The organism is Haloechinothrix alba, from assembly GCF_900188115.1.
Taxonomy (GTDB): Bacteria; Actinomycetota; Actinomycetes; order Mycobacteriales; family Pseudonocardiaceae; genus Haloechinothrix; species Haloechinothrix alba.
Genome location: NZ_FZNW01000001.1, coordinates 57672 through 114599 on the forward strand (window position 1 = coordinate 57672; position 56928 = coordinate 114599).

At 69.1% G+C, this 56928-nt stretch carries 56 protein-coding genes (1 of these 56 cut by a window edge); 33 read left to right on the forward strand and 23 right to left on the reverse strand.

Annotated elements, in window-relative coordinates:
• Positions 1-50 precede the first annotated feature (50 nt).
• The 4 genes from CHB84_RS00210 to CHB84_RS00225 form a co-directional block, all read right to left on the reverse strand.
• Positions 51-716 carry a hypothetical protein gene (locus CHB84_RS00210; protein WP_089299403.1) on the reverse strand — a complete coding sequence of 222 codons (666 nt, stop codon included), beginning with the start codon at positions 714-716 and terminating at the stop codon, positions 51-53.
• 154 nt (positions 717-870) lie between these two features.
• On the reverse strand, positions 871-2694 hold the full coding sequence (locus CHB84_RS00215; protein ID WP_089299404.1) for a dynamin family protein: 1824 nt from the start codon (positions 2692-2694) through the stop codon (positions 871-873).
• The gene (gene grpE / locus CHB84_RS00220) at positions 2691-3122 is read right to left on the reverse strand and encodes a nucleotide exchange factor GrpE (RefSeq protein ID WP_141134533.1); all 432 of its coding nucleotides are present in this window, start codon (positions 3120-3122) and stop codon (positions 2691-2693) included. The genes CHB84_RS00215 and grpE overlap by 4 nt, the downstream gene beginning before the upstream one ends.
• Positions 3122-4723 (reverse strand): dynamin family protein, encoded by a 1602-nt coding sequence (locus CHB84_RS00225; protein WP_089299405.1) that lies wholly within the window; start codon positions 4721-4723, stop codon positions 3122-3124. Before CHB84_RS00225 ends, grpE begins: the two co-directional genes overlap by 1 nt.
• Positions 4724-4958: 235 nt before the next feature.
• Here CHB84_RS00225 and CHB84_RS00230 point away from each other — a divergent pair, with 235 nt between their 5' ends.
• The 6 genes from CHB84_RS00230 (at position 4959) to CHB84_RS00255 (ending at position 11337) form a co-directional block, all read left to right on the forward strand.
• Entirely contained in the window at positions 4959-6191 is a 1233-nt protein-coding gene (locus tag CHB84_RS00230; RefSeq protein ID WP_342743898.1) for a sensor histidine kinase, read from the forward strand.
• Between the two features lie 102 nt (positions 6192-6293).
• Positions 6294-6962 carry a response regulator gene (locus tag CHB84_RS00235; RefSeq protein ID WP_089299407.1) on the forward strand — a complete coding sequence of 223 codons (669 nt, stop codon included), beginning with the start codon at positions 6294-6296 and terminating at the stop codon, positions 6960-6962.
• Between the two features lie 298 nt (positions 6963-7260).
• Positions 7261-8208: an ABC transporter ATP-binding protein gene (locus tag CHB84_RS00240; protein WP_089299408.1), complete on the forward strand. Its 948-nt coding sequence runs from the start codon at positions 7261-7263 to the stop codon at positions 8206-8208.
• A 31-nt stretch (positions 8209-8239) separates the two neighbouring features.
• Entirely contained in the window at positions 8240-8998 is a 759-nt protein-coding gene (locus CHB84_RS00245) for an ABC transporter permease (protein ID WP_089299409.1), read from the forward strand.
• A gap of 364 nt (positions 8999-9362) precedes the next feature.
• Entirely contained in the window at positions 9363-10007 is a 645-nt protein-coding gene (gene trmB / locus CHB84_RS00250) for a tRNA (guanosine(46)-N7)-methyltransferase TrmB (protein WP_245818486.1), read from the forward strand.
• A gap of 19 nt (positions 10008-10026) precedes the next feature.
• On the forward strand, positions 10027-11337 hold the full coding sequence (locus CHB84_RS00255) for an amidohydrolase family protein (RefSeq protein WP_089299411.1): 1311 nt from the start codon (positions 10027-10029) through the stop codon (positions 11335-11337).
• Between the two features lie 3 nt (positions 11338-11340).
• Here the strand turns inward: CHB84_RS00255 and CHB84_RS00260 are convergent, their stop codons facing one another.
• The 3 genes from CHB84_RS00260 to CHB84_RS00270 form a co-directional block, all read right to left on the reverse strand.
• Positions 11341-12024 carry an SDR family oxidoreductase gene (locus tag CHB84_RS00260; protein WP_089299412.1) on the reverse strand — a complete coding sequence of 228 codons (684 nt, stop codon included), beginning with the start codon at positions 12022-12024 and terminating at the stop codon, positions 11341-11343.
• Positions 12025-12129: 105 nt separating this feature from the next.
• Complete coding sequence (locus tag CHB84_RS00265) at positions 12130-13248, reverse strand: inositol-3-phosphate synthase (RefSeq protein ID WP_089299413.1); 1119 nt, start codon at positions 13246-13248, stop codon at positions 12130-12132.
• A gap of 53 nt (positions 13249-13301) precedes the next feature.
• The gene (locus CHB84_RS00270) at positions 13302-13883 is read right to left on the reverse strand and encodes a PadR family transcriptional regulator (protein ID WP_089299414.1); all 582 of its coding nucleotides are present in this window, start codon (positions 13881-13883) and stop codon (positions 13302-13304) included.
• Between the two features lie 340 nt (positions 13884-14223).
• On the opposite strand from CHB84_RS00270, the gene CHB84_RS00275 reads away from it, so the two are divergent.
• From CHB84_RS00275 to CHB84_RS00345, 15 genes are all read left to right on the forward strand, one after another.
• The gene (locus CHB84_RS00275) at positions 14224-14631 is read left to right on the forward strand and encodes a DUF5318 family protein (RefSeq protein ID WP_089299415.1); all 408 of its coding nucleotides are present in this window, start codon (positions 14224-14226) and stop codon (positions 14629-14631) included.
• Between the two features lie 13 nt (positions 14632-14644).
• Positions 14645-17431, forward strand: coding sequence for a transglycosylase domain-containing protein (locus CHB84_RS00280; RefSeq protein ID WP_245818466.1), 2787 nt, complete (start codon positions 14645-14647; stop codon positions 17429-17431).
• Positions 17432-17506: 75 nt separating this feature from the next.
• On the forward strand, positions 17507-19132 hold the full coding sequence (locus CHB84_RS00285; protein WP_425432248.1) for a glycosyltransferase family 87 protein: 1626 nt from the start codon (positions 17507-17509) through the stop codon (positions 19130-19132).
• 93 nt (positions 19133-19225) lie between these two features.
• The gene (locus tag CHB84_RS00290) at positions 19226-20173 is read left to right on the forward strand and encodes a hypothetical protein (protein WP_089299416.1); all 948 of its coding nucleotides are present in this window, start codon (positions 19226-19228) and stop codon (positions 20171-20173) included.
• A 91-nt stretch (positions 20174-20264) separates the two neighbouring features.
• Positions 20265-21257, forward strand: coding sequence for a hypothetical protein (locus CHB84_RS00295; RefSeq protein ID WP_089299417.1), 993 nt, complete (start codon positions 20265-20267; stop codon positions 21255-21257).
• Between the two features lie 130 nt (positions 21258-21387).
• Positions 21388-21699: a 30S ribosomal protein S6 gene (rpsF, locus tag CHB84_RS00300; protein WP_089299418.1), complete on the forward strand. Its 312-nt coding sequence runs from the start codon at positions 21388-21390 to the stop codon at positions 21697-21699.
• An 11-nt stretch (positions 21700-21710) separates the two neighbouring features.
• Positions 21711-22217 (forward strand): single-stranded DNA-binding protein, encoded by a 507-nt coding sequence (locus tag CHB84_RS00305; protein ID WP_089299419.1) that lies wholly within the window; start codon positions 21711-21713, stop codon positions 22215-22217.
• 163 nt (positions 22218-22380) lie between these two features.
• Positions 22381-22629 carry a 30S ribosomal protein S18 gene (rpsR, locus tag CHB84_RS00310; RefSeq protein WP_089299420.1) on the forward strand — a complete coding sequence of 83 codons (249 nt, stop codon included), beginning with the start codon at positions 22381-22383 and terminating at the stop codon, positions 22627-22629.
• An 11-nt stretch (positions 22630-22640) separates the two neighbouring features.
• Entirely contained in the window at positions 22641-23099 is a 459-nt protein-coding gene (gene rplI / locus CHB84_RS00315; RefSeq protein WP_089299421.1) for a 50S ribosomal protein L9, read from the forward strand.
• 546 nt (positions 23100-23645) lie between these two features.
• A complete protein-coding gene (gene dnaB / locus CHB84_RS00320) occupies positions 23646-26303 on the forward strand; it encodes a replicative DNA helicase (protein ID WP_089299422.1) in 2658 nt (885 codons plus the stop codon).
• A gap of 37 nt (positions 26304-26340) precedes the next feature.
• Positions 26341-26940, forward strand: coding sequence for a class I SAM-dependent methyltransferase (locus CHB84_RS00325; protein WP_089299423.1), 600 nt, complete (start codon positions 26341-26343; stop codon positions 26938-26940).
• 142 nt (positions 26941-27082) lie between these two features.
• Entirely contained in the window at positions 27083-28135 is a 1053-nt protein-coding gene (locus tag CHB84_RS00330; protein WP_089299424.1) for a sigma-70 family RNA polymerase sigma factor, read from the forward strand.
• A gap of 115 nt (positions 28136-28250) precedes the next feature.
• Positions 28251-29336 (forward strand): LCP family protein, encoded by a 1086-nt coding sequence (locus CHB84_RS00335; RefSeq protein WP_089299425.1) that lies wholly within the window; start codon positions 28251-28253, stop codon positions 29334-29336.
• A gap of 139 nt (positions 29337-29475) precedes the next feature.
• Complete coding sequence (locus CHB84_RS00340) at positions 29476-29961, forward strand: Dps family protein (RefSeq protein ID WP_089299426.1); 486 nt, start codon at positions 29476-29478, stop codon at positions 29959-29961.
• Between the two features lie 68 nt (positions 29962-30029).
• The gene (locus CHB84_RS00345) at positions 30030-30806 is read left to right on the forward strand and encodes a dioxygenase family protein (RefSeq protein WP_089299427.1); all 777 of its coding nucleotides are present in this window, start codon (positions 30030-30032) and stop codon (positions 30804-30806) included.
• A 54-nt stretch (positions 30807-30860) separates the two neighbouring features.
• On the opposite strand, the gene CHB84_RS00350 is transcribed toward CHB84_RS00345, so the two are convergent.
• The 6 genes from CHB84_RS00350 to CHB84_RS00375 form a co-directional block, all read right to left on the reverse strand.
• Positions 30861-31079: a helix-hairpin-helix domain-containing protein gene (locus tag CHB84_RS00350; protein ID WP_089299428.1), complete on the reverse strand. Its 219-nt coding sequence runs from the start codon at positions 31077-31079 to the stop codon at positions 30861-30863.
• Between the two features lie 97 nt (positions 31080-31176).
• Positions 31177-31761, reverse strand: a complete 585-nt coding sequence (locus CHB84_RS00355; protein WP_176439721.1) for a hypothetical protein — start codon at positions 31759-31761, stop codon at positions 31177-31179.
• A gap of 424 nt (positions 31762-32185) precedes the next feature.
• Positions 32186-33169 carry a hypothetical protein gene (locus tag CHB84_RS00360; RefSeq protein WP_141134535.1) on the reverse strand — a complete coding sequence of 328 codons (984 nt, stop codon included), beginning with the start codon at positions 33167-33169 and terminating at the stop codon, positions 32186-32188.
• A complete protein-coding gene (locus CHB84_RS00365) occupies positions 33166-34419 on the reverse strand; it encodes a hypothetical protein (RefSeq protein WP_089299431.1) in 1254 nt (417 codons plus the stop codon). Before CHB84_RS00365 ends, CHB84_RS00360 begins: the two co-directional genes overlap by 4 nt.
• 21 nt (positions 34420-34440) lie before the next feature.
• On the reverse strand, positions 34441-34959 hold the full coding sequence (locus CHB84_RS00370) for a hypothetical protein (protein ID WP_089299432.1): 519 nt from the start codon (positions 34957-34959) through the stop codon (positions 34441-34443).
• A 27-nt stretch (positions 34960-34986) separates the two neighbouring features.
• Positions 34987-35634, reverse strand: a complete 648-nt coding sequence (locus CHB84_RS00375; protein ID WP_089299433.1) for an SAV_915 family protein — start codon at positions 35632-35634, stop codon at positions 34987-34989.
• A gap of 179 nt (positions 35635-35813) precedes the next feature.
• Between CHB84_RS00375 and CHB84_RS00380 the strand changes: the two genes are divergently transcribed.
• Together CHB84_RS00380 and CHB84_RS00385 are read left to right on the forward strand one after the other, a co-directional pair.
• Complete coding sequence (locus CHB84_RS00380) at positions 35814-36074, forward strand: hypothetical protein (protein ID WP_089299434.1); 261 nt, start codon at positions 35814-35816, stop codon at positions 36072-36074.
• Positions 36071-36352, forward strand: a complete 282-nt coding sequence (locus CHB84_RS00385) for a type II toxin-antitoxin system RelE family toxin (protein ID WP_089299435.1) — start codon at positions 36071-36073, stop codon at positions 36350-36352. Before CHB84_RS00380 ends, CHB84_RS00385 begins: the two co-directional genes overlap by 4 nt.
• Before the next feature lie 99 nt (positions 36353-36451).
• Here the strand turns inward: CHB84_RS00385 and CHB84_RS00390 are convergent, their stop codons facing one another.
• The 3 genes from CHB84_RS00390 to CHB84_RS00400 form a co-directional block, all read right to left on the reverse strand.
• Positions 36452-37597, reverse strand: coding sequence for an RNA polymerase sigma factor (locus CHB84_RS00390; RefSeq protein ID WP_089299436.1), 1146 nt, complete (start codon positions 37595-37597; stop codon positions 36452-36454).
• A complete protein-coding gene (locus CHB84_RS00395) occupies positions 37594-38001 on the reverse strand; it encodes a YciI family protein (protein WP_089299437.1) in 408 nt (135 codons plus the stop codon). Before CHB84_RS00395 ends, CHB84_RS00390 begins: the two co-directional genes overlap by 4 nt.
• A gap of 210 nt (positions 38002-38211) precedes the next feature.
• Positions 38212-38565, reverse strand: coding sequence for a VOC family protein (locus CHB84_RS00400; protein ID WP_425432249.1), 354 nt, complete (start codon positions 38563-38565; stop codon positions 38212-38214).
• 259 nt (positions 38566-38824) lie between these two features.
• Here CHB84_RS00400 and CHB84_RS00405 point away from each other — a divergent pair, with 259 nt between their 5' ends.
• Both CHB84_RS00405 and CHB84_RS00410 read left to right on the forward strand, forming a co-directional pair.
• On the forward strand, positions 38825-39061 hold the full coding sequence (locus CHB84_RS00405) for a ribbon-helix-helix domain-containing protein (RefSeq protein ID WP_089299439.1): 237 nt from the start codon (positions 38825-38827) through the stop codon (positions 39059-39061).
• Positions 39061-39360 (forward strand): type II toxin-antitoxin system PemK/MazF family toxin, encoded by a 300-nt coding sequence (locus CHB84_RS00410; protein WP_089299440.1) that lies wholly within the window; start codon positions 39061-39063, stop codon positions 39358-39360. The genes CHB84_RS00405 and CHB84_RS00410 overlap by 1 nt, the downstream gene beginning before the upstream one ends.
• A gap of 75 nt (positions 39361-39435) precedes the next feature.
• Here the strand turns inward: CHB84_RS00410 and CHB84_RS00415 are convergent, their stop codons facing one another.
• Both CHB84_RS00415 and CHB84_RS00420 read right to left on the reverse strand, forming a co-directional pair.
• Positions 39436-39636, reverse strand: a complete 201-nt coding sequence (locus CHB84_RS00415) for a DUF397 domain-containing protein (protein WP_089299441.1) — start codon at positions 39634-39636, stop codon at positions 39436-39438.
• Positions 39637-39659: 23 nt separating this feature from the next.
• Entirely contained in the window at positions 39660-40526 is an 867-nt protein-coding gene (locus CHB84_RS00420) for a helix-turn-helix domain-containing protein (RefSeq protein ID WP_089299442.1), read from the reverse strand.
• 76 nt (positions 40527-40602) lie between these two features.
• Between CHB84_RS00420 and CHB84_RS00425 the strand changes: the two genes are divergently transcribed.
• Positions 40603-40905: a hypothetical protein gene (locus CHB84_RS00425; protein WP_089299443.1), complete on the forward strand. Its 303-nt coding sequence runs from the start codon at positions 40603-40605 to the stop codon at positions 40903-40905.
• A gap of 107 nt (positions 40906-41012) precedes the next feature.
• On the opposite strand, the gene CHB84_RS00430 is transcribed toward CHB84_RS00425, so the two are convergent.
• Positions 41013-44387 carry a beta strand repeat-containing protein gene (locus CHB84_RS00430; RefSeq protein ID WP_089299444.1) on the reverse strand — a complete coding sequence of 1125 codons (3375 nt, stop codon included), beginning with the start codon at positions 44385-44387 and terminating at the stop codon, positions 41013-41015.
• Positions 44388-44596: 209 nt separating this feature from the next.
• Positions 44597-45622, reverse strand: coding sequence for a hypothetical protein (locus tag CHB84_RS00435; protein ID WP_089299445.1), 1026 nt, complete (start codon positions 45620-45622; stop codon positions 44597-44599).
• 530 nt (positions 45623-46152) lie between these two features.
• Between CHB84_RS00435 and CHB84_RS00440 the strand changes: the two genes are divergently transcribed.
• From CHB84_RS00440 to CHB84_RS00455, 4 genes are all read left to right on the forward strand, one after another.
• Positions 46153-47355, forward strand: coding sequence for an AI-2E family transporter (locus CHB84_RS00440; protein ID WP_089299642.1), 1203 nt, complete (start codon positions 46153-46155; stop codon positions 47353-47355).
• Entirely contained in the window at positions 47352-48560 is a 1209-nt protein-coding gene (macS, locus tag CHB84_RS00445; RefSeq protein WP_245818467.1) for a MacS family sensor histidine kinase, read from the forward strand. Before CHB84_RS00440 ends, macS begins: the two co-directional genes overlap by 4 nt.
• Positions 48561-48565: 5 nt before the next feature.
• Positions 48566-49219 carry a response regulator gene (locus CHB84_RS00450; protein WP_089299446.1) on the forward strand — a complete coding sequence of 218 codons (654 nt, stop codon included), beginning with the start codon at positions 48566-48568 and terminating at the stop codon, positions 49217-49219.
• A gap of 93 nt (positions 49220-49312) precedes the next feature.
• A complete protein-coding gene (locus CHB84_RS00455) occupies positions 49313-49948 on the forward strand; it encodes a DUF1707 SHOCT-like domain-containing protein (protein ID WP_176439723.1) in 636 nt (211 codons plus the stop codon).
• A 98-nt stretch (positions 49949-50046) separates the two neighbouring features.
• On the opposite strand, the gene CHB84_RS00460 is transcribed toward CHB84_RS00455, so the two are convergent.
• Positions 50047-50982: a ribokinase gene (locus CHB84_RS00460; protein WP_089299448.1), complete on the reverse strand. Its 936-nt coding sequence runs from the start codon at positions 50980-50982 to the stop codon at positions 50047-50049.
• Between the two features lie 374 nt (positions 50983-51356).
• Here CHB84_RS00460 and CHB84_RS00465 point away from each other — a divergent pair, with 374 nt between their 5' ends.
• Positions 51357-52061 (forward strand): TetR/AcrR family transcriptional regulator, encoded by a 705-nt coding sequence (locus CHB84_RS00465; protein ID WP_089299449.1) that lies wholly within the window; start codon positions 51357-51359, stop codon positions 52059-52061.
• An 85-nt stretch (positions 52062-52146) separates the two neighbouring features.
• On the opposite strand, the gene leuS is transcribed toward CHB84_RS00465, so the two are convergent.
• Positions 52147-55029 carry a leucine--tRNA ligase gene (gene leuS, locus CHB84_RS00470; protein WP_089299450.1) on the reverse strand — a complete coding sequence of 961 codons (2883 nt, stop codon included), beginning with the start codon at positions 55027-55029 and terminating at the stop codon, positions 52147-52149.
• 324 nt (positions 55030-55353) lie between these two features.
• Between leuS and CHB84_RS00475 the strand changes: the two genes are divergently transcribed.
• Positions 55354-55752 carry an SdpI family protein gene (locus CHB84_RS00475; RefSeq protein ID WP_089299644.1) on the forward strand — a complete coding sequence of 133 codons (399 nt, stop codon included), beginning with the start codon at positions 55354-55356 and terminating at the stop codon, positions 55750-55752.
• Positions 55753-55778: 26 nt separating this feature from the next.
• Here the strand turns inward: CHB84_RS00475 and CHB84_RS00480 are convergent, their stop codons facing one another.
• Positions 55779-56360: a YqgE/AlgH family protein gene (locus tag CHB84_RS00480; protein WP_089299451.1), complete on the reverse strand. Its 582-nt coding sequence runs from the start codon at positions 56358-56360 to the stop codon at positions 55779-55781.
• Between the two features lie 195 nt (positions 56361-56555).
• Here CHB84_RS00480 and CHB84_RS00485 point away from each other — a divergent pair, with 195 nt between their 5' ends.
• Positions 56556-56928: the 5' portion of a hypothetical protein gene (locus tag CHB84_RS00485; protein WP_141134536.1), read on the forward strand. 56 nt of this gene lie beyond the right edge of the window; only the first 373 of its 429 coding nucleotides appear in the window; it begins with the start codon at positions 56556-56558; its stop codon lies off the right edge, out of view.

The following is a 56928-nucleotide window of genomic DNA, read 5'->3' on the forward strand; positions in this document are numbered from 1 at the left end:
AGGGCGGTGAGTTGTGTGCAATCACACCCTTGCGGGCGCGGTGAGAATCGCTACCGGGTGACCCACTGCCCGCTGGCGGGGTCGACGGCCGCCACACCGCTCGCGGCGGAACCGCTCTCCCCGGAACCGCTCGTCGTGCCGGGAGCCCGCGACTCGCCGGTCTCGATCCACTGACCGTCGCCGGTGTGTTCGAGCACCGTCGACGACCCGTCCGGCGCGACGACCACCGCCACATCGGCCTGCCCGTCGCCGGTCGAGTCGGTGAAGTAGTACGCCGTGCCGTCCGCTTCCTCCACGACAGCGGTGTCCGGCTCGCCGTCGTGGTCGGTGTCCACCGTCGCAGGCCCGACCTCGATCCGGCCGTCCGGAAACTCCGCGGTCATCGGGCCGTCCGTCCCGGTCTGCGTCTCGTCCGCGGCAGGCGCCTGCGTGCCGGGATCGACCGCCACCCACTCCCCGGAGGCCTCGTCGTAGGCCGCGACCGAGACGGGGCGGCCCTGGCTGTCCAGCTCCACATACTCGTCTGCCGAACCGGAGCCGTCGGTGTCGACGAACGCCCGGGCACCGTCCTCCTCACGGACGAGCACCGTGTCGTACTCGCCGTCCCCGCTGGAGTCGAGGTTCATCTCGGTGGTGTATTCCTCGCCGTCCACGGTGACCGTCATGTCCTCCGAGGTCGCGACCTCGTCGGTGCCGCCGGACTCGTCGATGTACATCGCCTGGCCCCCCTTCGCAGATACCCGTCGGAAAGTAGCCCGCGCCGGTGGGCGCGGTCCGATCCTTGGACTCACCGTAAGCCGCCACGGTTCCCCGGCCAAGGCCGCGTCCGTGCGTTCCGTACCGGCCCCGTACCGCTCCTGCCCACCCCGCTCAGGCGAGCGAGCCGAGCAGCTTCCTCGCCCGCTCCTGCCCGTCGGTCACCGCCTTGAGCTGCCTGGACACCTCACCGAGCCGCCTGGAACGTTCCTGCGCGCTGAGTTTCAACGCCTTGTCCACCTCGGCCAACTCCGCGTCGATGGCCTCGATGCGCTTGCCGAGAGCGTCGTCCAGCGCCAGCGACAGCTGTTGCTCGGCGTCGATGATCTGCTCGGAGACCAGCTGGTCGAGCATCGCCCGCGCTTCCGCGATCGACTCGGTCAACCACTGCTTCATGTGCTGCTTGTCCGCGGCGTGCCTGCGCGTACGAGCCATCCACCACCCGGCGCCGAGGCCGACCGCGATGGTCGCAGGCAGCACGACGGGGTTGAACAGCGCCATCCCGGCGAGCGGCGCCGCGGCGATCTTGCTGGCGCCGAAACCGCCCGACACCCCCATGAACACCAGCAGCTTGTCCTCCGCCGTCGGCGGGCGCTTGTCCGGGGGACGGACGACCACCTGTGGATGGGTGCCCTTGGCGAACCGGGAGCGCACGACCCGCAGCTCGTCCGGCGCGAACAGGTCCGCGAGGACCGTCTCGGTGACCTCGTTCAGCCGCTGCCCCAGCAGCTCGGAGAGCTGGCCGGACAGCACGTGGAGGGCGGCGTCCACCTCCTGCGGCAGGGCTGCCAGCGCGTCCCGGTCGGAGGCGTCGACCTGCTGGCGGAACCAGGACTGCACGTCGCGCGTCCGGCGGCTGACCTCGTGGCTGCACTCCAGCCTGGCACGCTGGATCCCGCTGCGCAGCGTCACCTGCCAGCCCTTCGTCGACGACCGCCGCTGGGCGCCCAGCTCATCGCGACGCTCCCGCAACGCCTGCGCCTCGTCCTGCCCGGAGGACAGCGAGCGATGCGTCCCCTCGAGCACGCTTGCCTGCTCGTCCAGTGCCGTCAACGCCGCCCGCAACGCGTTGGCCTCGGCAAGCACATTCGCGCGGCCGACCACCAGGCGCTGCAGGGCTTCCTGCAGGCCTGCGATGCCGGACTGCTCGCGCAGCACCCGTGCGGCCTTCTCGTTCGGTGCCGACGCGGCCCTTGCGAACATCAGCGCCGACACCGCGTGGAACTCGGCCTCGGCGAACCGGGGCGCGTGCCTGCGCAGCAGCTCCCTGTCGTTCTCGAGTACCTGCCGCCAGCCGCGGAAGGAGTCGGTCTTCGACAGCACGAACAGGACCGTCTCGACGTTGTCGGCCGTACGCGTCAGGAAGTCGATCTCGGTCGAGGTGAACGGGGCGGAAGCGTCCACGACGTACAGCAGGGCTGTCGCCGCGGAAGCGGCACGCATCGCGCGCTCGCCGTGCATCGAGTCCAGCCCGCCCACGCCGGGCGTGTCCACGAGCGTCAACCGCTCCAGCAGCAGGCACGGCCCTGCGACCTCGACGTACTCGGGAGGGAGTTGCCCTGCGGGCAGCTCGTGCGCCGCGGACGTCCAGCTGACCAGATCGTCGAGCTCGATGGGCAGCTCCGGATGGCTGCCGGGGTAGCACGCCCGTGCCTGCCAGTACTCGGCGTGGTCGAAACGCAGGTACGTCGCCGTGGCCTGCTCGGCGTCGACCGGCGACAGGTCCGGCTGCGCCAGCAGGGCGTTCACCAGGGAGCTCTTCCCGCGCTTGGTCTCGCCGACCACGACGACCGAGGGCTTTCCGGCGGCGTTACTCGCGGTGTCGGACACCCAGCGGGCCGCGTCCGCGTCGAGCTCGGTGAGCACCTCGAGCAGGCCGTCCCTGGCCTGCTCGAGCCGGCTCGCCAGGTCCGGCTTGGTGAAGAACGGGGCCGTCACCGCGCCGCGCTCCCATCGACGGTGTACACCGTCACGACCGGGACGCGCAGCACGGTCTCCCCGTCCACGAATCCTGCGACCTCCGTCTCGGCGATCACCCCGTCGAGCATGGGGTCCACCGTCGGCACGGTGCCACCCGCCTCGTGCACGCCGGGGTCGAACCGCGCACCGTCCGGCCGCACCGCGGTGACCCCCACCCCGGCCAGCCCCTCCTCGAGCCGCCCGGCCACGCCGCCACTGCGGGCCCGGTCGATCGCGTAGAGGCACAGCTCGATCAACGCACGCCGGTCATTCTCCAGTTGCCGCATGTCCGTCTCCGACGGAGCGGCCGCCGGTTCGGTTCCGCCAGCTCGCTCGACCCGCTCGGCGCGCCCTGTGGAGGCGGGCACCCGCGCCCTCCTCCGGAACGACGGCGACATGGCGGCCATCACCCGCCCTGTGTACCGCTGCCACGCAGCTGCTGCCAGATCAGAAAGTACGTCCGGTGCACGACGTGCGCGACCCGGCCCTGCGCGGGTGTGGCACCGAACGAGGCGAAGGACCGCCACCAGCCTGCTCGTTCGAGGGCGTGCTCGGTCAGTTCCGCGGCGCCCGCGCCCGGCATGCCCAGCCGCTCGCCGGTGTCGGCGTTGCTACCGACCCGCAGGATCTCGTCGGTGAGGTCCCGCGGCATCTCAACGGCACCCGAGACGACCAGCGTCAACGCCTCCAGCATGCGCAGCTGGTGGGCCTCCGGCCTGGCGAGCAGCACCTCGATGGCGTCGTGCACCCTGGACCGCTCGACAGGGTCGTTCGAGGAGTCGGCCAGCGCGGTCACCGAGGCCAGCGCCGCCGCGGCCTTGATGCCGTCCGCGCGCGCGGCGAACACCGTGTCCAGCCGCGAGCGCACCGCCTCCAGCCCGGAGGCGTCCAGGACGACCCTGCGCAACGCGCCCGCGGTGATGTCCGGCTGCCTTCGGATGGCGTCCACGCACCGCCGGATGCCGTACAGGTCCAGCCGCTCGAGCAGCCGGGCGCGCGTGCCCGCGGGAACGTCGCACTCCCATGCGGTGAAGATGTCGGCCGACATCATCATCGTCTCGAGGTCCTCATCGGCCAGGCCGGCAAGCAGGCGCAGCGACTCGGCGTCGGCCGAGGTGAACCCGCCCGACTCGGCCGACTCGGCGAGCAGACCGACCACCGGCAGCACGTCGGCCACCCGCGGGCGCAGCGCGGTCGCCTGCCGCTCGGCGAGCAACGACGCGGCCTTCCAGACGTCGCCGCCCGCCCCGTCCACCGAGTCGGGCACGACGGTGTCGGCCTTGTTCAGCACGGCGATCGCATTGACCGGACCGGCTTCGGCGTTCGCGGTCGCCGCGGTGAACGCGGCCAGCGCCTGCTGGTCGTCGGCACGCACGTGCTGCGTGACGACGTAGAGCACCGCCTCCGCGCCCGCCACGGCGTTACGCGAGGTCTCGTCCAGCTCGCCCGTGCCAGGACCGACCCCGTCGTCCCCGCCGGCACCGTCGCTGCCCGTTTCGCCACCCGCGAGCAGCTCCTCGGTGCGGCGCGCCGATGCGGCGTCCAGCGAGCCAAGCCCCGGTGTGTCGATGACCGTCATGCCCTGCAAGATCGCGTTGGTCAGGTAGACCTCCACATGCGAGACCGTGTCGAGCTCCACGCCGAGCGACTCCGGGATCATCCCGTCCGAGGAGAACGGCAGGACCTGGGTGGAGCCGTCGGTACGGACCACCTCGACGCGATCCACGGTGCCGTACCGGAAACGGGTCACCAGGCGCGTGCACTCACCGACGGCCGTCGGTGCGACCCTGCGCCCGATCAACGCGTTCACCAGCGTCGACTTCCCGGACTTGATCCGGCCGGCCACCGCGACCTGCAGGGGCGAGGCCAGCCTGCGCAACACCTCGTCGAACCCTGCCGCGGTGCGCGCCCCGACCTGCGGCCGCAACCGCCTGCAGAGGTCGGCAACCGACGCCGACAGCGGCCCGGCCAGACGTGGCTGCTCGGTCACGGCCGTCAACGCCCCCATCCCAACGGTTCGTACCCGTGCCGGCGCCCGCGGGCTCGCCGGCACACGCTCGCTCATTCGGAGAGCATCCTGCCACGCACGCGCACGACGCGCCGGATCCTCCCCTCGGCTGGTCATGTGCCGGACCCTGCACCCAACGCACGTCACCAGACTCCGCGCATCAACCCGGGGGCCGAGCCGTCGTGGTCCCACGGGGTGACGCGGTGGGGTGAGCACCCGGCCTAGTGTTCGGGTCATGCGTCGGTTCAGTCTGTGGATGCGCGCGCATCCGATGGCCGGGGACAGCGCCGTGGCACTGCTGATCGCCGTGCTCGACATCGGCATCTACCTCAACGGCCCGGAGCGCGCCCGGTGGTACGTGACGCTGCCCGTGGTGCTCGCCACGGTGCTGCCGATCGTGTTCCGCCGTCGCCACCCGGTCACCGTTGCCTACGTCGTGCTCGTCACCGGGGCGGTGCACGCCGCGCTGGAGCTGCCTCTCGCGGCGATCGTCACCTCCGGCATCGCGGTCTACACGCTGGTGGTCTACGTCGGCAGGCGGCACGCGGCGTTCTACGTCGCCGTCCTCTCGGCAGCCAGCGTCGTACAGATCCTCGTGGAGGTCGAGCGCGACCGGTGGATGCTCAGTATCGGGTTCTCCATCGGGGTGTACGTATTCAGCTGGCTGCTCGGGGAGTTCCTCGGTGCGCGCCGGGCCTATCAGGCCGAGCTGGAGGCGCGCCTGGAGCTGCTCGAATCCGAGCGCGACCACCTCGCCAGGCTCGCGGTGGCCGACGAGCGCGGCCGGATCGCTCGCGAGCTGCACGACATCGTCGCGCACTCGGTCAGCGTGATCGTGGTGCACGCGGACGGAGCGCGTTACACGATCGACTCCGATCCGGCCGCCGCCTGCCGCGCGATGGACACGATCTCCGAGACCGGCCGATCGGCGCTCACCGAGCTACGCAGGCTCGTCGACGTGCTGCGCAACCCCGACTCCGAAACCGAGCCGTTGCAGCCGCAGCCCGGGGTGGACGCGCTGACGGACCTGGTCGACCGGGTACGCGCCTCCGGCCTGGACGTGCGCGTGGAACGTGCCGACGACCTGGATGACCTGGATGCCGGCCTCGCCCTCGGCGTGCACCGGGTGGTGCAGGAGGCCCTGACGAACGTGCTCAAGCACGCCCGCACGAGCGCCCGCACGTACGTGTCGGTCGAGCGGGACGCCGCCGCCGTGCATGTCACCGTCACCGACGACGGCGCGGGCAAGGCCAACCCTGTGGAGGCCGCCCCGCCCGCACCGGCGGGTGGGAACGGGATCATCGGCATGCGCGAGCGCGTGCACGTGTTCGGTGGCACCCTCTCCGTAGGGCCGCGGCCCGGCGGCGGGTGGTACGTACACGCCACGTTCCCCACGGCACCGGCCGAAGCCGGCACCGGCGGCCAGCAACGGGACAGCTCGACCCCGACCGGGAGGGTCCGTTCATGAGGAAGGACGCGCGCTCCGGCCACCGTGCCCATCGGCGCCCGATCCCGCGGGTGGGCCTCACCCTCGGTGGGGATATCACTCCGGACGGAGACAGGGGGACTCGTGATTCGCGTACTGCTCGTCGATGACCAGGAACTGATGCGTGCCGGGTTCCACATGGTGCTCGGGGCCGCCGAGGACATCGAGGTGGCAGGCGAGGCGGGCGACGGGGACGCCGCGGTGCGGCTGACGGCCGAGCTCGACCCGGATGTCGTGCTGATGGACATCCGGATGCCCGGGCTGAACGGGGTGGAGGCCACCCGGCGGATCGTGGCGTCACACCCGGCGCGGGTGCTCGTGATGACCACCTTCGACCTCGACGAGTACGTCTACTCCGCACTCAAGGCCGGGGCGAGCGGGTTCCTCCTCAAGGACACCGCCCCCGGCGAACTGATCTCCGCGCTGCGCTCGGTGGCCACCGGCGATGCGGTGGTGTCACCGAGCATCACCCGCAGGTTGCTGGACCGGTTCGCCGACTCGGCCGACCCGCCTCAGGACGACTCGGCGCTGAACGTGCTCACCGAGCGCGAGCGCGAGGTGCTCGCGCTCGTGGCGCGCGGCCTGTCCAACACCGAGATCGCCGCACACCTGTACCTGTCCGAGGCCACCGTCAAGACGCATGTCGGAAGGCTGCTTGCCAAGCTGGATCTCCGCGACAGGGTGCAGGCCGTCGTGTTGGCCTACGACACCGGCCTGGCACGGCCCGGCGGGGCTCCCAGCCGGCCCTCCTGAACCCACCCCCGCCCTGCCTGCCACGCCTGCCTGCCACGCCTGCCTGCCACGCCTGCCCGGCACCGTCCCGTAGCCGCCCCCGGGACGTGAATCAGGGTCGGAATCAGGGCGATCACGGATCGTCTACGCCGCGCGAAGCGACGAGACTACGACCTGGGTCGGCCACGAAATCAACCTCGGGACCGACGCGCGTGACCCCGGCGACGGGGCATGCTCGAAGAGACAACGGGGGACCGGCCGCCACCAGTCCGCGGCCGGGCCGGGATTCCACCGGGACTACGGAGAGGGAGAGACCACCATGATCGAGGCGAAAGGCCTCACCAAGCGTTACGGCGAGACCACGGCCGTCAACGACTTGTCGTTCGCCGCGGAACCGGGGGTGGTCACCGGGTTCCTCGGCCCCAACGGTGCAGGCAAGTCGACCACCATGCGGATGATCCTCGGGCTCGACCGGCCCACAAGCGGTTCGGTCACGGTGAGCGGGAAGCGCTACCACGAGCTGCGCCACCCGCTGCGCACCGTCGGTGCCCTGATCGACGCGCGCTGGGTCCATCCCAACCGCTCCGCGCGGTCACACCTGCGGTGGATGGCCAAGTCCAACGACATCCCGCAGCGGCGTGTCGACGAGGTGCTGGAGACCGTCGGGCTGACCTCGGTGGCGAACAAGAAGGCCGGGGGATTCTCGCTCGGCATGTCGCAGCGGCTGGGTATCGCGGGGGCGCTGCTCGGCGACCCGGAGGTCCTGATGTTCGACGAGCCGGTCAACGGCCTGGACCCGGAGGGCATCCTCTGGATCCGCCGGTTCATGCACCGGCTCGCCGACGAGGGCCGCACCGTGTTCGTCTCCAGCCACCTGCTCTCCGAGATGGCGCTGACCGCACAGGATCTCGTCGTCATCGGCAAGGGCGAGCTGATCGCGCAGTGCAGCACGGCCGATTTCGTCTCCCGTGCCACCGAGGACGCGGTGAAGGTTCGCAGCCCGCAACTCGCCGAGTTCCGGCCGCTGCTGGCCGACGCGGGCGCGTCCGTACGCGGCACCGACGGCGGGGTCCTCGTCTCCGGCATGGACAGCGACACCATCGGTGATCTCGCCGCGCGACACCAGGTCGTGCTGCACGAGCTCAGCCCCCAGCAGGGCTCGCTGGAGCAGGCGTTCATGCAGATCACGGGCGACTCCGTGGAGTACGCCAGCGACTTCGACCACGACGCCCGTGCCGCGACCGAGCTGGCAGGCACCGGTTCCTGAGCACCCGACGGATAGAGACGAAGGCACAACGATGACTCTGCTCGCAGTCGAACGCATCAAGCTGTTCACCACGCGGTCACCGTGGTGGGGCACCCTGATCGCCCTGGCGATCGCGATCGGGTTCGCCGCACTGACCACCGCCACCGCCGACGAAGGGTTCGTCAGCGTCGGATCCACCCAGTTCGGCCAGTTCTTCGCGCTGACGGTCGTGATGGTGCTGGCCGCGCTGGCCATCACCACCGAGTACCGCTTCGGCACCATCCGGACGACGTTCCAGGCGATTCCGAACCGGGTGTCGGCGTTGCTTGCCAAGACGACCGTGGTGTCCTCGCTGGCACTGGCGATCGGGGTGCTCGCCGCGTTCGGCGCCCTCGGCGTCTCCGCGCTGATCGCCCCGGAAGCCGACCTCGCGCTGACGAGCGCCGCCGACTGGCGCCAGGTCGCGGGCAACGGCCTCGTCTACGCACTCGCCGCGGTACTCGCGCTCGCCGTGGGTATCCTGCTTCGGCACAGTGCGGCCGCGATCGCGGTCCTGCTCATCTACACCGCGGTGATCGAGTCGCTGACCCCGATCATTCCCGAGATCGGGTCGACCATCCACGAGTGGATGCCGTTCAACGTCGTGGAGAAGTTCCTCAGCGGCGACGGGAGTACGCGGGCGGTCGCCGAGGCCGGTCCACCGCTGTCCACGTCGACACTGAGCCCGTGGCTCGCGCTCGCCTACTTCGCGGCGATCGCCTTCGGCATGCTCGCGCTCGCGCTCGCGGTCGCGCACCGGCGCGACGCCTGAGCCACACGAGCCGGGTCGTGCGTCGCTCGGGGAACGCACGACCCGTCGGGGGAAAGGGCCGGGCCGTTCAGGGGAAAGCCGGGGCACGAAGCGCCCCGGTACGGGGTAGCTCCCCTGACGGCCCGGCCCTCTTCACGGGTCGGGCCCGGCCATCCCCGGTGACTCACCGTCACCTCGCATGCCACCCGTCCCGCCCGGGGTGATCGCCACCACCTGGGTAAGGTCGACGTCGCCAGCCGAGCATCCAGCCCCAGCGGAGACCCGACCCATCGTGAGCAGCCAGCACCCCACCTCGCCCGGCGAGTCGTCCGGTACGCAACGACCCCGCCGCGGCGTGGTCAGCTACGTGCACAGGGGCGGCCGCATGACCGTCGGGCAGCAGAATGCCTGGGAACGTGGCTGGGGCCGGTACGGCCGCGACATCGCCGAGCTACCGCCGGGCAGGCTGGACCTCGACGCGTGGTTCGGCAGGCAGGCTCCCGTCGTGCTGGAGATCGGTTCCGGGATGGGCGAGACGACGGCCGAGCTCGCCTACAACGCGCCCGACCTCAACCACCTCGCCGTGGAGGTCTACGCGGCGGGACTCGGCCAGTTGCTGCTGCGCGCCGAGAAGCTGGAGCTGGACAACCTGCGGCTGCTGCGCGGCGACGCCGTCGTGCTGCTGCGCGAGCACCTCGCGCCGGAGTCGTTGCACCAGGTCCGGATCTTCTATCCCGACCCGTGGCCGAAGAAGCGGCACCACAAACGCAGGCTGATCCAACCGGAGTTCGTGTCCTTGCTGGCCTCCAGGATCGACAGGGGCGGCACCCTGCACCTGGCCACCGACTGGCAGGACTACGCCGAGCAGATGCGCGAGGTGTGCGAGGCCGAACCGTTGCTGCACAACCCGCATGCGCGGCAGCCGGGTGGCTGGGCGCCGCGGCCGGTGTGGCGACCGGTCACGAAGTTCGAGTCCCGCGCGGAGAGCGAGGGACGCGTCTCCCGCGACCTCATCCTCGAGCGCGTGTGAACGTGGCACGATCGGGCCCATGTCACGTCGTATCCACGCGCCGATCGTCCTGCCGTGCGGCGACCCGTTCACCGTGCTGCGTGATGCCACGGTGGATGTGGACGCCACCGGCACCATCACCTACTGCGGGCCGCGTGCCGGCGCGCCGGAGCGGCGCGACGCCGTCGTCTCCGAGCTCACCGGGATCCTGCTGCCCGGGCTGATCAACGCGCACGCGCACAGCCCGATGACCCTGCTGCGCGGCATGGGGGGCGACCTGCCCCTGATGCGCTGGCTGCACGAGGTCGTCTTCCCGGCCGAGGCGGCGCTCACCCCGGACGACGTGCACGCGGGCATGCTGCTCGGTTCCGTGGAGATGCTCCGCCACGGCGTCACCACAAGCACCGAGATGTACTACCAGGGCGAGAAGGTCGCCGATGCGGTGCTGCGCACCGGAGGCCGGCTGGTGCTGACCGGGCCTGTGATCGACCTGCCCGGCCTGAGCTGGCGCACCGCCGTCAAGCACATCGACGACTGGATCGACACCGACGGCCGGATCTTCGGTCCCGGGCAGCGTATCGAGCTGGGTTACGGGCCGCACTCGGCGTACATGCTGCCGGCCGAGGCACTGGAGGTGATCGCGGAGTCCGCCCGCGCCCGCGAGGCGCTCGTGCACATCCACGCCGCCGAGACAGCCGGTGAGGACACCGAGCTGCGCGAGCGGTACGGCTCGGTACCGCGGTTGCTCGAGGAGGTCGGCGTGCTGTCCGGACGGGCGCTGCTGGCGCACGCGGTGCATGTCGACGCCTCCGATATCGCGCTCCTTGCGCGCAGCGGCGCGAGCGTGGCGCACTGTCCCGGCTCGAACGCCAAGCTCGCCTCCGGCATCGCCCCGCTGAACGAGCTGCTCGCCGCGGGTGTCCCCGTCGGCCTCGGCACCGACGGCCCGGCCAGCAACGACGACCTGGACCTGCTGCACGAGGTGCAGCTGACCGCGATGCTGGCGCGGCTGAGCACCGGCGACTCCACCGCCGTGTCCGCGGAACAGGCCCTGCTGCTCGCCACCCGCGACGGGGCAGCCGCACTCGGCCGCGCCGACATCGGCACGCTCGAGCCGGGACGGTGGGGCGATCTGGTGCACATCGACCTGGACGATCCCGCGTTCGTCGCGGGCGCCGACGCCCCGGACGAGCAGCTGGTCGCCAACCTGGTGTGGGGTGCGGGCTCCCGTCGCGTCACCGACGTCTGGGTAGCCGGGGAGCACGTCGTCACCGAGGGCGAGTCGACGCGTGTCGACCGTGGCCAGGCGCAGGCGGACGTGCGCGCGACCGCGGGCCGCCTGCGCGGGTGAGGCTCAGCCCGGGCGGACGGTGATCTCCGTGACGTGCGCGTCCGCCGTCGCGGTGACCGCGTGTCGCACGGCACCGGCCACCGACTCCGGACGGAGGAACTGCTCGGGGTCGTAGGGGCGGCCCTCGCCGGCGACGATGGCTTCCTGCATCGGCGTGGCGGTACGGCCGGGGTACACCGACGTGACCCGCAGCCCGGCAGGCTCTTCCTCGCCGCGCAGCGAGTCGGCGAACGCGCGCAAGGCGAACTTGCTCGCCGCGTACGGGCCCCAGCCCGGTCGGGCGTTGTGCCCGGCGCCCGAGTTGATCAACACGACGTGCCCGCGCGCCTCGCGTAGCGCAGGCAGGAGCTGCCTGGTCAGCTCGGCGACCGCGGCCACGTTGATCTCGAAGTTGGCACGCCAGTCTGCCATGCTCGCCTGCTCCACCGTGCCCAGCGTGGCGATGCCCGCGGAGTGCACAAGCACATCCAGTTCGGTGACGCCGTCCACGGCCTCGGCGATCCGGTCCGGGTCGGTCAGGTCGACCTGCCAGGGTGTCGCCGCGGGCAACGCGGACGCCAGGGCGTCCAGGGAACGCTTGTCCCGCCCGCCGAGCAGCAGGTGGTGGGTGGGCGCCAGCGCGTGCGCCACGGCGGTTCCGATACCACTGGATGCCCCGGTCACCAGGGCCACGGGTGAGCGCGTCATGACCGCCACCGTAGCGTGGCAGGGTGCGGCGGCGGGGAGCCCGAGGTGACCTTCGTTCCGTAGAAGGAGCCAAAGGTCACATTGGGCTCCCACCCCCGGGGGCTGTCAGTCCTCGCCGTTGATGAAGCGCTCCACGGCGTCGTGCGCGACGGAGTCGTGGTACTGCTCCGGCGGCGACTTCATGAAGTAGGACGAGGCGCCGAGCACGGGACCGGCAACACCACGGTCCTTGGCGATCTTGGCCGCGCGTACCGCGTCGATGATGATGCCCGCCGAGTTCGGCGAGTCCCACACCTCGAGCTTGTACTCCATGTTCAGCGGCACGTCGCCGAACGCACGACCCTCCAGGCGGACATACGCCCACTTGCGGTCGTCCAGCCAGGCCACGTAGTCGGACGGGCCGATGTGCACGTTGTCCTTACCGAGGTCGCGATCGACCTGCGACGTCACCGACTGGGTCTTGGAGACGCGCTTGGACTCGAGCCGCTCCATCTCCTTCATGTTCATGAAGTCCATGTTGCCGCCGACGTTGAGCTGCATCGTGCGATCCAGCTGCACGCCGCGATCCTCGAACAACTTCGCCAGCACACGGTGCGTGATCGTCGCGCCGACCTGCGACTTGATGTCGTCGCCGACGATCGGCACGCCGGCGTCGGTGAACTTCTGCGCCCACTCCGGGTCCGAGGCGATGAACACGGGCAGCGCGTTGACGAAGGCGACACCTGCATCGATGGCGCACTGCGCGTAGAACTTGTCCGCATCCTCTGAACCGACCGGAAGGTACGAGACCAGCACGTCGACCTCGGCCTCACGCAAGGCCGCGACGACGTCGACGGGCGTGTCATCGGACTCGGAGATCGTCTCCCTGTAGAAACGCCCGAGGCCGTCATAGGTGTGCCCCCGCTGCACGGTGACGCCGAGCGGCGGCACATCCGCGATCTTGATGGTGTTGTTCTCGCTCGCCACGACCGCCTCGGACAGATCGCGGCCGACCTTCTTCGCATCCACGTCGAACGCCGCGACGAACTGCACGTCACCGATGTGGTAGTCACCGAACTGCACGTGCATCAGTCCAGGCACACGCGAGTCGACATCGGCGTCACGGTAGTACTCGACGCCCTGCACAAGAGACGCCGCGCAATTGCCGACGCCAACGATGGCCACCCTGACAGCGTTATCGGCTCGAGCGCTCGAGCTACTCGCGCTGCGGCGGTTCTCGCCCATGCCGGTTCTCCTTCACTTGAGACTTGTCACTGCTGTGGCTACAAGACAGCGACTCATTCCATCTGCTTGCGCTGCTCCGCTTGCTCGTGCGCGATCAGCTCGTTGAGCCAGCGCACTTCGCGTTCGCTGCTCTCCAGGCCGAGCCTGTGCAGCTCGCGGGTATAGCGATCGATCCGTTCCTCGGCGCGGGACAGCGCGGCACGCAACCCTTCCCGCCGTTCCTCCACGCGGCGCCTGCGTCCTTCCAGGATCCGCATCCGCACATCGGCAGGCGTGCGGGAGAAGAACGCCAGGTGCACTCCGAAACCCTCGTCGTCCCAGGTCTGTGGCCCTGCGTCGCCGACGAGCTCGGCGAACCGCTCCTTGCCGTCGGCCGTGAGCTTGTACACGCGCCGCGCCTTACGGCCCCAGGTGCGGTTCTGACCGCGTTGCGTACCGGATGTGGACTCACCCTCGCCGAGCTCAGCAGGCTCCTCCGCGATCAGGCCGGCACGCTGCAACCTGCGCAAGGTGGGGTAGACCGACCCGTACGAGAAAGTGCGGAACATCCCCAGCGTGTCGTGCAGGCGTTTCCGCAGCACATAGCCGTGCATCGGCGCCTCGTGCAGCAGCCCGAGGATCGCGAACTCCAGCATCCTGCACCTCCTCGCCGTGCTTGTCGGCCGTACCTTCCCGCAGGCCCCACTGCAGGGACCCACTGAAGGGCCCCTGCCTGGCTCGCGTACCGCGGGAACCGTCCGAACCCACGATATGTCATGCCACTATATCGCACCGATACATCGACGTGTACTGATTGCGGCAGCCCCGCGTCGGGTAGCTCACACCGGTGCCGGATCGACGACCGAACGGCGGGTGTACCCATCGCGCCCCTGTCCCGGTCCTGACCTGGTCCGCAGCTGCCGTGCCGGCAGCATCCGGCGGGTGGCCACCGCGCGATCGTTGGGGACATCCGCCGCGGACACGTACGCTGTGCCTGTGCGGAACCAGCGACACATCGTGGACTACGCGTTACGCAAACGCGCGCTGCTCAGGCAGTACCGCGCGGGCACAGTGAGCCGCGCGGAGGTCTGTGACGCCGGTCCGTACCTGCTGCGCGCCGCCGAGTATCACGGTGAACGCATCGAGCACCCGTGCCCTGTCTGCACGAGGCAGAACATGAGCCTGGTGGCGTGGGTGTTCGGTTCCGAGCTGGGGCAAGCGTCCGGATCCGCGCGCCGGCCGGATGAGCTTGATCGAATGACCCAGCTATTCTCGGAGTTCACCGTCTTTGTGGTGGAGGTGTGCCGCATGTGCCGTTGGAACCATGTGGCGATCTCCTACGTTCTCGGTACCGGCGGAACCGGCCCCGGCCGTTCACGCGCGCAGCAGGCAGCAGCCCCTTGAGTGAGGCGTATTCGTGAGCGACGAACGCAGACCAGGACGACACTCCTACGGCGGAGGAAACCAGCCGCAGTGGCCGTCCGGCGAGGAGCCGCGCTGGCCTACCGGCGAGGAGACCCAGTGGGAACGCCCACCCGCGGGTCCGGCCCGCCACGGGCCACCCCAGTGGCCCGGCGCTCAACACAGCGACCCGCGCGGCGGGCAGCAACCCCCCGCCGGGGCGGATGGCCCCGCAGGTCCGACGGGCCCGGCAGGGGGCATGCCCGGCTACGGCGACCCGGGACAGCCCCCGCAGCAGGGTGGCGGTGGTGCACCCGGCCGTCCGCACGGCTCGTTCGACGACGACTACGTCACGGAAATGCTCCCCCCGATCGACAGGGACGACTACGAACCGTTCCCCGGCGCAGAGCCCCAGCTTCTCACCCACCGCGACGACGGTGCGGCCGCGCCTGCCGACCCCGCGGCCGAGCAACGCATCAACGCCTACCTGTCCGGCACGGCGATCACCGGCGCGGCCGGATCCGGTGTGTCGGCCGCGCACGCCGAGTCCGGAGCCGATCCCGGCGGGGACAGCGGCGGTGGCGGCGACCGCACGAAGCCCGGCCGCAAGCGCGGCGTGTGGCTGCGGCGTGCCATCTACACCTTCGTCGCACTGTTCGTGGTGCTGCCGATGGCCGCGTTCGGCATCACCTACCTGTTCGTGGACGTGCCGACCCCGCACGAGGTGGCCGAGGCGCAGGGTGGCGTCGTGCCCTACTTCTACGCCAACGGTGACGAGATGGGGCGGGACGCCCCGGACGGCAACCGGGTGGTCCTCAGCGCCAGCGAGATCCCGGCAGAGATGAAACACGCGGCGTACGCGGCCGAGGACGAGACGTTCGAGACCAACAGGGGCTTCGACCTCACGGCTATCGCGCGTGCCGCCTACCTCCAGCTCACCGGCGGGTCCGGCGGCGGATCCACCATCACCCAGCAGTACATCAAGGTCGCGACCGACTCCGACGAGCACACGCTGCAGCGCAAGGCCACGGAAGTCGTCCGCGCCTTCAAGATGAACAACCAGCAGACCAAGAGCGAGATCATCACCGCGTACCTGAACACGATCTACCTCGGTCGCGGGGCCTACGGTGTGCAGGCGGCGGCACAGGCCTACTACGGCAAGGACGTCGAGGAGCTGGACAAGCACGAGGCGGCGTTCCTCGCCGGGATCATCCAGGCGCCGAGCAGGTCGGACAACCGCGACTACGCCGAGCGGCGCTGGAACTACGTGATGGACCAGATGGTCGCCAACGACTGGATGTCCGGCGCCGAGCGGGCCGAGTCCACGTTCCCCGAGCCGCTTCCCCCCGAGGCCACCCAGATGACCACGATGGGCGGGCCGAAGCACTACATCAAGGAACGGATCAACGAGGAGCTCGAGGAGATCGGGTACTCCGAGTCCGAGGTCCGGGCGAACAGTTACCAGATTCACACCACGATCGAGCAGCGCGCCCAGGACATCGCCCAGGATTCCGTGCGCGAGGTCATGGACGGCCAGCCGGAGATGCTGCGGAAGGCGCTCGTCGCCGTGGACCCCAACTCGGGGGCGGTCCGCGCATACTACGGCGGTGAGGTCACCGAACAGAACCAGCGCGACTGGGCGCACACCGCGCGCAACCCCGGCTCGACCATGAAGCCGTTCGACTTCGTCGCGCTGCTCCAGCAGGGCAAGGGACCGGGGGAGACGTATGACGGATCCTCGCCCCGCACGTTCGGTGAGGGCGACGAGCCCGTCACCATCAACAACGTCAACGGCGACTCGTGTGCCAACTGCACGGTGGCCGAGGCGATGAAGCGCTCCCTGAACACGGTCTTCTACGACATCGTGGTCAACGACACCGGGCCGGCAGCGGTGGCCAAGGCGGCGCGCTCGGCAGGCATGAGCGAGCGTTCGGAGCTCAGCACAGCCGACGCGGGTATCGCGATCGGTGGTGGTGCCACCACCGTCACCCCGCGCGACATGGCAGCCGCCTTCGCCACCTTCGCCGCGGACGGGATCCAGCGGGACTCGCACCTGATCTCGAAGCTGACCACCGACGACGGGGAGACCATCTACCAGCACCGCCCGGAGGGTGAGCCTGCCTTCGCGAGCGACGAGGAGGAGAGCGAACAGATCGCCGGTAACGTGACCCAGACTCTCGAGCCGGTCCTGCCCTACTCCAACCTGTCCTGCGCGGGCGGCAGGCCATGCGCGGGCAAGACAGGAACCCACCAGTCCCACGAGGAGGGCGAGAACTCGCAGGCCTGGATGGCCGGGTACACACCGTCCATCTCCATCGCGGTGTGGGTCGGTGACTCCGGCTCGGACCCCATCCGCGACGCGAACGGCGCCAAGATCTACGGCTCGGGCCTGCCGGGGCAGATCTGGAAGGATTTCACCGACACGTACCTGGAGGGCACCCCGCACGAGGACTTCACAGAGGTGGAGACCATCGGTGAGCCCGCGCAGCCACCGCGGCCGACCGAGTGGGAGCAGGGTGGCGGCGACCCGGACGACGCACCCCCGCCCCGCGACGAGAACGGACGCGAGGACGAGGGCCGCGACAACGGCGGCAACGGTGGCGGTGACGACGGCACCGGCGGCGACGGCGAGGGGGACGACGGCGGCCAGGACGGCGGCAACGGTGGCGGTGACGACGGCACCGGCGACGGCACCGGCGGCGAGGACGACGGAACCGACGGCGGTCCGGGTAACGGCAACGGCGGCCAGGACGGCGATGACAACGGAGGTGACGAGGACGGCACCAACGACTTCATGCCGTAGCCGCTGACCGGGGGCCCGTTGTGACTCCACGGCGCGGGCGCACCGTGGACCGATCGGCCTAATACCATCCGATCCGTGCCCAGCGATCCGCGCAGTGAGTCCCCCGGCGAGCGCCCAAGGGAGTCCGCTCGGGAGTCCCGGCGCAGTGCCCCGCTGCACGCCAGCGCCGAGCACCGTGAGCGGGTCGTCCCGACCTGGACGGAGCCTCTCGCCGCACAGGCGAGTCACCCGTTCGGCGGCCCCCTGGGCACCCACGCGGCGGTCGGGAGGCACTGGTTCTGGACCCCGCTGCGGGTGACGTTGCTGCTGGCTATCGCGGCGCTGACGCTGGGCTGGTTCGGCAAGGCCGGGTGCGTCCAGCAGTACGAGACGGGGGAAGGAACCCTCGCGCTCGACTGGCGTTCCGATCGGCAGTACGTGGCGATGTGCTACTCCGACGTCGTCCCGCTGTTCGGTGCGCAGCGCCTCGACGACCCCGGCACCTTCCCCTACCGGGACGGCTGGGTCGAGGGCGAGGGCACCGAGCACGAGCAACAGCGATACATGGAGTACCCGGTGCTCACCGGGCTCTTCCAGTGGGCGAACGCGCAGATCGCACACGCCTGGACCGACGGTGCCGATACGGCACTGCTACCCACCGCGTTACCCGTGGTGGTGTACTTCAACATCACGGCGCTGTGGCTGGCGGCCGCCTGGCTGGTTGTGGTCTGGGCGGTGTCGACGACCGCGCGAGGCAAACCGTGGGACGCGGTACTGGTCGCCGTCTCCCCGCTGGCGATCGTGCACGCGTTCACCAACTGGGACACCCTCGCGGTCGCGTTCGCCACCGCCGCGATACTCGCCTGGTCCCGACGCAGACCCACCCTCGCAGGCGTGTTGCTCGGGCTCGGTGGGGCGGCCAAGCTCTACCCGCTGTTCCTGCTCGTGCCGCTGCTCGTGCTGTGCCTGCGCGCCGGCAAGCTCCGCACCTGGCTGCGCACGACGGTGTGCACCGTCCTCACCTGGGCCACGGTGAACCTCCCCATCGCGCTGCTCTACCCGCAGGGCTGGCGGGAGTTCCTCCGGCTCAACTCCGAGCGCGGGATGGACCCCGACTCCCTCTACAACGTCGTCTCGCACTTCAGCGGATGGCCGGGCTTCGACGGCGATCTCGCCCCGGGTGAGACCCCGGTGATACTCAACGCCGTCAGCGCCGGGCTGTTCCTGGCCTGCTGTGCCGGCATCGCGTGGGTCGCGCTGTCGGCGCCGATACGGCCCCGCCTGACGCAGCTGTGCTTCCTTGTCGTCGTCGCGTTCCTGATCACCAACAAGGTGTGGAGCCCGCAGTTCTCCCTGTGGCTCGTGCCGCTGGCCGTGCTCGCGCTCCCGCACTGGCGGCTACTGCTCGGCTGGATGGTGCTGGACGCGCTGGTATGGGTCCCCCGCATGTACTACTTCCTCGGGACGGACAGCATGGGCCTTCCCGAGGGGTGGTTCCTGGCCGCGGTCGTGTTGCGCGACCTCGCGGTGCTCGGGTTGAGCGCCCTGGTCATTTACCAGATCTACCGGCCGAGCACGGATCCCGTGCGGCAGCACGGCGCGGACGACCCGGCGGGCGGGGTACTCGACCGTGCCCGCGACTCCGTCACGCTCGGCACGAGGGCGAAGAAGGCCCGTATCCCAGCCGCCTCCCCGGCCGCCGAGCACGAAAGCTCACGCTGAACACTGTTTCGCGTCACGAACGTCGCCTAGCATCGTTATCACAGTAGGAGTACAACAGCGCGTTACCGGCGAGTGACGAGTCAGGGGAGCAAGATGGGCAAGCTCAAACGGGATGTGGCCAGCGTAGGAGCGGCATCTGTGCTGCTCGCGGGCGTGTCCGCGATAGCGGTTCCCGGAACCGCAGTGGGGGCTTCCCCACTCGTCGCGGGCAGCTGTGGCGCCACCCTCGAAGGGAAGCCCGGCCAGCCCATCTCGCTGGACCTCGAGTCGGCTCTCGGGATCTCCGGAGCACCGACGATCTCCCTCGGCACGGCTCAGGAAGGCACCAGGACGTTCTCCGTGCCGGAGTCGGAGCTGAGCAGCTATCTCAGCGACCTGCCGCTGCTCGGAGACGTTCTCCCCTCGGTCTGCGAGGTCACGGTCACGGCGGTGAACACCGTGAGCGAGCCCGTCCAGGAGGCGACCGAGCCGGTCAAGGAGCAGGTCGAAAAGACAACCGAGCAACTAGGCAACGCCGTGGACGACGCCGTCGGCGGGGGCGGCGGGAGCGACCCGGCGCCCGCGCCGGGCACCGGCGGCGGTTCCGACGGCTCCGGTGGAGGCGAGAACTCCGGCGGTAGCTCCGGGGGAGCGAAGAGCGACCCCGAGCCGAAGCCGAGTATGCGCTCGCCGAACAGCGCCGCCTATGACAGCCGCACCGTACCGGGGTGGAGCAGCGTGCCCACCAGCATGGCAAGCGGCATGCTGCCGATGGACAACTTCGCGTCGGTCCCGTACGCGAACAGCTCGATGGTGACCTCGCCCGGCGTGCGCTACGGCTCGGACGTACCCGGCTACAGCCCCGAGTTCGGCCTCCTCGGCCAGGACGGATCCGAGGCCGAGCAGCGCGAGCTGACCAACGCGGGGAGCGCGGACGCCCTCCCGAGCCAGGGCAGCAGTACTGTAGGCGCACCGATGCTGATCGCTGTCCTCGCGCTGTCGATGGCCAGCGCCGGACTCGTACGTTCGTGGGTGCTGCGCAAGGCCCTCGCATCTACGTGATACACATCACACACGAACGAATGGTATCGCGAGCGAGAACACGTTATAACCGAGGTCAGCTCCTTTAGCCCTACTCACGGAGGACATCACCGTGCGGTTTACCGCCTGTCTCGAGGGCCAGCATGCCCGCAGAACCGCCACCGCGCTCGGGCTGACCGGGTTCCTCACCGGCGCGACCCTGCTGGGGGGCACGAGCACCGCGGCGGCAGCGGTAAGTGCCGAGGACTGCTCCGCGGAGATCAGCGGCTCGGTGGGTGAGTCGATCGAGCTGAGCTCGGACGCGGTACGGGACAACGTCGTCGAGTCGGTCCGTGACGGGCTGGACGCACCGCTGCTCGGCATCAAGAGCGAACGCACCCGCATGGAGGAAGCGTTCGACGCCGGCAAGTTCGACCCCATCCCGCTTGGCAGCGTGCCCGACAAGGGGAGCTCGGTGCGCAGCGGCGAGGCGATCGCCCAGGCCGTGCTCGACAAGATCGACAGTGTTCCCGAGGTCGAGGACATCGCGGAGCGCGAGAAGAACAGGGAGCGGATCACCGACAGCGTGTCGAACGCCTGCGCGATAGCCGTGGAGGCGACCGACCACAGCTCCGGCAGCGATGGCAACGACGGCAACGACGGCGCGCGGTCCGGCGGGGACGCCCGGGGCGGTTCCGGCGGGCAGCAGGACGACGGCAGCCGGAACGGCTCGGCGCAGAACGGGCAGCGTTCCGGCTCCGCCGCGGGCCACGAGCAGGACCTGCGCGAGCGCTACGAACAGTTCCAGTCCCGCAACGGCAGTGACGCCCGTGCCCCGCGCAGGGACTACGGCGACATCCCGGAGGCGCAGGCGGGCTCCGCGGAGTACGGCACTGCGCCGAGCGAGCTGTACGGCACCGACGGCTCAACGGACTCGGCCCCGGAGTTCGGCATGCTCGGTGCCGACGAGTCGGCAGGGGACGCCGGCCAGCACCCCGGCGAGGCGGAGGCGCTCGCGGCGAGCGAGCAGCAGCCCACGATGCAGCTTCCGGTCCTGCTCGCGGTGATCGCGCTGGCCGGGACCGGTGCCGCGCTGTTCCGCACCTGGGTGCTGCGCCACGTCTGAGACGCCTCCGCGCCACGTCTGAGACGCCCCTGCGACAGTGCTGTCGCAGGCGGCAACTACACTGGCCAGTTGGCTAAACCCTCCTGCCACGGAAGGCCCGTGGCCGTAAGCCCAAAGGAGGTGAGTGGTTGTGTCACGCCATTACGAAGTAATGGTCATTCTCGAGCCGAGCATCGACGAGCGGAAGGTCGAGTCCACGCTCGAGGAGTTCCTCAAGGTGATCCGCACCGCAGGCGGCAGCGTCGACAACGTCGACATCTGGGGCCGCCGCAGGCTCGCCTATGAGATCAAGAAGCACAGCGAAGGTATCTACGCGGTTGTCGACATCACCGCAGAGGCGGATGCCGTGAAGGAGCTCGAGCGGCAGCTGTCGCTGCAGGAGTTCATCCTGCGCACCAAGACGGTGCGGCGCGAGACCGTCCCGCACGCGGCGAAGGCCTGAGGTGATACGCCATGGCCGGTGACACCATCATCACGGTTGTCGGCAACCTCACGGCCGATCCCGAGCTCCGCTTCACACCGTCGGGCACCGCGGTCGCGAACTTCACCGTGGCGTCCACGCCGCGGCAGTTCGACCGGCAGAGCGGTGAGTGGAAGGACGGTGAAGCGCTCTTCCTGCGCTGCAACATCTGGCGCCAGGCCGCCGAGAATGCGGCCGAGTCCCTGACCAGGGGCATGCGCGTCGTCGTGCAGGGCAGGCTCAAGCAGCGCTCCTTCGAGACGAAGGAAGGCGAGAAGCGCACCGTCGTCGAGCTCGAAGTCGACGAGGTCGGACCGTCCCTGCGGTACGCCACCGCGAAGGTGAACAAGGTCAGCCGGGGATCCGGCAGCGGCGGGTTCGGCGGCGCAGGCGGCGGCGCCGGTGGCGCGGGCGCGAGCGAGGCCCCCGCTGACGACCCGTGGAGCTCCGCTCCCGCCGCGGGCGGCGGTGGCGGTTTCTCCGACGAACCACCCTTCTAAGTAGACGACCACGCTGAGATCAGGAGGGCTGCTCCCCTGCCGGACGGCGGGGATCATCCGGAGGGTTGCTCACGACATCCGTCCCGGATGTGACGTCGGCGTGCGGCGAGCCACCCATGACGAGTAGCCCGGTCTGATGAACTAAAGACACAGGAGTACAACCGTGGCAAAGCCACCCATTCGCAAGCCGAAGAAGAAGGTCTGCATCTTCTGCGCGGCCGAGAAGCACGGCCGTTCGGAGCCGATCGATTACAAGGACACGACCCTGCTGCGCAAGTTCATCTCGGATCGCGGCAAGATCCGCGCTCGCAGGGTCACCGGCAACTGCAGCCAGCACCAGCGCAGGGTCGCCTCGGCGGTGAAGAACTCCCGCGAGATGGCCCTGCTGCCGTACACCTCGACGGCCAAGTAAGGAGGCACGTCATGGCCAAGATCATTCTGACCACGGACGTGGCCCACCTCGGCGAGCCCGGGGACATCGTCGAGGTCAAGGACGGCTACGCGCGCAACTACCTGTTGCCGCGCGGCTATGCCATCCGGGCCACCAAGGGCGCGGAGCGTACCGTCGCCGAGATACGCCGCGCGCAGGAAGCCCGGCGCATCAGGGACCTGGACCACGCCAAGGAAGTCAAGCAAACCCTCGAGGGCCTCGGCGAGGTCCCGGTGCAGGCGAAGGCGGCGAAGAACTCGAACAAGCTGTTCGGCTCGATCACGCCCGCCGACGTGGCCACCGCGGTGAAGCAGGCAGGTGGTCCCCAGCTGGACAAGCGCACCATCCAGATGGAGGGGCAGATCAAGAGCGTCGGGACCCACCCGGTTTCGGTCCGGCTGCATCCCGATGTGACGGCGTCCTTCCAAGTCGCCATCCACCCTGCGGGGTAACGCCGCGCCCCTGGCGTGTGCACACCAGTGACGGGCGGGTCCTTCCGGCACGTGAAGGGCCCGCCCGCTACTGTGCGCGCCGCGCTCGCGGGCGCGTGACGACACGCCCGGCGACGATGTCGCCGCGACACGCCGTGCGGATTTCCACGAAGTTATCCACAGCATGCCCACAAGGGCTGACCTGCGGTAGCTCTCTAATGGGTCATGTTTATCCCCAGGTTGTACACAGGTATCAACAAGCCTGTGGTTGAACGGGCCCACTACTCCCCAAGCAGTGCACAGCAGGCTCCACAAGCGGCTTTGCACCGGGACAGCACAACGCCGTAGCGTGCTTCCGGAACGACCCGACGATCGCCTGGGGAACCCGAGGGCCCTCCACATCTCGGCGGGCAGGACGTCCGGAGGCCAGCAGGCGGCCGGCCGCTGTGGAGGGCCCGGCATACGAACCGGAGACGGTGGAGTCCGTCGTGTGTCGATGCCGGCCGCGACTCAGGCGAGCTGCAACAATCGAACTGCCGTTCGACAGCACAGGAGGTGCCTGTACCCGTGGCGCTCACCGATGACCGCAGCGCGGACTTCGCCACTTCCGACAGCGGCTCGAGCGGGCCGTCCGGGAGCAGCGGCTTCGACCGGCAGCCGCCGCAGGACGTGACCGCCGAGCAGTCGGTGCTCGGCGGGATGCTGCTGTCCAAGGACGCCATCGCCGATGTCGTCGAGGTCCTCCGGCCCGAGGACTTCTACCGACCGGCGCACCAGGCTGTGTACGAGTGCGTGCTCGACCTGTACGGGCGTGGCGAACCGGCCGACCCGATCACGGTGTCCGCCGAGCTCGAACGCAGGGGCGAGCTCGGGCGTGCGGGCGGTGCCCCGTACCTGCACACCCTGATCGCCACGGTGCCGACCGCCGCCAACGCCGCCTACTACGCCGAGATCGTGTCCAACAAGGCCGTCCTGCGCAGGCTGGTGGAGGCGGGCACCCGGATCGTGCAGTTCGGCTACGGGGCATCGGAGACCGCCGGTGACGACGTCAGCGAGATCGTCGACCGCGCGCAGGCAGCCATCTACGAGGTCACCGAGCGCCGCACCACCGAGGACTACGTGGCGCTGGAGGAGCTGCTCCAGCCGACCATGGACGAGATCGATGCGATCGCATCGCGCGGTGGCCACGCGGAAGGCATACCCACCGGCTTCGCCGATCTCGACCACGTCACCAACGGGCTGCACGCCGGGCAGATGGTCATCATCGCGGCGCGGCCGGGTGTCGGCAAGGCTCTCGCGCTCTCCACTCCGCTACCGACACCGGACGGTTGGACGACCATGGGTGAGGTCGCCGTCGGTGACCAGCTGATCAGCGTCGACGGACGGCCGACACGGGTTGTCGACGCGACCGACGTGCTGCACGGGCGGCCGTGTTACGAAGTGGAGTTTTCGGACGGCTCGGTTCTCGTGGCCGACGCACAGCATCAATGGCTCACTGAGACACGCGCGTCCCGACGCAGCGCCCAGCAGGCACGTACGGGATACAACCGCTACAAGAACCAGCGAACGTTCGCCGAAGTTCGGACGACCAGCGAGATCGCGTCAACCCTTCGCTGTGTGTCCGCCGATCGTCGCCTCAACCATTCGGTCACCAACTGCCGGCCGATGCAACTACCTCAGCGAGACGTCCCCATCCCCCCATATGTAGTCGGGGTGTGGCTCGGGGACGGTCATGCAGCGAGTGCACGGTTCACGACGGCGGATCCGGAGATTACCTGTCACGTAGAAGCCGAGGGCATCGAAGTCGTGCCCTACGGCGACTTGCTGTACCGCCTCTGCTTCCCAGCGCCTGAGCCCGGCACCAACACCCGGGAGTGCGTCGTTTGCGGTACGGAGTTCGTTCCGCGAACGAGCCAGGTCCGAACCTGTGGTCGCTCGTGCGGAGGCCGGGCCCGATTCATCTCGCCACCGGTTCCTTCACCGACGTGTCCCGATTGCGACCGCCCGTCCTCGGGGGGTCGGCTGTGCCAGCAATGCCGTCACGAACATGGCACCGTGCAGGCTGTACTGCGCTCCATGAACGTGTTGGAGAACAAGCACGTCCCCACTGACTACCTGCGGGGTTCCGAGCAACAGCGTCGTGCCCTCCTGGCTGGCCTCCTGGACACGGACGGAACGGTGAACAGCGGTGGTGCTGTTCAGTTCACGACAACCAACCACCGCCTCGCCGAGCAGACTCGTGAACTCATCGTCAGCCTCGGCTACCGTTGCGGCACCGCGACGAAACGCGTGCGTGGCCGGGATGAGAGCACCTCGATCGCTTATCAGCTCACCTTCAGCACTGGCGACGATGTCTTCCGCCTGGAACGCAAGCGAATAACACACAAGGAACGGCGCAGAGCCGCCGACACAGCTCGCTCGGACTCACGGTTCATCGTGGATGTTCGACCTATCGCCAGCGAACCAGTGCGGTGCGTAGAGGTGGCAGCCGAAGACCACATGTACCTGGCCGGGCGGTCGATGATTCCGACGCACAACTCGACGCTGGGGTTGGATTTCGCGCGGTCGTGCTCGATCAAGCACGGGATGAGCAGCGTGATCTTCTCGCTCGAGATGGGGCGCACGGAGATCGTCATGCGCATGCTCTCCGCGGAGGCGAAGATCCGCCTGCAGGACATGCGCGGTGGTCGGATGAGCGACGACGACTGGACCCGGCTGGCCAGGCGGATGAGCGAGATCAGCGAGGCTCCGCTGTTCATCGACGACTCGCCGAACATGACCATGATGGAGATCCGGGCCAAGGCGCGCAGGCTACGTCAGCGGCACGACCTGCAACTGATCGTCGTGGACTACATGCAGCTGATGACCTCCGGTAAGCGCGTCGAGTCCCGGCAACAGGAAGTCTCCGAGTTCTCCAGGCAGCTCAAGCTGCTCGCCAAGGAACTCGAGGTGCCGCTGGTGGCGATCAGCCAGCTCAACCGTGGTCCGGAACAGCGCACCGACAAGCGACCGATGCTCGCCGACCTGCGCGAGTCCGGATCACTGGAGCAGGACGCGGACATCGTGCTGCTGATCAACCGGCCGGACGCCAGCGAGCAGGACGACCCCCGTGCGGGCGAGGCCGACCTGATACTGGCCAAGCACCGCGCGGGACCGACGAGCACGGTGACGGTCGCTCACCAGCTGCACTACAGCCGCTTCGCCGACCTCGCCCAGGGCTTCTGACCAGGCTGTAACGACTCACCTACCCAAGGCAAGGACAATGGACACCGAGTACTGGGACGAGATGTATCGCAGCCGCGACCAGGTTTTCAGCGGCTCACCCAACGGTGTCCTCGTCACTGAGGTCGCCGACCTACCGCCAGGGCGAGCGCTCGACGTGGGATGCGGTGAAGGTGCCGACGCGCTCTGGCTGACCCGGCACGGCTGGCACGTCACCGCGGTCGACATCTCCCGGACCGCCCTGCAACGCGCCGCCGCAACCGCGGACATCGCTGGCCACGTGACGTGGACTCAAGCCGACCTGAGCATCACGCCACCCCCAGCCGGCGCGTTCGACCTGGTGTCCGCCCATTACTTCCCGCTCCCGCGCCAGCCCGAGCACACCGCTCTGCGCGGCCTGCTGGACGCCGTCGCACCCGGCGGCACCTTGCTCTTCGCCGGTCACGACCTCGCCGAACTATCCCCACGCCAGGAGCACGGCTTCGACCCCAGCGACTACTACCAGCCCGACGACATCGCCAGGCATCTCGACCACGACTGGACCGTCCTGATCAACGAAACGCGGCCACGAACGGCGTCTGCCCCGGCTGGCACGCATCACACCCACGACACCGTCCTGCGAGCGCAACGCCTGCGGTAATCCGGCGCCGCACGGCACCGCCCCGCCCCGGATGGGTGCGATGCCCCGCGGACTTCGTTACGAAAAGCTGTCCCATTCCGGGCGTTCTTGGCATAGGCTCGCGTTGACACGTTGCGTTTCGGCGTGAAGGGGAGCGGACGCCATGACAGCTGTAGCGGAGAAGGACGAGTTCCTGTCCCAGGCCGACTCGTACCGGCACGAGTTACTCGCGCACTGCTACCGGATGCTCGGCTCGGTCTACGACGCAGAGGATCTCGTGCAGGACACGTACCTGCGGGCGTGGCGGTCGTACGGGTCGTTCGAGGGCCGTTCGTCCGTGCGTACCTGGCTCTACCGGATCGCGACGAACACCTGCCTGACCGCGTTGGAGTCGCGTAACCGCCGCCCCCTGCCGACCGGCCTCGGCGGACCCAGCCCGGAGCCGGAAGCGGAGCTGACCGAACGCACGGAAGTGCCGTGGCTGGAGCCGTTACCGGACGATGCCATCGACTCCGACGGTGCCGATCCCGCCGCCGTGGCCGTCTCCAGGGAGAGCGTGCGCCTGGCGCTCGTCGCCGCCTTGCAGCACCTGCCACCACGCCAGCGGGCCGTGCTGATCCTGCGGGATGTGCTGAAGTGGCGCGCCGCCGAGGTCGCCGACCTGCTGGACATCTCCACCGCAGCGGTGAACAGTTCCCTGCAACGTGCCCGCACGCAGCTGGCCAAGGTCGCTCCCGATCTGGACAGCAGGCCGGAACCACTCAGCTCCGAGCAGCGCGCCTTACTCGACCGGTACGTCACGGCGTTCGAGATGAAGGACATCGACGAGATCGTCTCGCTGTTCACCTCGGAGGCTGTGTGGGAGATGCCGCCGTTCCCCCAGTGGTTCGTCGGCGCCGAGAACATCGGCAGGGTCGTCGACTCCCAGTGCCCGGCCGGACCCGACGACATGCGGTTGATCCCCACCAGGTCGAACGGCCAACCGGCGTTCGGGGTGTACATGCGCGACGCCACGGGCAGCGCTTTCCTCCCGTTCCAGATCCAGGTGCTCGCGTTCTCCGGGGACTCCGTCGGGCACGTGGTGACGTTCTTCGATCAGAGGCTGTTCGAGACCTTCGGGCTGCCCGATGCGTACCCGACCGACGATCGGCCGGAGGACGACCGCCCGCACGATCCACACGCCGCTGACCAGCCTTCCGGGACGCCGGTCCGGTAACGATTCGCCCGAACAGTTGCGTTCCGAACCATTCGGCCGATAAGCCCGGTTCACGAGCCGTCCCGCGCGCACACCGACGCCGACCGGGTGCCCCACGAGCACGGAAGGTCCGGGCATGACAGAACGCGCGTCCACCGAAACCGACAACGGTGACGGCGAGCGGCCGAAGCCTCGCAAGCGCCTCCGCCGGACTCGCCGGGTCGCGCTCATCCTCGTGGCCGTCCTGCTGGTACTCGGCGGTGGCGCCGCCGGTGGGCTGTACCTCATCAGCGAGAACCTCGCGGGGAACGTGGAACGAGTGCCCTCGGTCTTCGACGAGCTGGACCCGGACGAGCGGCCCGAGCCGGCTGAAGGGGTGGACGAGGGTGCCCGCACGTTCCTGCTGGCCGGGATCGACTCCCGCTCCACAGAGCCCACTACAGGAGAGGAGGCCACCGGCTCGTCCGCCCTCGACGGGGGTGCGCGCAGCGACGCCATCGTGCTGGTGCGCCTCGAGGCGGACGGCGAGAGCGCGACGGCGGTCTCGATCCCCAGGGACTCCTGGGTCCCCGTTCCGGGCTACGGGCACACGAAGATCAACGCAGCCTATGCCCACGGTGGCCCCGCCCTGCTTGTCCACACCCTTGAGGAACTCACCGATGTGCGCATCGACCATTTCGCGGTCATCGACTTCGCCGGGTTCGAAGGCATGACCGACGCGGTGGGCGGCATCGAGGTGGAGGTCGAGTCGGCGACGAGCTACAAGGGGGTGGAGTTCGAGGCCGGTGTCAACCATCTCGACGGGGAGGAGGCCCTCGCCTACGTACGCCAGCGAAAGGACCTCCCACAAGGTGACCTGGACCGGGTGCGGCGACACCAGAGGGCGCTGCGCGCGCTGCTCGGCGAGGCCGTGTCCGGCGAGACGATGCGCAGCCCCACCCGCGCCTACGAACTGCTCGACACGGTGTCCCGGTGGGTCAGCGTCGACGACACCCTGACGAACAGCAGGCTGCGCTCGCTCGTGCTGGAGCTGCGGTCGTTGCGCTCGCACGACATGACGTTCCTGACCGCCCCGGTAACCGGTACCGGCAGAGAGGGAGAGCAGTCGGTCGTCTACCTCAACGAGCAACGCGGTCCCCGGTTGTGGAGCGCGCTACGCGAGGGCCGTATCGAAAGCTACGCCAACGCCAATCCGGAGGATGTGCTCGACGGCGTCCCCTGATCGCCAGCAAGTTGCTCACCCGGACGCGCGAGACCGGCTCGCGGCCGCAGCCCGCACCGGCCACCATCGGCGTAACCAGCCGGCCCGCTGGGTACCCCGACAGTAGCCGGATCCGAATCGACGAGGAGGTGCGACGGCCGTGACTCCGAAGGAACGCATCACCGGCGCGTTGAACGGCGCCGACCGCGATGCCACCGGGAAGGCCCTGCAGGACACGCTGGTCGAGCTGGTCGACCTGCACCTGTCGGCCAAGCAGGCACACTGGAACGTGGTCGGGCGGTTCTTCCGCGACGTCCATCTCCAGCTCGACGAGCTGGTGACCACCGCGCGGGAGTACGCGGACAGCGTCGCCGAGCGCAGCGCGGCGCTCGGGGTGCCGCCCGACGGGCGGTCCGGCACCGTCTCCGGGGAGTCGAACCTGCCGAAGCTCGAGGCGGGTTGGCACGCCGATCGGGATGTCGTCGAGTACATCGTGCGGTGCCTGGAAACGACCATTCACCGGCTGCGCGCGCGGATCGACGAGACGGACAAGACCGACCAGGTCACCCAGGACCTGCTGATCGCGCTCGCCGCCAAGCTGGAGGAGTCGCACTGGATGTGGCAGGCCCAGCTGGCGGAGGGCTGACGACTCCCTGCGGGTGAGCCCGGGCACGGTGTACAGTTGTAGTTGAATCTTCAACTAAGGAGCTGGTGATGGTTCCGCACCGCATGCCCGTGCTCTACCTCAGCCACGGAGCACCTCCACTCGCCGAGGACGCCACCTGGAAGGCCGAGCTCGCCGCCTGGTCAGCGCGGTTACCCTGGCCACGCGCGATCCTGATGGTCTCCGCGCACTGGGAGGAGGCACCGCTGACCATCGGTGCGACCACAACCCGGCCGCTGGTGTACGACTTCTGGGGCTTCCCCGAACGCTTCTACCGGGTCACCTACCCGGCGCCCGGCGCGCCCGAACTCGCCGGCCGCGTCCGCGAGCTGGTCGGGGGTGCGCACGCGGTGCGTGACGCGCCAGACAGGGGACTCGACCACGGCGCTTACGTGCCGCTGGTGGAGATGTTCCCGGAAGCCGACGTGCCCGTGCTGCAGGTGTCCATGCCCACGCTCGACCCGAGCGCGCTGCACGCCGTGGGCAAGCGTCTGGCACCGCTGCGCGAGGAAGGCGTGCTGATCGTCGGTAGTGGCTTCTTCACCCACAACCTCAGCCGCATCGACATGGGCGGCAGCAGCGAGGTCGCCCCGCCGAGCTGGTCTGCCGAGTTCGACGAGTGGGGAGCCGAGGCGCTGCACACCGGTGACGTGGACACGCTGCTGGACTTCCAGCACACCGCCCCCGCGGCCGGACTGGCGCATCCGAGCACCGAGCACTTCGCCCCGCTGTTCGTCTCCCTCGGCGCGGCCTCGGACAGCCCGTCTACGACCACCGTGGACGGCTACTGGTACGGGCTGGCCAAACGCTCGGTGCAGTTCAGCTGAGCGGCCGTACTCCCGGTCGGTGAAGGCGGTATGCCTCGCCTGGTGCTCGGTCGCTCAGGACCCTTTGTAATCGAGGCCCTGCGCAGCCAGCGCCTCGCCGAGGATGGCGACCGCCTTCGGGCCGACGCCGTGGATGGCCAGTAGCTCTTTCTCCGAATGGTCGGCCACCTGCTGGAGGCTGGTGATGCCATTGAGGGCGAGTTCGCGGGCGGCCGTCTTGCCAATCTCGTCCGGGAGGTCCCCGACCGGACGCATGTCGGGCGTGCCGGCCATACCGTGTCCTTCCGGTCGGTCGAAGTGTGAACGCCAGAGTAGCGACGGCGGGTGGTCCGAACAACCGGACGAACCCCTGCAAGTCGAGCAGCACCATTCACGAACGATCGCCGGAGTCGTCCGCTGAGCCGGACGACGAGGACTCATCGGGAACCGTGTGTCCGTTGACTTCCGGAAACGTCTCCCGAAACACGTCGATCGATGAGTCAGGGGTCAAGTCGAATGTTTCCAGTAGCCACCGCATTCGATCGTCGCGCATGACGCCGCGTACCTGCTCGTCGGTCAGCGTCGCTGTCGGGATGAGCTTTTCCAGCGGCGAGTCTCCCCGCTCCTCGGCCTCCTGCCGCTTCTCGGCCAGAAACTCCCGCGCCTCGCTCGACCGACCCTTCCGGTCGGCTTCGTGGAACCGTTGCGCCCTCTCTTCACACGTGGTCAGCGCGTCGACCTGATCCAGCTCCAGCTCCCGCCAAGCATTCCGGTTCACCCGCACCCCACCAGCGACCGAATGCAGGATTCCGTTATACACCAGATCCCACATCCGCCGATCCATCTGGAAATCCATCAAAGGAGCCCGCCCCGTCGACAACACATCCGACAACACCAGGATCCGCCTACCCCCAGTCCGATACCCCACATCGATACGGGTCAACTCATACAGGTTCACGAACTCCTTCTGCCGCACCAGGCGAAACCACATCTTCTCCCGCTGAAACCAATCAGCCCCGCAGCATCCACCTCATACGTCCCCGACCGAGCACCGATCAACGCAGCAACCACCGCCAGCAGCCACGTAAACCAAAACGTCCAAATCCCCAGACCATCCCCCTGCGCCAACGACACCAACGACAATCCAGCGGCCGTCATCCCAGCCGTCACCGCCCCAGCAAGCACCTTCCCCCGAGCATTCTCCCGATGCCACGCCAACACCGGCCCCAACCCCGAGGGCGGAGCCGGCTTGGCCGACACCCGAAGATCCCGATAACGATCCTCCTCCGGCAACACAGCCGGACCCCGAAACGCCCTCCCCGCAGGCGGAAACGGCTCACCCGACTGCGAATCAGGACGCGGAGGAAGATCAGCGGCAGGCCCCTGGCGACCGCCGCGAGTCATTGCAATGACTCCGGGAGAACGTCCTTAACCAGCACCGGAAACTCCGCACGGAACCGTTCGGGCGGCATGTCCTGGGGAAGCCGGAGGATTTCGATATAGCGACGAAACTGCGGGTCTTGCATAATCTCACGAACGTCCTCGTCGCTGAGGTTCGCAGTGCGCACCCGGTCCTCAGGGTCCGCGATCCGCCCTCCCTCGGCCCGAGCCTCATGTAGTTGCTCTTGAACTACTTGCTGCGCCTCACTCAACCGACCCTTCTTGTCTGGTTCGAGGGACCGTCGCACCCACTCTTCTCGCGTGATCAGCCCGTCAACCTGATCCAGCTCCAGTTCCCGCCAGGCATTCCGATTCACCCGCGCCCCACCAGCGGCCGAATGCAGGATCCCGTTATACACCAGATCCCACATCCGCCGATCACACTGGAAATCTCGAATCGGCAAATCGACACCATCGTCCTCGTCCGAGAGCGCCAGATGCATCGCTGACGTCGCGTAAGTGACCTCGACTCTGGTCAGCTCGTACAGCCGTACCACTCGATCCCGCGTCGTGATCCCCCACCGGATGACATCCAGCTGAAACCAGTCCGCACCAGCCGAGTACACCCGAAATGTGAACGGTTGGGACATCAGGTATGTACCGGCAGCCACAATGAGCCACACCGGCCATGCCGTCATCCACTCGAACGCATCGCCCCACCGCAACAAAGTCCCCACCGACATGGCGACAACAAGAATCGCAAACGCGACGACAGCACCAGTTACCTTCCCCCGAGGACTCTCACGGTGCCACACCAACACCGGCCCCGACCCCACCGGTGGATCCGGCTTACGCGACACCCGCAACTCACGATCACGATCCCACTCCGCAGGCCGATCACCACCTCGAAACCCTCGACCACGCGGGGGAAACGGCTCGCCCGACTGTGGATCAGGACGCGGAGGCAAGTCCGATTGGCTCTGCTGGCGAGCGCCTTCGCTCATCGACGACCCTCCTCCCCGATCTCTACCGTTTCGTAGTTCGGCATCGGCTCGTACAGCTCGTCGCTCGGATCCGGAACAAAGTATTCCACTACATGGCCGCCAGCGAATCCTCCAGCAACACCACCCGCGATCATGCCGAGCGGCGTAAGCGCAGGGTTGATGATTCCCAGCCCAGCCCCAACCTGGGCACCTGCCCATGAACCCGCGAGCGTTCCACCTGACCGAGCAGCGGCCTGGGTCCAGGATTGCTCACCTTTGAAGGCACCTACGGCCTCAGTACCTATGACCGTGATGCTCGACGCGTATGGCAAGCCTTTCAATACCGAAGCAGCCCGACCACTTCCCGGGGGTAGCTGTCCTTTGCCCGGGTAATGGGCTGCGGCTGCTCGAATCTTGTCCGGCACTTTCTCGGTATACCGTTGAAACTCCGCAACCCGCTCTCGGTAGGAAGCCTCCGCTGCGCGCGCCTCACCGGCTTTACTGAGCAGCAGCTCGCGTCTGGCATCAGTCATATTGAGTAGGGTTCCCGTGGCCCACTTCTGAAGCACTCTCGCTTCATCCGCAAGCGTTTGCGCCCTGGACAGCGCCGCCGCTCGTTCGTTCTCCAATCCACCAACGGCACTGAGTACGTTGCCGGCCGTAGTGGTCCCCACCTTCCAGCCATCGATGTCCCAGTCTTCTGGTCCGGCCATGACCTCGCGGAGGTTGGCGTGGGCTTCGTCCTCCCGGTTGTGGGCGTCCTTGGCGATCTCCAGACACTCGTTGTAGGCGTCGACCTTGGCGTTGTGCGCGCGGACTTGCTCGTTGTACTCCTCGTTCGCCTGCTGGATGATCCGTACCTGCTCCGGCGGCGTATCGGGCCTGACCATGCCGATGGCCGTCTCCGGTGGCGGTCCGGGTCCGCTCGGCTCCTTGATGAACGGTTCCTCGACCTCGAGGCCACCACTGCGGGCCTTGTCGAGCGCCGAGTTCATCCGATCGATCACCTTGTCCAGGGCATCGGCGAACTCACGCAAGGCGCGTTCGTACTCGCGCGCCGTGTAGTCGAGGTCGTCCAGCTTGCGCCCGACCCCATCCACCGAGACGGCGAACGCGTCATGAGCCGGACCTTCCCACCCCGACTCGGCGGCAGCGATACCCCGGTAGTACCAGCCGCCAGCGGCTTCGGCCTGCCCGGCCAGGTCACCCAGCCAGTCCGCCGCCTCCCGGCAGGTTCCCGTGCTGCCGTTGATCGTGGTGTTGATGGCCATGACTCCCCGCGCCCCCTCGGATCAGCCTGCTCCCGGCCGGTGGGCCGGTCTCGAACGCCCGGACGAGCCGTCATCGGTCTCCGGCTCCGCATCGCCATTGTCGACCTCGGGAGCGGGTGCCCGGCCTGGGCGATCCGCGCCGCGCTCGTCCACCGGTGCGTGCTCCAGCGGATCGTCCAACCGTCGTTGAATCTCACTCGTATCGTCCGTCCTGGGGACAGCACCCGGCCCGTACTGGGGCTCGTCGGCGGCGAAGTACTTCTCGTAGCGCAATCGGCCTTCGTTGGTGTTCTCCACCTCGCCGTAGGAACCATCCGCCCGGTCCACCTTGTCGGCAGTGTCGTCCATGTACTGCGCCAGCACGACAGCGATCTGCTGCACCCTGGCCATCGCGTCACCCACCACGTCCGACGAGGCCCCGGCGTCCACCGACTTCGCCTCGGCCTGCGTCGCTCGATCGAGGGTGCTCGCCCCGAGCCGGAACCGGTCCCGCGTCAGTTGGAGCGCGTGACTTTCGTAGCTGTACCCGTCGCCTTCCATGACTTGCCTCGTTACCTATAAGTAGCTTTATCGGCTCCAGTCCTGCACTACGCCCGTGTGTCGCGCCTCCTCCGCCAACACGGGGTTGATCGCCACGCCACGTGCGCCGGACTCGTCTGCCACCTGTTCGATGGAGTCGGCCTCGATCGCCGCCGCTGCCTGGTACGGACCGCACGACTGCCGCAACGCGTCCAGCGAGGTGTACACGCAGAGCAACGGCTTACCCGACTCGTCGGGGTGCAGCTCGGCCATGACCGTGCGGTCGCCCTTGCGCACCGGCCTGCTCGGGATCCACACCCGACCGTCCCCGGCTGGGACCTCCTCGATGCGCTCCAAAGGTTCCTGCGCCCGGGGGTCCGGCTCCGGATACCGGTGACCTTCCGGCAGCCACACGTCCAGGCCCACCAACACGGTGGGACGGATCGCCTCAACCACCCGTTCCAGTTCGGCGAAGCTCGGCCGCGCATGCGGCTGCCCGGCACCGCACGAGGTCGCCAGGCGCGTGAAGCTGGTGAACGCGACGAAGACGATCTCGCCCTGCGGGGTCTGGCGCAGCTCCAGGGCACCGTCCGCGCCGGTGAGCACGTACAGCTCTTCCACCGCACGGCCGGACAGGTCCTCGAACAGCACGAGCGTGGTGCGATCGAACGGCCGCAGTCCATCGCCTTCCGCCATCGGCGTCCCCCTCACCGTCACCTGCGCCTACGGGCGCGCATCACGACGGAAGCACACCCCACTACGCAGCGCAACCCACTTGTTCGCATGGGTAGCAGCTGCCGTGGCTGCAACGTCATCCACGCCGAACGCCGCATCTTAGATGATACCAAAATGGTGCGAAATGATACCATTATGGTATGGCCATGACCTTGCGACTGCCGTCCGAACTCGAGGACGAGCTGCGTGCCGCGGCAGAGGAGGATCGCCGCAGCGTGCAGCAAACCATGGTACTCGCGATCGAGGCATACCTGTCCAGGCGGGAGACGTCCGAGATCAAAGCGGACGCGGAAACTCTCCGTGCCCTGGCCGATGCCCGAGAACAGGTGGCGCGCGGTGAGGTCTACAGCACTGACGAAGTGCTGGCCGCGCTCGACAAGCGTCGTGCACACAGCGCGTGAACGCGTCACCGTACGAGGTCCTGTGGTCGAACGCGGCACGTCGCGCCGTTACGCAGAAGCTTCCGGAAGGCGTAGCGGTGGCCGCCGCGGACCTCATCACCGGCCCTCTCCGCGATCATCCCCGCCGCATCGGTAAGCCACTGGGCGAGGAACTGGCAGGCATATACAGCGCACGGCTCGCACGAGACTGGTGCGTACTGTACGAGATCGACGAGATCTCGCGAGCGATCATGGTTCTCGACATCCGCCACCGCTCGGTCGCTTACCGAGTGCGATGAGGTGCCTCGTGCAAGGAAACGAACGCTTGGCCACCGCTGAGTGAGACCGTCACCGTACTAACCAGCTGAGCGAGAAAGCACTGGTCGGAGCCCTCCCGCTCAGGGCCGCAACAGTTGCCGCACCCGTGCGGCTTCGCGGGTGAGATGGTCACGTTCCGGCACGCTGGTCGCGACGCGGGAGGCCTCGGCATACAGCTCCGCGGCGTGCTCGAGGTCGCCGGCACGTTCGTGCAGGTATGCCGTCACCGCGGCGTAACGGGGCAGGTTGGGGTCCACGTCAGCCAGCGCCGCCAGGCCGGCCTGCGGCCCGTCGGCCTCGCCGACGGCCACCGCGCGGTTGAGCCGCACCACCGGACTGTCGGTGCGGAGCAGCAACTCGTCGTACCACTCCACGATCTGTACCCAATCCGTCTCGGCGGTGCTCCGCGCGTCCGCGTGCAGGGCGGCGATCGCGGCCTGCGCCTGGTACTCGCCCAGCCGGTCGCGGGCCAGCGCGGTCTGCAGGATCGTCACCCCCTCGGCGATCAGGCCGGTGTCCCAGCGCGATCGGTCCTGCTCGGCGAGCGGCACCAAACGACCGCCCGGACCGGTGCGAGACTCGCGACGCGCGTGATGCAGCAGCATGAGCGCGAGCAGCCCCGCGACCTCGGGCTCGTCGGTCAGGGCGGCAAGGTGGCGGGTGAGGCGGATCGCTTCGGCAGCCAGGTCGACGTCCCCGCCATACCCCTCGTTGAACACGAGGTAGAGAACCCGAAGCACCGTCGGCAGGTCGCCGGGCTGGTCGAGCCGCAGCCCCGCGATCCGCCGCTTGGCCCGGCTGATCCGCTGCGCCATGGTCGGCTCGGGGACGAGGTACGCCGTCGCGATCTGCCGCGTGGTCAGGCCGGCGACCGCGCGCAGTGTCAGGGCGACGGCCGGGCCGGGAGGCAGTGTGGGGTGCGCACACAGGAAGTAGAGCCGGAGCGTGTCGTCCGCGGCGGGCACCGGGCCGGGCGGGGGTTCGACCTCCACATCAAGCTCACGTCCCCGCCGCGACGCCTCGGCACGGGCGGCGTCGAGGAACTTGCGCCACGCGACCGTGACCAGCCACGCCTTCGGATCACGCGGTGGATCGTCCGGCCACGTCTCCAGCGCACGGATCAGTGCTTCCTGCACGGCATCCTCGGCCGGCGCGAAGTCGGCTCCGCGCCGGACGAGGACACCGATCACCGCAGGAACCAGCTCCCGAAGCAGCGACTCGTTCACTCGGTCACCGTGGGCTGCTCGGACAGGAACGGGCGCACCTCGAGCCACTCGTGGATCGGCTCGCCGCCTGCCCCTGGAGCGGCGGACAGCTCCCCGGCCAGCGCGACCGCGCGGTCCCACGACTCCACGTCGATGACCATCCAGCCGGCGATGAGGTCCTTGGTCTCGGCGAACGGACCATCGGTCACCGGTGGGCGCCCCTCGCCGTCATACCGCACGAACGCGCCCTCGGGCGCCAGCGCTTGCCCGTCGACGAACTCACCCGTCTCTTCCAATCGGGCGGCGAAGTCGTTCATGTACTGTATGTGCGCGTCGACTTCCTCCGGTGTCCACTTGTCCATCGGCACCCAGTCGCCAACGGGGGTCGGGCCACCCCGGTAGTGCTTCAGCAGCAGGTACTTCATGGCGGTTCTCCTTCTCGTCGCGCGGCCCGTCGTGGCCACTCTCGTCCCTGGGACGGAGCCGGCGCCACATTCTCGACACCCGGAGGCGTGCCGAGTTCCACGACCTAACGTCTTGCCGTCACCGCCCCGGCGTGGCCCCTACCGGGCAGCAGGCTCCCGCGCCATACAACCTCACCAGCCCTGGGCCCGTGGGAGACCCAGGGCGTCCGGTCAGGGCAGGTGTGCGAGCACGTTGACGACTGTGCCGCTGGGATCCTCCACGAAGAAGCGGCGTACACCCCAGGGCTCGTCGGTGAGCGGGTAGACGACACGCGAGCCGCGGCGCACGACCTCGGCGTGGGCCGCATCGACCGCTGCCGGATCACCAACGTCGATCCCGAATCGGGGCGGCGGATCCTCCATCCCGCGTGGCGGCACGATGACCTGTGCCGTGGGGTTGGTCGGCGCTCGCAAGCCCAGCACCGGGTCTTCCATGGCGACCTCGAGCCCGAACACCTCGACGTAGAAGTCGCGGGACGCGGCGAGATCGTCTCCGCCTGCGTAGGAAATGATTCTGCTGATCACAGCCACATCATCGCAGCCACGTTCGGCATCCAGCTTGGTCGAATCGGAAGTCCCGCCGTCACCACGCGGGCCCAGCCGTGATGTGCACAGACAGGACAAGACCTGCGCGCAGGCCTACGAGGGCGTAACGCCCCGCAGGAACGCACGCCAGGCGGGGGAGGGATCGGCGAGGACCGGCGTCGCGGTCCTTCGAGTCGCGCACACCGAGTCCGCTGAACGCGGATTCGCAATTGAATCCCGCAATGGGTACCATAGCGGTATGACAAGGCAGATAGCGATACGGCTTCCTGACGAGCTGGTGGAATTCATCGACGAGGCCGTAGCGCACGGCGAGGCCGCAAGCAGGGCCGAGCTTGTGGGCCAGGCAGTTGAGCGGGAACGACGTCGGGAGATCGCCGCTCGGGACGCCGCCATCCTGGCGCGAACAGGCCCGGATGCCGAGTTGGACGACCTCGCGCGGTTCGCTGCCCAGACCCCCCTGGATGACCTGGGCTGATGCGGCCTATCCACATCGCGCAGTTGGACAAGTCCCGCCCCGTGCTGGTGCTCACTCGCGAACTTGTGCGCCCGCACCTCACGCGGGTGACCGTCGCCCCGATCACCACGACAACCCGCGGGCTGTCGACCGAGGTGCCGGTGGGGCCAGACAACGGGCTCGACCACGACTGCGTGGTCAGCTGCGACAACATCGTCACGGTTCCCGCCACGACGCTCGGACGCCAAGTCGGCTACTTCCTGCCGCGGCAAGAACCCGGCCTGGCCGAGGCGATCCGCAGCGCCTTCGATCTCACCTGACCACTACACCCCCAGTACGCGCGCCCGCCACCCGGACGGCGCAGTGCTTCCGCCGACCTCGGGGCTCGCGCAGGCTTACGAGGGCGTGACGCCTCGCAGGAACGCACGCCAGGCGGAGGAGGGGACAGCCAGGTAACCGGCATCGCGGTCCTTCGAGTCGCGCACTCCGACGGAAGGCACCCGCGCAGTCAACGCGACCTCCACGCAGTTGCCGCCGTTGCCAGCACTGTAACTGCTCGTGATCCACGTGGCTCGGGTGAAATTCGGGGTAGCCATCACACACCCCTTCCGGTGGCGCGTTAAGAGTACGACGTCACCATCCTATCGAGCAGCTCGCGGGAGGCGTCAGGGTCCAGCGAGTCGGCCCGCAGGCGCCCGAACACCACGCTGTACTGGGTGAACTCCTCCGGCTCCTTGAGGTAGGTGGCACCGAACAGGTCCTCCAGGTACACGGTCGAGAGGCCTTGCTCTTCGAGCCGGAACAGCTGAAACGGGGACGGCATCGTGATGCGATCCGGTGCATCCAGGGGCAGCACGCGGATGGTGATATTGGGCCGCTTCGATGCCGCCAGCAGGTACCGCAGCTGCTCGCGCATGATCTCCCAGCTGCCCTGCACCCGACGCAGCGCCGCCTCGGAGAGCACTACTTCCAGTCGCAAGGAGGGCCGGCCATTGCGTTTCAACGCGGACTTCCGGTTCATCCGGGTCTCCACCTGCTGCTCGATCAGGCGCGGATCAGCCTCCGGCTCCCAGGCCGTGATGGTTGAGCGGGCGTAGTCCTCGGTCTGCAGCAGGCCTGGCACCAGGTCGATCTCGTACGTCCGGATCTCTGTGGCGTCCCACTCCAGGGCGAGGAAGCGACGGAACCAGTCGGGCACGGCATCCCGCTGTCCGGTGCGCTTGCGGCGACGGCGTTTGGGCTGCGCCTCGGCCAGCCGGACGAGGTAGTCCCGCTGCTCCCCGGTGGCCTCGTAGAACTCGGCCAGCTTGCGGATGTCGTCCGGGTCGGCCGTCTGGTTGCCGTTCTCCAGCTTGGACAGCTTCGGGGTCTGGGCACCGATGGCCTTGCATGCCTCCGCCGCCGGGTACCCCGCCTCCTCGCGGAGCCTCCGCAGCTCGATGCCCAGCTGCGTCTTCAACAGCTCCGGATCCGAGGGAATATCCATAAGATGTACTCTAACACTTGCTTACTGAGAAACTTTCTCACTAATATGTCGAGCAACCGGCAATCAAGGAGTAGCCATGACCTGCTCCGACGACCACCCCAGTGCCAACGGCCACGCACCGGCCACCCCCGATCCCGAGCTCCTCAACGAGCTCGCCGCGATCGCGCACGAGGACCGCCCGCGCCTGTTCGCGATCTACGGCACCTACCGCAGGGACCCACATGCCCCCGTGCTCGGTTGGGGGATCGAGTTCCCCACCGGGGGCACGCTCTACCGCTCCGCCTACGACCGCGCCATCCACTCTGCGGACTCCGCCGAGCGTGTACTCGAGGTGCATTCGCTGATCGGCCACGTCCAGCTCGCCTGGCTGGATACCTAGCGACGAGAAAGGCCGGGCCGAGCGGCACTGTCACCGCTCGGCCCGGCCCGAATACACCCCGAGAGAACTAGCTTCCTATTCGGTTATCGAACGAGCACGCAGGGCCCTCAGCCCTCCATGTGGATCGGGTGCTGCTGGCTGGCGCCCAGGGCCTCCTGGAAGATCGCGTCCAGCTCCCCGAAGTTGCCCTCGTCGACGTCGAGGTCGAACATCTCGGCGTCACTCGGAACGGCAGGGGCTGCCGGAGCAGCCGGGACGGCCGGGGCCGCCGGGACGTCCGAGCGCTCCTGAGCGGGCACCGCGGGCGAGTCGGTCACCATGGCGGGGCCGCTGTCGGCCATGACCTCGAGCCCCGACAGGTCACCCTGGCTCGGCGCGAGGAAGTCCGCCTGGTCGGCCTCGAGGCCGCTTGTCACGTCCTCGGCAGGCACCGCGTCCAGCGCGGTCAGGTCCTGCCCGGCCGTCGCCGGAGCGGCGTCCAGGTCGCGCGCACGCGACGTGGGCAGCCCGTCGATCGCCTGGGGCTGCAGCATCGGGCTCAGCTGGCCCGGCCCGAAGCCGGGGTCCTCCAGCGGCATCGGGACGGCGGCGCCGGCGGGACCACCCGAACGGCCCATCTCGGCTCCGTCCATACGCGGCAGCTCGGCGGCGCCCATCTCGGCCCCGTCCAACACGAGGTCGATCTGCGGCACGTCACCGGCGAGGTTGATGTCCGTGGTGTTGGTGCCAACACCCACGGCCTCACCGAAGGCGGGCAGCGAGAAGTTGAACACCTGCACCAGGGCACCCAGCGGCAGCTGGTTGTCCGTGCCGGACAGCGACCCCTGGTCACCGGCGGTCGTGTTCGTGCCGCCGACCGTGCCGATGGTGGTGTTGTCGCCGGTGCCGTGCGAGACGCCACCCAGCGTGGCGGCGTTGCCGAACACCTGCGCGACAGCAGCGGCGGGCACGTCGAATATGTTGCCGGACAGCGACCCCTCCTCGCCGGAGGTGGTGATGTCGCCACCGGAGGTGGACTCCGTGTAGTTGAAGCCGGTGCCGGTGGCCGTGGCCGCCAGCGAGCCGGCGTTGCCGAAGCCCTGCACGATGGGCAGGCCCTGTGCGCTCAGCACGTTGCCTGCCACCGAGCCACTGTCACCAGCGGTGTCGGTGTCGCCACCGGCATTGCTGATGACGTCGTTCATCCCGTCGCCCTCGGCGGTGCCGATCCAGGACGCGGCGTTGCCGAACAGGGCGCCGGAGCCACCGAACGGGGCGGAGATCACGTTGCCGCCGAAGGAGCTGTCGGTGCCGTCCGTCCCGGCGCTACCGCCCGCGTCGGAGGTGGTCACGCTGTCCGAGGTGCCGGAGGCGTTGCCGATCCAGGACGCACCGTTGCCGTGGCCCTGCAGCGGCAGCGCGAGTGCGCCGTTGGCGATGTTCCCGGAGCCGTTGCTCTGTGCCCCGGTCGTCGAGGCGTCGCCACCGGCGGTTGTCTCGCTGACGTTCTCGGCGTCGCCGCTGGCGTTGCCGCCCCAAACGCCGCCGATGCCGAAGACCTGCGCCGGGCCCGAGACAGCGGCCTGCACGATGTTCGCCGACAGCGTGGAGCCGTCACCGGAGGCCTCGTAGTTGCCACCCGCGGTCGTCGTGGTGTCGCCCTCGGCCTCGCCGTGGCCGTTGCCGATCCACGCACCGCCGAGGCCGAAGCCCTGCGCGGGCAGCGCGACGGGGGCCGCGATGATGTTGGAGCCAGCGACCGCGTCGTCGTCGATCGTGCTGCCGTCGCCACCCGAGGAGACGACCTTGGTCTCCTCGGCGGAGCCTTCGCCGGAGCCGATCCACGCACCGCCGACACCGAAGGTCTCGACCGGGGCCGCGACCGGGGTCTGCACGACGTTGCCGCCACCGACCGAGTCCTCGCCGCGGGTGCCGTTGTAGCCACCGGCCTCGACGTTCTTCTCCTCGGTCGCGGTGCCCTCGCCGGAGCCGATCCAGCTGCCGCCGATGCCGAACGCCTCGATGGCGCCCGCGAGCGGGGCGTGCGCGCTGTTACCGCCGAGGAACGAGTCGACACCGCTGGTGTAGGTGCCGCTGCCGGCGTCTGCGGAGTTGGAGTTCTCCGCGTCCGCCTCCGCGTCACCGATCCAGGAGCCGCCGACGCCGAAGGCCTCCACCGGAAGCGCGACCGGAGCGTCGACCATGTTGCCGCCACCGACCGACTCGTCACCCGAGGTGTTCGAGAAGGCGCCGGCCTTGGTCTCGGTCTCGTTGCTGTTGGTGCCCTCGGTGCCCGCTGCCGCGGTACCGATCCAGGTCCCGGCGATGCCGTGGCCGGTGCCGTTGCCCGCACCCTCCGGCTCGACGATGTTGCCCGAGAGCACGCTGTCGTCGCCGTTGGTCTGGGTGTAGGTGTCGATGTCGTTCATGCCGGGACGGGTGCCCCCGCCGGTGGCCGACACCGAGTTCTCCTGGTTGTGGCTGTCGGCCTTGCCGATCCACGAGCCGGCGCTGTTGTTGAGCGCGAGCGGTGCCGCCAGCGGTCCCGCCCCGGCGTTGCCGGAGCCGACGCCGTTCTCACCGTCGGTCGCGATGGAGCCGCCGCTCTGGGTCTCGGAGTCGCTGGTGCTGCCGTCCGACTCGGCCGTGCCACCCCAGGTGGCGGCGTTGTTGTTGAACTGCAGCGGCGTCGCCCAGTGCCCGGCCAGCACGTTGCCGGACAGCACCCCGTCGGAGCCGTCGGTGGTGACGTCGCCACCGCTGGTGGTGTCCTGGTCCGCGTTGTTGTTCGACGAGCTCGCGTCCCCGCCGATGGACCCGGCGTTGTTCGCGACCTGGATCGGGGCGGCCCAGTCGAGGTCGATCACGTTACCGGCCAGCGTGTCGCCCTGGCCGCTCGTCGAGATCTCGTGGGAGTTGTCGGTCGACTGCGACGAGTCGCCGCCCTCGACGTGCGCGTCGCCGAGAATCCCGAACGCGTTGTTGCTGAACTGGATCGGAACGACGAGGTCCGCGGCGATCTGGTTGCCGTTGAACTGGTCGCCCGAGTCCTGACGCTCGCTGCGCGGCAGGTTCGCGCCTGTCTGGCCGGTGACCGGTGCCGTAGCCGTCTCGACCTGCTTGGTGACTTCCGACAGCGGTCCCGCGACCTCCGCGGGAGCACCGTCGGTTACCTGGCCGGTCGGCACGGGTGCCGAGCCGACGCCGGACTCCTCGGAACGCGAGGTCGCGCCCGCGTCACTGAGTCCGTCCGTTACCGGCTCGGTGACGTCCTTGGTGCTGATCTCCTCGTTGAATTCCGGGAGATCCTGCTGGTCCTGCCCGAGCACGGCGACGGCGTTGTTCTCGGACTGGATCGGAACCGAGATCGACCCGTCCAGCGGGCTCGCCGGTGACTTGTCCGGGTCGACATTCTCATCAGCGGATGCGATGCCGGTACCGAGCATCAGCAGACCACCGGTGACCAGCGCGGTCTGGAATCCACGCTTCGCCCAGTTCTGCATGAGTAGTTTTCTCCTTCGTTAGATCTTTCGAGATTCCCGTTGAGGGTGGGGATCGGGTACTGGAACGAGCAGGGCAGCACCCGGCGAACTGCGGACGCAGAATGTCCGCGGGGGGATGAACGCGAGACGGAGAGGCCGGCCGACGGTGCGGTCACAGGATGCGCAGCGCGAGGCATGCGCTCGGACCGGCGGTCTCGCGGTGAATAACCTCAGTCAGGTGTGACGCCGGGCTGCTGACCCGGCTCGAACGGCACCCGGCTGGCGCCGTCCGTCGCGCCGTGCGTCTCAACGACGTCCGCGGCTTTGCTGAAACCCAGGATCGAGGTCAGCGGTGTGTGATCCACCGTGTGCGCAGACCCGATGCTTCCTGTGGCCGGGACGGACGAGGGCGCGGAACCACTCTCGGAAGAGTGCGCCATCGCCTCGTGCAGCGCGGAGCCTGCTCCGGCGCCGACGGAGTCGTCGTCCCGCGGGACGGAGTCCGCCCCGCTCTCGATCACCGAGGTCGCGTCGTCGCGCACGACGCCTGATGCGTCGTCGTCGACGATCTCGGCCACGTCCTCGTCCGTGTCCCGGACGGCAGGGGCATTCTCGGGCTGTTCGGCTTGATCGCTCGTTCCACCCGGAAGGTCGGCGATGTCGTCGACACCGGGGCGGAACCAGTCACGGAACCGCTCCGGCAAGTCAGAACTTCCGTCGAGCCGGTCGAACCGCTCGGCGGCATCGTCTTGCCACAGCAGCAGGCCCTCGATCGAGTCCGCCGTCGTCGACAGCGACTCCTCGAGCTCGTCCTGCGTCCGCTCACCGCGCTTACGCAGTGTGGCCCCGTCCGACCCGGTGGACTCGGCCGACCCGGCCACGGCGCTGTCGCCGCGGTCGGCTCCGTCCTCGTCCGATTCCGAAGCGTCTTCCGACTCGGCGCCGGAGGACTCCTCGTGCGGTTCGCCGCCCGTGCGCAACGAGTCGGCGACCCGGTCGAGGCTGGAACGGGTCCAGGAGGATGCTTTCTCACCGACGTCGCGGAGGTCGCCGTCCGAATCGGCGGCGTCGTCCTCGACAGTCCATACCGTAGAATGACCCGACTGCTCGAGACTCGCGGACTCGGCACTCGCGGTCGAGATCGTCCAAGCCGCTGCGGTGCCCACCACCGTGCCACCAAGCACGATCAGCGCACGGGTGCACCAACGTCGCACGCGCATACCGCGCTTCGCGATCGCTGAAGCCACCTCGGTCACCGCAACTTCCTTGCTCTCGACTCGAACTCTGGACGTGTGCGACCCCGACAGCCACTCGAATCCTCGGGCTGGCCGGCGAGCGAACCCGCCAGCAGGCGATCGCACACAGTGTCCACGCACGCACCACTTGTGATGCGCCACGTCGAGAGTGGCAAACTCCGCGTCGATCTTGCACGCGACACGCGAACAGTGACCCTGATCGTGTGACGAACACGCACTGCCATCACCTACTACCGCACGTGATCGACCAGCTCCCTGCACGCACCGCAGCCACAGTCACCCGCACACCGCACGCTCCGCGGAAATTCGAGAATCGCCACGCCAACGCACGGCGGGCTCGATACGGTGGCACTGTGACCAAGAACCTTCCCACCGCGGACGACGACGTGCAGGACCCGCAGGCAGCCGGGACCGGAACCAGGCAGGCCACCGGCGACGACTCCGCACCGGGCGCGGCTAACGAGCAGGGCGATCGCGCCGAGACCACCGACGGCACGGGTACGCCCGGACAGGCCCCTTCCGGCGACTCGCTGACCAACGCGGCCGTCACCGAGCTCGTCCCCAAGGGCTTCCGGGTCGCCGCCGCGTTCTCGTGGCGTTTCCTCGTCGTCGCTGCGGCGGTGGCGGTGCTCGGTTGGCTCGTGGCCGAGCTGTCCATCGTCGTGATCACGTTGAGCATCGCGCTACTGCTCGCCGCGCTGATGAACCCAGCCGTCGACGCCCTCGAACGCGCACGGATGCCGCGCGAGCTGGCAGGAAGCATCGTGCTCGTCGGCGGGCTCGGACTGCTCGGCGGGGTGATCGCCTTCGTGGTCACGCAGTTCACGCGCAACCTGCCGGAGATGCAGGACCACATCAACGAAAGCCTCGACCAGTTCCGGCAATGGATGACGACCGGGCCGATCGGGCTGGACACCGCGGATATCCAGGGCTTCGTCGACCAGGCGGTCAGCTTCGTCCAGGAGAACCAGGCATCGCTGACCACCCAGGCGCTCTCCACGGCAGGCGTGGTGGGGCAGATCGTCACCGGGATCCTGCTCGTCCTGGTCATCCTGCTGTTCTTCCTGCTGCACGGCGAGCGCATCTGGACGTTCCTGACGCGCGGCGCCCCGTCCTACGCGCGCGCCCGGGTCCACCTGGCCGGTCGGCGTGGCTTCGAGACCCTCGGCAAGTTCATGCGCGCCACCGTCATCGTCGCCGTGGTCGACGCGGTCGGCATCGGTGTCGGCCTGGCGATCGTGGGGGTTCCCCTGGTCATCCCGCTGGCCACGCTCGTGTTCCTCGGCGCGTTCGTCCCCATCGTCGGCGCCGTCGTCACCGGGGCTGTCGCCGTACTGGTCGCACTGGTCACCGTCGGCTGGATCGGCGCGCTGGTGGTCCTCGGCGTCGTGATCGCCGTCCAGCAGCTGGAAAGCAACATCCTGCAACCGCTGCTGCTCGGCAGGGCCGTGCGGTTGCACCCGCTTGCGGTGGTACTGGCGATCACGGCAGGTGTGTTCATCGCGGGCATCATCGGTGCGCTGCTTGCCGTGCCGCTGCTCGCGGTGATCACTGCCGGGGTGAAGTCCCTGACGCAGGAAACGCCGGAGGAACCCCGGCAACCGCACATCCCGAAGTTCGCCCGCAGGCTCGCCCCGAACCTGGTGAAGAAGCAGCACGGCAGCGAGCACCCCGAGCCCGAGCAGGCAGGGGACCGGACCGAAGAACCCCCGGACCCCGAACCGCGCCAGTGACCGGCCCGCCCACCTACCTGAACGCCCTGACCCGCGACCCGACCACCGCGTTGTGGTGGGGAGCGGTGGCGTTACGCGCCATCCTGCTCTCCTTCGCCGTCGGCGCCGTCACCATGCACAGCGACGACTACCAGCGACCGTGGCTGGCCTGGACGGTCCTCGGCACCATGTCCGTGTGGACGCTGCTGACCAGCATCGCCTACACCCGCGGGAGCTGGCGGCGCGCCTGGCTCGTCGTCCTCGACGTCGTCCTGGCCAGTGCCCTGATGCTGACCTCCCCGCTGCTGCTCACCGAGCAGATGTACGCGGAGCAGGCACCGCTGATCACCACCGTCTGGGTCGGGGCGATGCCGGTCATCGCGGGCATTCGGTTCGGCCCGGCAGGCGGCGTCCTCGCAGGGGGCTACCTCGCGGTCGGTACCGGGTTCGCGCAGATGCGGGTGGATCTCGACGTCGTCCGGGACGGGGTGCTGCTCGTCGCCAGCGGGCTGGTCGTCGGGCTGGCGGCGGAGGCCCTCCGGCGCGCCGCGGTAGCCCTCTCGGAGGCGGAACGCGCCGAGGCGGCTCGCGCCGAGCGGGAACGGATCGCCCGCTCCATCCACGACAGCGTTCTCCAGGTACTCGCCCGCGTCCGTAAGCGCGGCGCCGACGTCGGCGGCGAAGCTGCCGAACTCGGCGAGCTGGCGGGTGAGCAGGAGATCGCGCTGCGCTCGCTGATCGGCACGAGCACCGAGCTCGGTCGGGGGCGGGGTGAGCGGGGCTCAGACGACCTCGGGGCGCGGCTGCGCATGCTGGCGACCTCCACCGTGCGTATCTCGGCGCCTGCCTGCGAGGTGACGCTGCCGGACCACGTCGTGGATGAACTCGAGGCCGCGGTGCGGGAGGCACTGACGAACACCGCCAAGCACGCAGGCAGCGACATCGGTTCCTGGGTGCTCGTCGAGGACCTCGGTTCCGAGGTCGTCGTCAGCGTGCGCGACAACGGCCAGGGCATCGAGACCGGCAGGCTCGAGCGCGCCGAGGAAGAGGGCAGGCTCGGCGTCGCACGCTCGATCAAGGGCCGGGTGCACGAGCTCGGTGGCACCGTCACGCTCGACACGGCCCCCGGAACCGGCACCGAGTGGGAACTGCGCGTCCCGCGTGACCGTCCATCCCGTCAGGAGCGAGCCGAGCTGAACCGATCAGGCAAAGGGGCACAGGTATGAGCGATATGTCCCTCTCGGTCATGGTCGTCGACGACCATCCGATGTGGCGCGGCGGTGTCGCGCGCGACCTCGAGGAGCGCGGGTTCACGGTGCCCGCTACGGCCTCCGACGCACCCGGCGCGGTGCGGGCGGCCGGTGCGGTGCGCCCGGACGTGGTGTTGATGGACCTCACGCTCGGTGAGACCTCCGGCGTGGATGCGACCAGGGAGATCACCGGAACGCTGCCGGACACGAAGGTGCTCGTGCTCTCGGCGAGCGGGGAACACGCGGACGTGCTCGAAGCGGTCAAGGCAGGCGCGTCCGGGTACCTGGTGAAGTCCGCGTCCGCCGAGGAACTGATCGATGCGGTGCGGCGCACGGCCGAAGGCGACCCGGTGTTCACCCCCGGCCTCGCCGGGCTGGTGCTCGGCGAGTTCCGCCGCATGGCCGACGCCCCGGCGAGCACGGACTCGGCACCGCAGGTGACCGACCGCGAGACCGAGGTGCTCCGCCTGGTCGCCAAGGGGCTCAGCTCCCGGCAGATCGCGACGAAACTGACCATCTCGCCGCGCACCGTGGAGAACCACGTGCAGTCCACGCTGCGCAAGCTGCAGCTGCACAACCGGGTCGAGCTGGCCCGGTACGCCATCGAGCACGGCTTCGACCAGGACGAGGACTGACCGTGCGCAGCCCGGCGGCGCGGCGCACGCTCAGGGACGGGATCCGGGTCTTCCCCGATTCGCCCGCGCGACAGGCGCCCTAGCATCGGGACCGTGAACGACACCGACACACCCGGCACGGACGGCTCCGTCCCGACCCGCGAACTGCGCGTCAGCGACGCCGAGCGGGACTACGTCGTCGGGCTGCTGCAGAAGGCCACCGGTAAGGGACTCATCAACCTCGACGACTTCAGCGACCGCGCGGACAGCGCCTACGCGGCGCGTACGAGGGCGGAGCTGAACACGGTGCTGACCGACCTGCCCGGCCTGGTGCACCGGGAGTCGCCGCCTGCGGGGGTGTCCGGCACACCGGCAGGCACCGCCGCACCGGACCGTCGGCTCGAGCTCACCGCGCACTACTCGAGCCTGACCCGCAACGGGCGCTGGCACGTGCCCGAGCGGCTACTGGTGCGCAACCGGTACGGCAGCACCAAGCTGGACTTCACCGAGGCGCGGATCGACAACCCGGTCGTACAGCTCGAGCTGGACATCAAGTGGGGCTCGGTACTGATCATCATCCCGACCGAGGCCGCCGCGGACGTCGACGCGATCACCGAGATCAAGTACGGCTCGCTGGAGGACAAGACGCGCTCGACCGGCACGGCGGGAACACCGCGGATCGTGCTGTCCGGCCGGGTACGCGGCGGCTCGCTCACGATCCGCCACCCCAAGCGCGGCTGGTGCCTGTAGCGGCGCGCGCCGGCCGCACACCCCGCCGGGTGGGAGCCCAAGGTGACATTGGGTTCTTCTAAGGAGCCCAATGTCACCTTGGGCTCCCACCCGGCGGCTCAGGGGACATCGGCGGCTGTGGGGTAGGAGTCCTGGGTGCCGCGCACGGTCACGGAGATCGCGGCGACCCTGGCCGCGTGCTCGGCGGCTGCGACCAGCCCGGCGCCCGCCGCGAGCCGCGCCGCGAGCGCCCCGGAGAACGCGTCGCCCGCACCGGTGGTGTCGACCACGGTGACCGGCTCGGCATCCACCCAGGTGACCTCCCCGGAACCGTCGGCGACCACAGCGCCCCGCCCGCCGCAGGTCACCACCACCGCGCGCGGGCCGGTGGCGCGCAGCTCTCGTGCCAACCCGGCCGGATCCGCTGCCTGGTCGTCCTCCCGGCCGAGCAACCAGCAGGCCTCGTGGGTGTTGACGATCAGCGGGTCCGCCGCCGCCATCGTCCCGGCATCCAGCGCCACCACGGGCGAGGCATTCAGCACCACCCGAACCCCGGAGGCGACCGCGGAACGCACCGCGGCGCGCACCGCCTCGAGCGGCACCTCGAGGACCGTGCACAGCACAGCCGCCCCGGCCAGCACCTCCCGCGCGGCGTGTACGTCCTCGGCACCCAGCGCCGCGTTCGCCCCGGGGGAGACGATGATCGAGTTCTCCCCGTCCGGGGTCACGGTGATGTACGCGGCGCCGCTCGGAGGCTCCCCCCGCCGCATCAGCCGGGTACCCACACCGGCCTCCCGCAGCGCGGAGAGCAGCTCGTCACCGGCAACGTCCTGCCCGACGGACCCCACCATCGCCACCGTGGCACCCAGTCTCGCGGCCGCGACGGCTACGTTCGCACCCTTACCGCCCGTACTCGTCCTGGTATCCCCGCCGAACACGGTCTCACCGGGCCCGGGACGGCGCCGCACCTCGACCGTGACGTCCCGGTTCGCCGAGCCGACCACGACAAGCGCGGCGTCCCGCGACAGGTCACCGGACGTGTCGAGAGCACACATGACCGCCAGCCTCGCACTACCCGGGCGGGCGCGCTACGGCCACCGGGCAGCAGGAGGGCTGCGCCGAACAACCCGGCCGGTGAACCGTCCTACAGCCCGGGCTGGCAGGCCCAGCCACGTTTACATCTTCAGTAGAATCACTCAATGGCCGTATCGGCCACGGGAGTCGCTCGTTGTCCGTGACGTCGGTATGTATACGGCCGCATTCGTCCGGTGACGCCTCCGGCGCGCCGGTCGAACCGAGTCGCCGGCGTCGACCACGTTGCCCCCCGAGTGGTCGACGTCGGCGGCGCCTGTCTACGTCGATCACGAACGACCATCGAGGGCCGAGCAGAATAATGCGACAGACACCGCCACGCCCCGCCTGGTCGGACATGAGCACCGAGATCCGGCAGACCGCCCGCGCCCTGCTCTCCGGGTACGGAGCCGACGGTGTCACGCTCCGCGCGATCGCCCGCGAGCTGGGGATCACCGCGCCGGCTCTGTACCGCTACTACCGCTCGCACTCCGACCTCCTCGAGCACCTGCGCAGGGACATCTGCACGGAGCTGGCCGCCGAGCTGACCGCGCACATCGCCGCCGCCGGTGAGGAGAACGGACTCGATCAGTTCTTCGCCGCGCTGCGCGGGTTCCGCGCCTGGTCACTGAAGCATCCCCAGGAGTTCGCTCTGGTCTTCGCCTCCCGCCGCGCGGACGTCGCGGGGTCCGCGACACCGCTGGACGAGGCGACCGAACCGTTCGGCAGGGTGTTCATCACCAGCGTGTGGCAGGTGCTGAGCGTCCACGACGTCACCGTCCCGCCGGACGAGCGGGTGCCCCGTGCGCTGCGCCCCGATGTCGCCGCCTTCCGCGCCGCGCTGCTGGAGCTGCTGGCGAGCACGACGGAGGAACGGTTCGACGACACCAAGCTCACCATGGGCATCGCGTACCTGATGGTGCAGTACTGGACCCGGATCTTCGGGCACGTGACCCTCGAGGTGTTCGGCAACGTGCCGATGCCCACCGCCGACCCTGACGCGTGGTTCGACGCGATGCTCACCGACATCGCCCAGGAGCTCGGTCTCGCGGACGGGGTGTGAACGGCGCGGCGCACTACGGTGGGGTCGGTTCCCGGCCGGGCCGCACTCCTCGCCGGGCCAGGATGCTCGCCCGGCCCCCGTCCGCCTAGACCACGACGTTGACCAGCCTGCCGGGCACCACGATCACCTTGCGCGGCTCGCCGCCGTCGAGCGCTGCCGCGACCTTCTCCTCGGCGAGGGCAGCGGCCTGCACCGCATCCTGATCGGCATCGGCAGGCACCGTGACCCGCGAACGCACCTTGCCGTTGACCTGGATCGGGTACTCGACCGTCTCGTCGACCAGGTACCGTTCATCGGCCTCCGGGAAGGGCCCGTGCGCCAGTGACCCCTCGTGCCCGAGCCGGTGCCACAGCTCCTCGGCGACGTGCGGGCACATCGGGGCGATCATCAGCACCAGTGCCTCGGCCAGCTCCCGCGGCGTGGCCTCGGCCGCGGAGTAGGTCTTCGTGACGTAGTTGTTCAGCTCGATGAGCTTCGCGCCTGCCGTGTTGAAGCGCAGCCCCGCGAAGTCCTCCCGGACCCCCGCTATCGCACGGTGCAGCTGCTTACGGTCCTCCGTGCTGGTCTCGACGTCGGCGACGCGCAGCCTGCCGGTGTTCTCGTCGACGATCAGCCGCCACAGGCGCTGCAGGAACCGGTGCGCACCGACGACGTCCTTGGTCGCCCACGGGCGGGAGTCCTCGAGCGGCCCCATGGACATCTCGTAGAACCGGAACGTGTCGACCCCGTACTCCTCGGCCATCTGGTCCGGGGTGACCACGTTCTTCAGGCTCTTGCCCATCTTGCCGTACTCCTGCGTGACCTCCTCGCCGTTGTAGAAGAACCGCCCGTTCTCCTCGACGACCTCCTCGGCGGGCACGTACACACCACGCGAGTCGGTGTAGGCGTAGGCCTGGATGTAGCCCTGGTTGAACAGCTTGCGGTACGGCTCCTCGGAGGAGACATACCCCAGGTCGTACAGCACCTTGTGCCAGAACCGGGAGTACAGCAGGTGCAGCACGGCGTGCTCGACCCCACCGACGTAGAGGTCCACACCACCGGGGTCGTCCGGGCCGTGCTCCTCGGGCCGCGGACCCATCCAGTAGCGCTCGTTCTCCGGGTCGCACATCCGCTCGGAGTTCGTCGGGTCGATGTAGCGCAGCTGGTACCAGCACGAACCCGCCCAGTTCGGCATCGTGTTCGTCTCCCTGCGGTACGGCCGCTTGCCGTCTCCCAGGTCCAGCTCCACCTCGACCCAGTCGGTGGCCTTCTCCAGCGGCGGCACCGGCTTGGTCTCCGCTGCCTCGGGGTCGTAGGTCGCCGGGGAGTACTCCTCCACCTCGGGCAGCTCCACCGGCAGCATGTGCTCGGGAAGGGCGTGCGCGATGCCCTCGACGTCGTAGACGATCGGGAACGGCTCACCCCAGTACCGCTGCCGGGAGAACAACCAGTCACGCAGCTTGTACTGCACGTCGGCACCGCCGTAGCCGTGCTCGGACAGCCACGTGACGACGGCGTCCTTGGCCTCTGTGATGTCCAGCCCGTTGAGGGAGAAGCCCTCGTCGTTGGCGGAGTTGACGACCACGCCGTCACCCAGGTAGGCCTCGCCGTCGAAGTCGTCGTCCGGCTGCACCGTCCGGATGATCTCCAACCCGTACGCCTCGGCGAAGTCCCAGTCGCGCTGGTCCTGCCCCGGCACGGCCATGATCGCGCCCGTGCCGTAGCCCATCAGCACGTAGTCGGCGACGAACACCGGGATTCGAGCCCCGTTGACCGGGTTCACCGCGTAGCAACCGGTGAACACACCGGTCTTGTCCCGGTTCTCCTGGCGGTCCATCTCGGTCTTCAGCGATGCGGCGTGCCGGTAGGCCGCCACGGCCTCGGCCGGGCTCGAGGCGCCACCCGTCCAGCGCTCGTCCACGCCCTCGGGCCACTGCTCCGGCGTGAGCTCGTCCACCATCGGGTGCTCCGGGGCCAGCACCATGTACGTCGCGCCGAACAGCGTGTCCGGACGCGTGGTGAACACCTCGATCGAGCTCGCGGCAGCCTCGTCGCCGGCTTCGGTTGCCGCGGCGTGCACCGGGAAGTGCACCGTCGCGCCACGCGACCGGCCGATCCAGTTGCGCTGCATCGCCTTGACCTTCTCCGGCCAGTCCAGCCGGTCCAGGTCGTCGATGAGCCGGTCGGCGTAGGCCGTGATCCGCATCATCCACTGTTTCAGGTTGCGCTGGAACACGGGGAAGTTGCCGCGCTCACTGCGCCCCTCCGAGGTGACCTCCTCGTTGGACAGCACCGTCCCCAGCCCGGGACACCAGTTCACCGGCGACTCGTCGACATACGCGAGGCGATGCGTGTCCAGGATCGCGCTGCGCTCGATGCGGGTGAGCTCGCTCCAGTCCCGCCCGTCCGGCGTGGCGCGCTCACCCCGCTCGTACTGCTCCTCCAGCTCCGCGATCGGCCGGGCCTTGCCCTGCTCGGCGTCGTACCAGGAGTTGTAGATCTGCAGGAAGATCCACTGCGTCCACCGGTAGTACTCCGGGTCGATCGTCGAGATGCGCCGCCGCGTGTCGTGACCGAACCCCAGCTGGCGCAGCTGGGCAAGGTACCGCTCGATGTTGTTCTCGGTGGTCGTGCGCGGGTGCTGGCCCGTCTGCACCGCGTACTGCTCAGCGGGCAGCCCGAACGCGTCGAAGCCCATGGTGTGCAGCACGTTGCGGCCGGTCATCCGGCTGTAGCGGGCGAAGACATCGGTGCCGATGAACCCGAGCGGGTGCCCGACGTGCAATCCCTGCCCGGACGGGTACGGGAACATGTCCTGCACGAACAGCTTGTCCTCGGGGACCCCGGCGTCCTCGGCGAGCGGACCGGTCGGGTTCGGCGCGTGGAACGTGCCGTGCTCGTCCCAGTACTGCTGCCAGCGGCGCTCGACGTCACCGGCGACCGCGGCCGTGTACCGATGTGGCGGCGCGCCCTCGGTCGACTCGTTCATCGCAGAAACCTTTCCCTGTTCCTACCGCACCTCACCGATGGACGGACCGGTTCATCAGTCACCTGTCCCGGTGGGGTGCGGGTAGTGCGTTACTCGTCGCGGTATCCCCGATACGACTGAGCCCCCCAGCCCGGCGGGCATGAGGGGCCGCCGCGCTGAACGTCGCGGTCAGCGCGGTCCGCTCGGAAGGAGACCGGTCCTCGCCATAGCACTCATCCTAGCTACCGGTACAGCGGGCACCGTGCCCGGCTCGCGTGTGACGTACGCGGCTAACCCGTGTACCCGCGCCCCGGCAGCCTGCACAGTCGCGCTTATCCTCGGCTCGTGGTATTCCTCGCACTCATCCCCATCCTCGGGGGCGTTCTCACCGGCTGGGGCGGCTACCTCGGTTGGCGCGGCCGTATCCCCCGCGACCGCGGGACAGGCGTGCGCACGTGGGCCACCCTGCGCAGCGACGAGGCGTTCCGCGTGGGAAACAAGGTGGCGGGCCTGCCGACGATGACCGCAGGAGGTGTCGGCGTGGTCGCAGGGGGCGCGGCGTTTCTCATGCCGGACACGCTCGGCATACTGCTCGCCGTGGGCCTCGGCGTGCTCGGCATGATCGCGCTGACCGGGGCGGGCGGCATGCTCGGGCACCGGGCCGCCACCACCGTCAGTGACCCGGCACCGGCCGGAGGATGCGGCGGCTGCGCCTGCGGCACGGGCGGCTGCGGCGCGGGGTGAGGCCGCGGGGAACGCCCCCGCCACCGTCAGTTGAGCTGCAGATCACCCGGGTGTGTCGCGAGCAACGCCGTCGGTACCCCCTGCCTGCGCAGCACATGCCCCCACAGGTCCGTATCCGGGCCGGCCAGCACATCTCCCGGCAACGCGGGAACCGTCAGCCAGTCACCCCTTTCGATCTCGCCTGCCAGCTGACCGGCGTCCCAGCCCGCGTAACCCGCGAACACCCGCAACCCGCGCAGCCGGTCGACCAACGCGTCCGGATCCGAGTCGAGCACCACCAGCGCCACCGGCCCGCGCACACCGATCGTCCCCGGAACGACGCCTGCGGACTCCCCGGCCCGCAGCGCGGCCAGGCACAACGGGGTGTCCTGCTCCACGGGCCCGCCGACGAACACCGAGGGCGGCTCGACCACATGCCCGGACCAGGACGGCAGGACCTCGTCGACCGGTACCTCGCTCGGCCGGTTCAGTACGACCCCCAACGTGCCCTCCTCGCTGTGGTGGAGCACGTATACGACCGTCCGGCGAAAGTTCGGGTCCGACATGCCCGGGTCGGCGACCAACAGGGACCCCTGCTCAACATCGGAGATCGCTCGCACGCCGGTCATGATCTCACTCGGCTCGCGCGCAGGCGGACCGACCTCCGCACACGCCTCACGACCTCCACCACGGCGCCGAGCTGCTGCCTCCCCGGCGTGCGTCGCCTGGTTCGGGCCACGGCCCACCCGGACGGTGCCTACGCGAGCTGGAACGGCCGGGTTCTCAGCGCAAGGACATCCGCGTCGGACGGCACCGTAATGCTCGTGGCTGACGGGCACGAGCCGGTCCCGGACGACTTCGACACCGAGGTCGACGGGCTTCCTGCGAAGGCGGTCGAGCACGACCGGCTGCCGTGCCTGTTCCACCTCACGACGCACTGCGTGCTGGCCGGCGAGGAGTTCGCGGTCGACGCGCACGACGGTGACCGTCTCCGGCTGCGCTGGACCGGTACCGACCCCGCAACGGCGGCCCGGCTCGGGCTCGAGCTGCTCGGTGACCCCGGGTCGTTCGGCACCGAGGCAGGCGTCGGCGAACGGACGGCGCTGTGGCAGGTCCGGCGTGACCTGCACCGCGTCTCCCCGCCGTCCGGGGACGCCACCGGGGACGCCACCGGGGTGGAGGGGAGCGCGACACAGC

What these genes read in the sequence shown, in the direction of transcription:
- CHB84_RS00210 (WP_089299403.1), bottom strand. Translation starts at nt 716, where the DNA reads ATGTACATCGACGAGTCCGGCGGCACCGACGAGGTCGCGACCTCGGAG.
- grpE (WP_141134533.1), bottom strand. Translation starts at nt 3,122, where the DNA reads ATGGCCGCCATGTCGCCGTCGTTCCGGAGGAGGGCGCGGGTGCCCGCC.
- CHB84_RS00225 (WP_089299405.1), bottom strand. Translation starts at nt 4,723, where the DNA reads ATGGGGGCGTTGACGGCCGTGACCGAGCAGCCACGTCTGGCCGGGCCG.
- CHB84_RS00230 (WP_342743898.1), top strand. Translation starts at nt 4,959, where the DNA reads ATGCGTCGGTTCAGTCTGTGGATGCGCGCGCATCCGATGGCCGGGGAC.
- CHB84_RS00240 (WP_089299408.1), top strand. Translation starts at nt 7,261, where the DNA reads ATGATCGAGGCGAAAGGCCTCACCAAGCGTTACGGCGAGACCACGGCC.
- CHB84_RS00245 (WP_089299409.1), top strand. Translation starts at nt 8,240, where the DNA reads ATGACTCTGCTCGCAGTCGAACGCATCAAGCTGTTCACCACGCGGTCA.
- trmB (WP_245818486.1), top strand. Translation starts at nt 9,363, where the DNA reads ATGACCGTCGGGCAGCAGAATGCCTGGGAACGTGGCTGGGGCCGGTAC.
- CHB84_RS00255 (WP_089299411.1), top strand. Translation starts at nt 10,027, where the DNA reads ATGTCACGTCGTATCCACGCGCCGATCGTCCTGCCGTGCGGCGACCCG.
- CHB84_RS00260 (WP_089299412.1), bottom strand. Translation starts at nt 12,024, where the DNA reads ATGACGCGCTCACCCGTGGCCCTGGTGACCGGGGCATCCAGTGGTATC.
- CHB84_RS00265 (WP_089299413.1), bottom strand. Translation starts at nt 13,248, where the DNA reads ATGGGCGAGAACCGCCGCAGCGCGAGTAGCTCGAGCGCTCGAGCCGAT.
- CHB84_RS00270 (WP_089299414.1), bottom strand. Translation starts at nt 13,883, where the DNA reads ATGCTGGAGTTCGCGATCCTCGGGCTGCTGCACGAGGCGCCGATGCAC.
- CHB84_RS00290 (WP_089299416.1), top strand. Translation starts at nt 19,226, where the DNA reads ATGGGCAAGCTCAAACGGGATGTGGCCAGCGTAGGAGCGGCATCTGTG.
- CHB84_RS00305 (WP_089299419.1), top strand. Translation starts at nt 21,711, where the DNA reads ATGGCCGGTGACACCATCATCACGGTTGTCGGCAACCTCACGGCCGAT.
- rplI (WP_089299421.1), top strand. Translation starts at nt 22,641, where the DNA reads ATGGCCAAGATCATTCTGACCACGGACGTGGCCCACCTCGGCGAGCCC.
- CHB84_RS00325 (WP_089299423.1), top strand. Translation starts at nt 26,341, where the DNA reads ATGGACACCGAGTACTGGGACGAGATGTATCGCAGCCGCGACCAGGTT.
- CHB84_RS00330 (WP_089299424.1), top strand. Translation starts at nt 27,083, where the DNA reads ATGACAGCTGTAGCGGAGAAGGACGAGTTCCTGTCCCAGGCCGACTCG.
- CHB84_RS00335 (WP_089299425.1), top strand. Translation starts at nt 28,251, where the DNA reads ATGACAGAACGCGCGTCCACCGAAACCGACAACGGTGACGGCGAGCGG.
- CHB84_RS00345 (WP_089299427.1), top strand. Translation starts at nt 30,030, where the DNA reads ATGGTTCCGCACCGCATGCCCGTGCTCTACCTCAGCCACGGAGCACCT.
- CHB84_RS00350 (WP_089299428.1), bottom strand. Translation starts at nt 31,079, where the DNA reads ATGGCCGGCACGCCCGACATGCGTCCGGTCGGGGACCTCCCGGACGAG.
- CHB84_RS00360 (WP_141134535.1), bottom strand. Translation starts at nt 33,169, where the DNA reads ATGAGCGAAGGCGCTCGCCAGCAGAGCCAATCGGACTTGCCTCCGCGT.
- CHB84_RS00365 (WP_089299431.1), bottom strand. Translation starts at nt 34,419, where the DNA reads ATGGCCATCAACACCACGATCAACGGCAGCACGGGAACCTGCCGGGAG.
- CHB84_RS00370 (WP_089299432.1), bottom strand. Translation starts at nt 34,959, where the DNA reads ATGGAAGGCGACGGGTACAGCTACGAAAGTCACGCGCTCCAACTGACG.
- CHB84_RS00375 (WP_089299433.1), bottom strand. Translation starts at nt 35,634, where the DNA reads ATGGCGGAAGGCGATGGACTGCGGCCGTTCGATCGCACCACGCTCGTG.
- CHB84_RS00380 (WP_089299434.1), top strand. Translation starts at nt 35,814, where the DNA reads ATGGCCATGACCTTGCGACTGCCGTCCGAACTCGAGGACGAGCTGCGT.
- CHB84_RS00395 (WP_089299437.1), bottom strand. Translation starts at nt 38,001, where the DNA reads ATGAAGTACCTGCTGCTGAAGCACTACCGGGGTGGCCCGACCCCCGTT.
- CHB84_RS00405 (WP_089299439.1), top strand. Translation starts at nt 38,825, where the DNA reads ATGACAAGGCAGATAGCGATACGGCTTCCTGACGAGCTGGTGGAATTC.
- CHB84_RS00410 (WP_089299440.1), top strand. Translation starts at nt 39,061, where the DNA reads ATGCGGCCTATCCACATCGCGCAGTTGGACAAGTCCCGCCCCGTGCTG.
- CHB84_RS00415 (WP_089299441.1), bottom strand. Translation starts at nt 39,636, where the DNA reads ATGGCTACCCCGAATTTCACCCGAGCCACGTGGATCACGAGCAGTTAC.
- CHB84_RS00420 (WP_089299442.1), bottom strand. Translation starts at nt 40,526, where the DNA reads ATGGATATTCCCTCGGATCCGGAGCTGTTGAAGACGCAGCTGGGCATC.
- CHB84_RS00425 (WP_089299443.1), top strand. Translation starts at nt 40,603, where the DNA reads ATGACCTGCTCCGACGACCACCCCAGTGCCAACGGCCACGCACCGGCC.
- CHB84_RS00430 (WP_089299444.1), bottom strand. Translation starts at nt 44,387, where the DNA reads ATGCAGAACTGGGCGAAGCGTGGATTCCAGACCGCGCTGGTCACCGGT.
- CHB84_RS00450 (WP_089299446.1), top strand. Translation starts at nt 48,566, where the DNA reads ATGTCCCTCTCGGTCATGGTCGTCGACGACCATCCGATGTGGCGCGGC.
- CHB84_RS00460 (WP_089299448.1), bottom strand. Translation starts at nt 50,982, where the DNA reads ATGTGTGCTCTCGACACGTCCGGTGACCTGTCGCGGGACGCCGCGCTT.
- CHB84_RS00465 (WP_089299449.1), top strand. Translation starts at nt 51,357, where the DNA reads ATGAGCACCGAGATCCGGCAGACCGCCCGCGCCCTGCTCTCCGGGTAC.
- leuS (WP_089299450.1), bottom strand. Translation starts at nt 55,029, where the DNA reads ATGAACGAGTCGACCGAGGGCGCGCCGCCACATCGGTACACGGCCGCG.
- CHB84_RS00480 (WP_089299451.1), bottom strand. Translation starts at nt 56,360, where the DNA reads ATGACCGGCGTGCGAGCGATCTCCGATGTTGAGCAGGGGTCCCTGTTG.